Origin of the sequence: Hydrogeniiclostridium mannosilyticum (assembly GCF_003268275.1) — a bacterium.
In the GTDB taxonomy this organism is placed as follows: Bacteria; Bacillota; Clostridia; order Oscillospirales; family Acutalibacteraceae; genus Hydrogeniiclostridium; species Hydrogeniiclostridium mannosilyticum.
This window is the reverse complement of record NZ_QLYR01000002.1, coordinates 169,605-226,438: the sequence shown is the minus strand read 5'-3', so window position 1 is coordinate 226,438 and position 56,834 is coordinate 169,605. Positions and strand designations below refer to the sequence as shown.

The following is a 56,834-nucleotide window of genomic DNA, read 5'->3' as shown; positions in this document are numbered from 1 at the left end:
GAGTAGGGGTAAGTTCTTCAAAGCTGGTATGCCGCCGGACAACATTCATAAACTTTTCTGCGTTCACGGTGGCTTCCTGTGCTTTGGAAAGCTCCGCTTGAATAGCAGCGGCTCTTTCTTTCAGCTCCCGTTGCTCTGCTTCATAGTCTGCCGACAGCTCTGTGAAACGCTCGTCTGATATGCGCCCGGTCACGCTGTCCTCATACAGCCGCTTGAAGATAGCGGATAACTCGGCTATGCGTTTCTCGGAGGCTTCCAGTTCCTTTTTCTTGGCGGCGTTCCTGCGTTTGCCCCCGTCCTCGTTCTGCTCAATCAAGAGTTTCATAAACCGGGCTTCATGCTTTGCCGCATAGCTGGTCACTTTCCGCAGATTGGAGAGTACACCAGCGGTCAAGAGGTCGGTGCGGATAAAGTGCGCCGTACAGTCATGGGTGCGTTTCTTGTAGTTGCCGCAGATATAACAGTCCTGCTTGCGCTTGTCCGTCTGGTATCGCTGCTGATACATCACGCTGCCGCAGTCCGCACAGAACAGTATGCCGGAGAACAAACCCACTTCATCATAGCGGTTTGGGCGTTTGCGCTGTTTGCGAAGCTCCTGCACCCGTTCCCATGTTTGGGTGTCTATGATAGGCTCGTGGTGGTTCTCGAAAATCACTTGCTTTTCCGGGGGATTTTCTACACTGTGCTTGACTTTGTAAGAAAGTTTTTCTGTCTTGAAATTTACCAGACAGCCTGTGTATTCCCGGTTTTCAAGGATATGCACTACGGTATTGGTCGCCCACTTGCACTCATAGCCGGGGTGGTAGCGGCGGGTGCTGCCCGTCCTGCGGTATTCAAGCGTTCCCGGCGTGGGGATTTGCTGCTCTGTGAGCATACGGGCTATCTTGGTCGGACCATTCCCGGCAAGACAGAGGTTGTATATCTGCTTGACTACGGGTGCAGCTTCCTCGTCAATAATGAAATTTTCATCCTCGTCCATGAGGTAGCCATACACAGGCTTGCTTGTGATGGGCTTGCCATTCATGCCTTTTGAGCGTTTTACTGCTTTGATTTTCTTGCTCGTATCTCTCACCAGCCATTCGTTAAAGATATTCCGCAGCGGGGCAAAGTCATTGTCGCCCTGTGCGCTGTCCACTCCGTCATTGATAGCGATGAAGCGGACACCTTTCTGTGGGAAAATCATTTCCGTGTACATTCCCACTTGCAGGTAGTTTCGCCCTAACCTCGACATATCCTTTACGATAACTGTCCCGACTTTTCCGGCTTCAATGTCCGCAAGCATGGCTTGAAAACCGGGTCTTTGAAAGTTCGCACCAGAATAACCGTCGTCCGTGTACCAGCGCAGATTGGAAAAGCCGTTCTGCTTTGCATAGGTTTCAAGGATACGCTTCTGATTGGAAATGGAATTGCTTTCGCCTTGCAGCTCGTCCTCATGGGATAGTCTTGGGTAAAGGGCGGTAATTGGTTGTTGGTTGGTCTGTCTTAACATAAAATCCTCCGTTTCCGACAGCCAGCCCCACTATTCCGTACCTTGATTGTACCACATGGGGCGGCTGTCTGTATAGCGGCAAAAGCGTCAAATCTGCTTCTTTATGGTCGGTCAAATCGCCGTTTTTTGTGTAGCAGCTTCCGCTTCCAGCACTTTCATCATCTTGTCGGCTGCGGTGTCGGTTGCGCCCTGCTTGAAGAAGCCGGAAACGGTAAGGACGGAGTTGCCCATGCGGATTTCCGTCACACAGTCCGGGCGGCGGTCTGTTTTGGTGGTGCTTGTCTGTTTCGTTTCTGTCATAGGCTCTCCTTTCGCTGCTTCATCAGTTGCTTTAAGCGTTCCAGCTTTTCCTGTGCGGTTTCCTTTCGGAAGTTGCTGCCCGTGAAGCGGACGGGGGCGCACATGGAAGTCAGCCTGTCATAGATACGGGCGTGGGGCGTGTCCTGCGGGTGCTGCAATTCCTCCAGCGTGAGGTTGGTCGTGGCGATCAGCGGCTTGCCGCTTCGGTAACGGCTGTCAATCACGCTGTAAACCTGTTCCAGCCCGTATTCTGTTCCTCGCTCCATACCGAAATCATCAAGTATCAGCAGAGGGTAGCTGCAAAGGCGGGAAATATATTCGTTCCTGCCCTCAAAGCTGGCGGCAAGGTCACCCAGTATCGTTGCAAAGTTTGTCATGCAGACGGCAACCTCTTTTTCCATAAGGGCGTTGGCGATACAGGCGGCAAGGTAGCTTTTTCCCGTCCCCACGCCGCCCCAAAACAGGTAGCCGATATTTTCAGCCTGCATGGTTTCCCAGCTCTCCACATAAAAGCGGGCGGTTTCGGTCTGCGGGTTTCTGCCGTTGTCATGCTCAAATGTCCAGTTCCGCATAGCAGGGTCGGTAAAGCCCCGGCGTTTCAAGTCCTCCACTTTTTCAAGGTGCTTCTGTCGGCTTTCGGCGGCTTGCTGCTTTTCACGGGCTGCCCGCTGGCAGTCGCACTCTGCCGGGTGGCGGTCACGCCCGAAACAAGTCTTTCCCTCTGCAAAATAGGCTTCTTTGGGCGTATGGCACTTACCGCAGTATAAAAGCCCGTCCTCGCCTGTGTAGTCCTCCGCTTCGGCGGTAGTGGCTGTAATGTCCGTAATCATAGCTTCAATTCCGTTTTTCATAAGCTCTCGCCCTCCTTGCATGAATAATCGGGTATGCCCTGTTTCGGGGCAGCCTTGCCTTTGGCAGCGTCCTCCTGCGCCCACTTGTAAATGGTGGCTGCATGGCTGTGGTACTGTTTCCCGGTGGAAGCGATATGGCAGGAAAGCCGGTCAATATAATACTCCCACTTGTCGGGCAACTCTGTTTTTAGCCCGGAAAGCTCTGTATCGGTCAGTATCACATTGTTGTATCTGCCATAAGCGGCGGGGGCGGGGTGTCCCGTTTCTCCCTCTCTCTCTTTTTCTATCTCTATCTCTTTCTCTAACTCTATCTCTATCTCTGGTGGACGAATGTCGGACAAATGTCCGCCTTTTGTCCGGGGCGGTAAAAGTGCCTTGTTTTCCAGTCTTGCAGCCCGTTTCCGCTCGGCTTCGGTAGAGGACTGTCCTATCATCAGCTCAATGTCGGTCATATAGAAAGCCCCGCTGTCAAGCTGCTCCACAAGCCCCAACTGCCGGAAAATCTCTAAAGCCCTCTCAACCGTCCCTATCTGGTGGCGGGTCAGTGTCGCTATCATCTGCGCTGTGTAGGGGATATGCTCGTCAAGCTGCAATTTCCCGCCGTTTTTCAGCGATTTTAAGTACAGCTTCAAGAGGATATTGGAGTATAAAATCCCGTCTTTCATATCTTCCAGCAGCACAATGGAGTCGCTGTCAAAAAAGTTCTCTTTCAGCTTGAGGTAGTAATACTTGCGGTTATCTGCCATTGTCCCTGTCCTCCTTTTTCCGGCGTTTGGAGTAGTAGTGGGGGCAGAGTATGATAACCGCCCGGAAGCTCTGCTTGCAGCTATGGGTACAGCCCCGGCAGAGGTCATTGTATGTGATACGATCGCAGGTGGAATTCCCGACTTTCACTTGCCGCAGGAAAAAAGACCATTCCAGCCGCCGTTTCTTGCTCATTCTTGGCATGGGTGCGCTCCTTTCTGCCGTTTCCGCTGGTGTGGCGGTATCGGCGGTAATTCTGTATCATCTCGGTATCATTTTCGGGTTTTTTCTGCCCTATAAGCCCGTTAAAAAATCCTTTGGTATTTGCGGATAGGGTACGGGGCAGCCCCCTTGTTCTGTATAGGTTCGGGTACATTTTGGGGCGGTTTTTATCGTTCCTGTTCCTGCCTTTTCACAGGCTTGCGCTCCCGGTGTAAAATCTGGTCGATATTGCCCTTGACAGTCTGTAAGCGGCGGTATTCCTCCCGTTTTGCCCGGTAATCGTTGTAGCCGCTGTTTTTCTCTTGGATAAGGGTTTCAATCTCTGCTTGCAGGGCTTTATAGCTCGGCAGCTTGGAAATGCCGTTTTCCCTGAAATAGCGGGCGGCTGCGTCTGCTATGATAAAGTCGCTTTCGTACTTCTGACGGTAGGCTGCTTTTGCTTTGGCGTTTTTCTGCTGTTTCAGCCCGTCCCGGACAGGGCGGGTCTTGGAATAGGCAAGCACCTGCCGTTGCAGCTCCTTTTTCCCGTTCAGCGTCTTTTCCATCTGCTTCAGCTCTGTAAGGCTTTCCCGCATGGCGGTATAGGCGGCAGAACAGGCTTCGTCCAGTTCCTCCGGGGAAGAAAAGCCGTACTGCTGATAGGCGGTAACGGTAGCTGCCATTTGCTTTAGGTTGTGCTTTGCCGCCCAGCGGTCATAGCCCACGCCCTTGCCCTCGGCTCGCTTGGCTTCCCGGTCAACCATGCGCTGCAAGGTGTTGTCTGCCGGGGTGGTTTTTGTGGTTTTTTCCCCTTGTGACAGCTTTTTAACCGCGGCAGGGTATTCGAGTATGGCTTTGCTCTGTTCGGCGGCTCTGTGGGCGTTCTGCGTAAGCAGGACAAGGACAGCAGCCTTGTCAAAATCGTCCCCCAGCTTCCGGGCTGTGATAGGCTTTGTCCTGTCCGGCGTGAGGTAGGAAAGCCGCCCCCGGCTCTCCTTGACGGTCACACCCTCCCGCAGCAAAAGGGAAGAAAATTCGTCAAAGCTGCCAGCTTGGGAAAGTGCCTGCCGTATCGTCCGGCGCAGCTTCGCCTTGTCCGTTTCAAACTTGGTGGGCTTGGTCGGCTGTCCTGCGGCTTCTCTGACAGCGTTCTCTTTATCAAGGGCAAGCTGTCCTTTCTTTGCCGCCCAGTATTCCCGTTCGGTTATCCGTTCCTTGCTGCCGCTTAGGAGGTCGATTTGGTAAAGCCCCTCCCGGTGGCACATCTCCATGACTTCACTCTTGAAATATTCCATAGCGGCGTTGGTGCAGCGGTGCTTGCAGCCCTCCCGTGTGTCGGCTGGTCTGTCCATGTAGGGCAGAAGCGGGACTTCATAAATCCGCAGGGAGTTGATGACGATATGCACATGGATATTGCCGCTGTGGTTATGCCCGTCCGGGTGGGTGCAGACTAAGGCTTGGTGTCCGGGGAAATGCTCTTTACAGAACTGCTCGCCCAGCTCCTGCGCCCGGTCTACGGTCAAGCCGTTGTCTGTCCCGTCCCGTGGGTCAAAGCTGATGATATAGTGGTGGCTTTTCACATCTTCCCGTTTTTGGTTTTTCTCATAGCGGAGATTAGCCCGCATACAGGCAACAGCGAAATCCTCGCCCCCACAGTTGAGGGAAGAAATGCGGTAATCCTCCCTCGGTATCAGCCGCCCGTTTTCATCAAGGGTGGGCTTCATGGTAAACTCGTCATGCTCAAATGTGAGATAGGCTTCCGCTGCGCCATAGTCCGCATTTTTAGAGCTGATATGTTTGAATGTTGCCAACAGCGTCACCCACTTTCTGCAAGACTTCAAACTTTAGGGCAGCAAGGTCGGAAACCGCCGCCCGTACCTCCCCGGCAAGCTGCGGGTAGGGGCTGTGCCACTCGTTCAGCGTCCGGGCTATCTGGTTTAAGTTGCCGCCGATCCTGCCGTATTCGGCGGTCAGCTTCCCGACAGCGGCAAGCAACTCGTCATTGACGGGGGAAACGGTTATGATGGGGCGTATGGCTGCCCCGGTTATGGCTTGCCGGATAAACTCGGCTTGGCTCATGTTGTAAGCAGAAAGCCTTTCCGCAAACTCGGCGTATTCTTCCTCGGTCATGCGTGTCTTGACTACCCGGCTGCGGTGCGGCGTGTTATATCGTTTTCGCATGGTAAAACCTCCTTCGGCTGTGCGTGGTGTCCTCTCACTAATAGGAGAAAAACAGGGTGTAAAGCGGAACTGTTTTTGAAAAATCCGAAAAATTATTTTGAGGGATTTTCCAGCGGCGTAAGCCGCATAAGCAGGGTTTGGGGAAGGCACTCCCCAACAAGATTCCCGCAGGGGCAAAATGAGCGATAAGCGAATTTTGGTACTGCGGTAGAATCTTGCTCTGAAAAACTCCGGCGTTCCCCGGCTTCCGTACTTTCCGCTAACAAGACGTTTCAAAAGGGCTTTGCTACCCGCTATTCCGGCATATCTTGAAAATTTTCCTTTCACTACCTACAACACCACGCAAAGCAAAATGGACGGAGATTTTTAGAATTTCCCCTTATTCCCTACAACACCACGCAAGCCGAAAAAGGCGGACAATGGCAGTATTTTTTTCTTTGATACCCTCCACGGATAAGTAAGGGATTTTGCCAACTGCGGCGGCAATTTTCCCTTTTGTTTTTTCATACTGGGGATTTTCAAAAATGCCAAACAGGAACGAAAAAAAGCAGCAAATCTGTTGAATAGATTTACTGCTTTCTGGTTGCCGGCGAAGCGGCGGTTATTCAGTTGTAGGCGGTAGGGCTATCTCCCAAAGCGGAACTTGAAAATAGCTGTGAGAAGCGTCTGGGTGATGTAGTCCTCTGTATCTTGGTCTACCCGTCCATTCACACGGGCGGCACATTGTATGCGGCGGCGGTAATACTGCAATACAGTTCCCACCGCTTCCGGCTCCCCGCTGGTGGCTTGGACGATTGTTTCATAGGGGAGAAGCCTATTATTTCTCATATGCCATTCCCTCCATTTCCGCTTGGAGCTGCCGTAGGACTTTTCGGATATGGTAGCCCGCTGTGCTGCGGCTGCGCCCGTACTGTCTGCCAATTTCGTGCTGTGGAATACGCTTGAAAAAGGACAGGTAAATCATTTCCCGCTCCCGTTCGTCCAGCCGTGACAGGGCTTCCGCAAGTAAGCCGCTGCTGAAAATGACCGTATCGCCGCAAAGGGTAAGTATGTATTCCTCGTCCGGCTCCGGGGCTTGGAAATATTCATCTGTCGTGCCTAAAGGGTAGTGCTTTTCGTCTGTGAGGTATTCAAGGGATATTTCTCTTTTGTGCTTCCTGCTCCGTGTCCTCGCTGCGTTGATCGTTGCATTTCGGATAACGACTTTGCAAAAGGCATGGAAAGTGTACTCGATATGTTCCCGATATTCTTCTGTACAGGTCATGGAAAATCCCCCTTTCCTCCCAAAAGGGCTGTGGCTGGTTAGTAGTTGCTTTTTATGATAGTAAGGGGCGGCAGCACTTTAGGCTGTCGCTCCTTGACTGCCTAACTGCAAAACCGGGCGGGGCTGTCAACGGCGGGCGAAGCCCGTTCATCTTGACCGTTGACTGGCTCGGCCAGGTTTGCTATTTATCCGGCAAACTTGAATTTATTTTAAGCTATCACGTTTTACCTTTTTAAGCCTTACTATCATTACCATAGGAATTTCTTTGTTGTTTTTGAAACATTCTTCATAAAATCCATCAATGACAAATCCAGCTCTAAAACAAAGGTTAAAAATATCTTGTATGGAACGATGATAATAAATCTGCTCCTCCGGTTGCCCTTCAATCGCTATACCATAGTAACTGTGCGGTGTCATATATTTTTCAGTCAACGTGATAAAACAAGGGTGTTGCGTTGCAAAGACAAAAATTCCGCTTTCCTCCAACAGTTCATAAACAGCCATAAGAAGTGGTTCAATATCCGTAATATCCATAATTGCCATATTAGAAACTGCTTTCGTAAAGGCTCGATTTCTTTTTAATTCTAATATACTTTCTCTATTGGTCGCATCCGCTACACAAAATTCAATTTGTTTTGCATATTGTGATTGCCGTCTTTTAGCCAATTCTATCATTTTTTTGCTGTAATCAAAAGCGACAATCGAAGCGCCTCTTTGTGCAAGATACGAAGAATAATTTCCATTGCCACACGCAATATCCAAAATGTAATCCGCAGGATTAGGAGATAGAAGTTCCGTTACTTTGGGACGCACTACCTCTCTGTGAAATTCATTAGATTTGTCACCCATTGCATTATCCCAAAATTGTGCGTTTTTCTCCCAGATTTTTTTACTTTCCTCTGTTCCCATGTTCTCTCCCACTCCCAAAATTTGCCTTTTTGCTTCCATTAAATCTTCCTTACTATATTCCATTGTTACCCTCCATAACTTCTGATTGTTGCCGTCTTGACTATTATGTATCTTTTCTTTCCAAAATGGTATAGGCTTTTATTTTTATAATGCTGCAAAACTTTTCTTCTGTAAGGTATTCAAAGGATATTTCCCTTTGCCGCCGCTATTGGAAAGCCAAAAGCAGCGGCTTTTTTACGCGATATGACCGAAAAGTCTAGAAAGCAGGATATGTCATCATTTGTCATTTCTTCTCAATGTAATAACTGCATGGCATATCAAGCCAAATACAAGAGAAAAACAGCCACCGCCAAATAGTGATGCTCCCCACCCTGCACCCGACATTGTCATAAAACCGCCAACAAAGAAAATACCAATGCCAAGAAATATCCCGACACCATAAAAAAGTCCAATTGCCATATCATACTTATTAAATTGTCGTTTCTCTTTTTTTCACATGTTTCCATTTTTGTTATTACCTCCTTCGCAAAATCGTCCATGTGGACTCCAAAAAGAAAACAAATTTTTTTCAACGTATTTAAATCGGGTTCATTAACATCTCTCTCCCAATTCGATAGCGCCTGCCGGGTAACATTCAATTCCCCAGCCAGTTCTTCCTGTGTCATTCCCGATTGTGTTCGCAGATGACGTATTTGCTTTCCTGTTGTAATATCCGTCTGTTTCTGGTTCAAAATGGTTCCTCCTCTCTGATGCTGATTTTATCAATGATATTTCGCAATAGCCAGCAATGAACGCTTGCATTGCGCAAGACGTTACATTATCTTCTGAAACATATGCCGGATCTTGTCTAAACGGCTGTTCGGGCGGCGTGGCTGAAATACAGGCTCGCCGGAAGTTTCCTGATACCCTTTTAATTCTGTAATGCAGACACTTCTTCCATTTGTATAAAAATTCAGATCATTCCTATATTCACCGATACAACGGGCAGGGATTTCACCCTTAAAAATAACTTCATCTTTTTCAAGTCTGGTTGATTCAATGATTGCGCAATACTTTGGTGCATCATTATAAGCCCGTGAAAGATATTCCTGCGGTGCAAAAAGGGTAAAGGAAAGGTATGGTTCCAACAGTTGTGTCCCTGCTTTTTTCAATGCCTGCTCCAACACGACAGGCGCAAGAAAACGAAAATCAGCGGGGGTGCTGACCGGGCTGTAATAAACTCCATAATCAAAACAAATTTGGCAGTCTGTCACTCCCCAGCCATATAAGCCCTGCTCCATTCCATAACGCACACCCTCCATGACGGCATTTTGAAAACTTTGGTTTAAATAGCCGAGAGATACCTCGCTTTTATATTGTGTTCCGCTTCCAACAGGAAGCGGTGTTACAGTCAAACCAATAGATGCCCAAAACGGATTCGGCGGCACTTCAATATGAATCGTGCAGCTCGCTTTTTTTTGCGGTCTTTCCAGATAAATAACCGAAGGCTCTTTCATAGCCACGCCCACATGATATTTTTCTTCTAATAGCGAACAAATAACTTCTAACTGTACTTTTCCCAAAAAAGATAACATAATCTCATGGGTAACAGTATCAATGTCAAAATGCAAAAGAGGGTCTGTATCAGCAATCTCTGCGAGGGCATTTAACAGGGCTTCCCTTTGCTCCGGCTTTTGCGGCTCTACCGTTGTCCGAAGTAATGGCATGGGATTATCAATCCGTGTTTTGTGAGGCAGGAGTTTTTCATTTCCCAGGATATCGTTCAGTTTCAAAGTATCATCAGCTAAAATAACAATTTCTCCCGGACAGGCATGGTCAGCCGGGACGATTTCACCATTTGACGGAATACACATTTCTGTAATCTTTATTTTTTCCTTTTTTGACAGCAGCAGGGTATCCCGTAAATGGAGCGTCCCATGATACAGGCGTAAATAAGAAAGCCGTTTTTTCCGCTCTGTATACTCAACCTTAAAAACATATCCACATAATTCAGACTGAATATCGTCCGTTTCTGTAATGAAAGTTTCTATAATCGCTTCAATCAGTTTTTCTGTTCCTAAATTGTCTTTTGCACTCCCATGATAAACAGGAAACAAAGAGCAGCATCTGGTTCTTTTGCACTTTTCATATTGTAATTCCTGTATATCCAAAGAATCCTCTGCAACATATCGTTCTAATAGTTCATCGCTTCCGGAAATAATCATATCCCATTTGTCTAAATCAGAAATATCGGTCATGGTTATCTTTGGCGACAGGGAAACCTCCTGCATGACAATCATATCACTGGTAAGTTTATCTTTAATGCTTTGGTAAACACACTGCAGGTCGATCCCATTTTGGTCTATCTTATTTATAAAGATAATTGTCGGAATGTCCATTTTCTGAAGCGCATGGAATAATATACGGGTTTGTGCCTGTACGCCGTCTTTTGCTGAAATGACTAAAACAGCTCCGTCAAGGACAGATAAAGAGCGGTATGCTTCGGTTAAAAAATCCATATGACCGGGAGTGTCCACGATATTGATTTTATAATCATTCCAATAAAAAGAAGTAACCGCTGTCTGAATGGTAATTCCCCGTTGCCGTTCCAAAATCATAGTGTCTGTTCTTGTGGTCCCTTTATCCACGTTTCCCTGTTCCGCAATCGCTCCACTGGTGTATAGCAGACTTTCTGTCAATGTAGTTTTTCCTGCGTCTACATGGGCCAGAATGCCGATATTGATTATTTTCATGTGATTGTCCTCCCTTTACAGCCCCAAAGGGCATAAAAATCCCCAGCAGTAAAATACTTTTACCACTGGGGATTCTAATTTGCGGACATACACATATACAGCATACACCTATTTGTGATTGCTGTTTTTTGAATATGTCAAAATTGATAAGGCAAAAGTATTCTTAAATTGGGTACAAAAAACCAAGCCCCCACAAAAGGAGCTATCATAATTCTTTGTTCCCACTATTTGATTATAGTTTTATTTAAGAATACCTTGCCGCATATTTTTTACTCCTTTTCTGGAATGAAGCTATTATATCACATCAGTTTTAGGAAAGAAAGTACTTAAAAGAAATTTTTCTTCCCCTTATATGTAACAATCATACCGGCTTCCTGGTGTTCAGAATGGTTTCTGCTGTCTGCTGTGGTGTTTGATTGGAATTGTCCAGCCAAAAGCCGATCCGTGGTGTTGTCTGCATAAATGTATCGTATAAGGTTTCAACCGTAAAGCCGGAATAGCCTGTTTTCTCCCTGTATCGTTCCCTTTCTTTTATTGTTTCCACATCTGGACAAAGAACGACAACCTCAACAGGGTATTTATGCAGATAATTTATCATTCGGTTTAATTCATCACCGTAGTAGTTATCTTGGATCACTACAGAAAAGCCGTTGTCAAAGTATGACCTTGCCGCATCAGCAGTCAATTTGTATCGAAGGTACAGCTGGCGGACTGCTTCCGCTGATGGGGTAGCTGACATATTTTCTCTGCCTGAAATAATCATTTTTCGGAACACATCACCACGAAGATGGACGCATTTTTCTATTGATTTTGCCAGTAAATCGGAAACTGTAGATTTTCCAGAAGCCATTAAGCCTGTAATGAGATAAATTTTTTGTTTCATTTCACTTCCTCCGGCACAAAAAATATGTACATGTAACTAATTCAACACATTTATAATTTGAATAGGGACATTATAGCATTTACTAAATACAAATTCAATGTATACGGAAAGAAAGATATAAGGAGTGGGAGGGATTCCGCCGTAGTCGGCATTGTAGGAAAATCCAAAAGTTTAGATTTTCCCACAATGCTTATCTTTTGGTCTTTGGTTCGGAATAGTGTAGTGCTGGCGGTCTATCTCTTGTTTTCGGTTGCTTGCTTCCTTACCGTACATGAGCATTAGCGCCGGGATTGTCGTTACCATAGCCCTCCATGAGATTAACGCCGCCCCAAATAGCAAGCCCCGCGCCCAACGCGATAACCAAAGTTTGCAGAACACCGATTGCGCTGCTAAAAAATGCCATTCAATCAACCTCTCTTTCTGCCGCTTTGCGGCTCTGAATTTTTAATTTGATATGAAAAAAACCGCCTGTTTTCGGCGGCTGTGTTGTGATGTTTTGTTGTGTAAAGGGCTGCGTCCGCAAGTAGGGGCGCGCACCATGTAGCCCGTGATTTTTCCGATTATTTATCGCCTCCTTGTTATGCTTCTAAATCGTCTGCGTCTATCTCGTAATAGTCAAATACTTCGTCAGGCTTGACGATAGCCGGACGCCGCCTTAAATGCTTTTCCATGTCAAAGGCGTTTTTGGGGGTTGCGTCCGAAAGGTATTTGTAATTCGGGTGCTTCGTTATATCGTACTTGTCGGAAAAGAACGGGCGTACACCGCGCACCTGTAAAATACATTTGCCCCCGTCCATCACGGCGATTTCGTCCTGCGTCATAAGCTCTTTCCCTAACTTCTGATAGTTCAGCCCGTAGGATTTTTCCCGCCCTCTGTTTTCGGAAGTATTAAAGCTGTCAATCGTTTCCTTGCCGAGAAGCTCCGACATTTCTTTGAGGGTTGTTTTTTCCTTGCCGCCCAAAAACAGGGTCGTATCACAGTTACCGACTATGGTATCGGCGTTATCCTTGTAGATTGCCTTTAGCTGGCTTTGCGACTGTAAAATAATAGAAGCCGAGATTTCCCGGCTTCGTATGGTGGCAATGAGCTTTTCAAACTTCGGTATCTGTCCGATATTCGCAAATTCATCAAGCAGACACCGCACATGGACGGGGAGCCGCCCGCCGTACACGTCGTCGGCTTTATCGCATAGCAGATTGAAAAGCTGCGTGTAAAGGATTGATACCACAAAATTAAAGGTGTCGTCCGTATCGGAAATGATAACGAACAAGGCCGTTTTCCGGTCGCCTATGGTGTCAAGCTCCATTTCGTCGGTTTCCATTAGCTCGCGTAGCTCCTTAATGTCAAAGGGGGCAAGCCGCGCGCCGCAAGAAATGAGGATTGATTTTGCCGTTTTTCCCGCCGCCAGCTTGTATTTGCGGTATTGCTTGACCGCAAAATGTTCCGGGTCTTTTTCTTCCAAACGCTCAAACATGAGGTCAACGGGGTTTTGAAAATCCTCGTCGTCCTCGCGGGCTTCCGACGCATTTATCATTTCAAGCAGCGTCGTAAAATTCTGTTCCTCTACGGGTGCCTCATACCAGATATAACCAATAAGGGCGGTATAGTAGAGCTTTTCGGCTTTTACCCAAAAATCCTCGCCGGATTTTTCCCCGTCGCCTTTGGTGTTGGCAATAATGGTATTTACCAGCTTCAAAATATCTTTTTCGCTGCGGATATATGCAAACGGGTTGTATTTGAGAGATTTACGAAAATTTATCGTATTCAGTACCTTTATCCGGTACCCACCCCGTTGCAAGAGCTTTCCGCACTCCACAAGGACGGTGCCTTTCGGGTCGGTCACTATATAGCTAACCGGAATACATTTTTTCTGTTTTGAAGTGTCATTTGTGTAGCATTGCATTAAATTCGGTTTGACGAAAAACCTTGTCTTGCCGCTACCGGAACCGCCGATTACAAGGATATTTTTGTTTCTTGCATACTTCGGCTGCTTTGGTCGGCTGCTCATAGTCAGCCGTTCCGTCTGTGTCAAAAGGACGTTGTTTTCAAAAACCGGGTCGATATACGGCTTTATGTCCTGTGCGTTGCCCCAACGGGCGGAACCGTACTCAACGCCCTTGCGGTATTTCTTCGCATTTTTGCCCTTTAGGTAAATGGCAAGCCGGATAAGCAATGCACCCGCAACGCCGATTAAGAGATCGGCGGGGTGGAAGCTCGGCAATGCGTTCTCAAAGGCTGCGGAAAGCCCCTGTCCGATATGCAACACCTTTGCGGATAAATCCGCCCCTGGTGCAAGCCGCGCCGCCTGTCCGACTTTATCAAAGAGATAGACAAAAAGCAGATACGGGATATTTGAAAGAATCAGTTTTTTGTAGTTGATTTGCCTTATATCTCACGCCCCCTGTCTTTCTTGTTTACTTTGGTTCGCTCGTAGCTTTTCACCGCCGCTTTCTCGCACATGGCGGCAAGCAGCTTGCGTATAGACGGTTTTTTCTCCTGCCCTAGCTTCTTTGCGGAAAACTCCTTGAAAGCTGCGGTCAGCGCGTCAGCGTCCCGCCCCTTAAAAAAGACAAGGTAACGGGGCGGGTTCTCGGTATTGTCCTTTTTCAGCGCAAAGTCAACGCCGTATTTTTTCGCCGTACTCGTAAAATCTTTGATGTTGCCCTCGGTAATCTCAATGTTGGACAGCCCGGCATTTTGCCGGGCAAGCTGCTTTAGCGTTTGCTTGCCGTGGGGGATTTTATGTTTGTCGTACTGCTTTTTCATCAGCTTGTATAGTAATTTAACCGCTTGTTGAAGTGTCCGTGCGGTCAGTTTGGTCGCCTTTATGGAAATGGCAACGGTTTTTTCGTTGATTTCATCTTGCATGTACCGCCCTCCTTTCGCGGTGGTTTTTATAATTTGGTGTTAGATACGCACAATCAGTCCGTTTAGGTCGTCGGCGCGAACGCCTACAAGATACCAGTTGTCGCCGTACTCCATGCGGGCGGGTTTCCATTTGCCGCCTGTGAATACCTCCAAGCAATCCCCGCAACGCAAGCCGCCGTAATAGTCGGCAAGGTCAAAACGTATGTCGTAACGGTCGGCGGTTTCGTCAAAAATCAAAGCTCCTGTTTTCTGCTGCATGGCGTGTCCTCCTTTCGTCGTCGCAAGCTCCATATCGTTTGTTTTCACGCAAGCGTGAAAAGCTCGCTCATTTCGCTGCTCCGCCTCTCCCCACAAAATCTAACGATTTTGCGGGGTACCCCAGTTGCCCTGCGCCATATCGTGGGCGACAAGGGCGGTATAGTAGTTATCAATCGTAGACGGGGCGTTGAATAACGCCGCCCGTAGGTATTGCTTGATATTGCGGATTTTGGTTGTGTTCTCCTGCAAACAGTCCAAAACAAACGTAATATGGCTGCTGTCCAGCTTCAAAAACTTTGCCTTTACAAGCTCTGCCGGGTAATCGTCCCCGGCAATACGGATTTTTTTACGCGCTGTGCAGACGGTTTCCAGCATGAGGTCAACAATTTCATTCAAGCGGTCTTGTTCAAAGGGCTTTTCCCGCAAGAGAAAATCATACTCGATATTCTCCTGAATGATTTGCCTGTAAATCTCTACTGCGCTGTTTGTTTTCGCTTCCGTTCCTTTCCCTTCCGGCTTTGCCGCCGCCCCTTCGTCCAAAGGGAAGGGATTTAGGGAAGGGATAGGAATGGAATGGGTAATTGATACATCAGTAATTGATTGTTCTTTACTTGATATATCTTTATTTAATTGCGTTGGATTTTCCAACGTAGGTTTTTCCAACGTAGGATTATCCAATGTTGGATTTTCCAATGTAGGGCAATCCAATATAGGGGGCTGTTTGTCGTCGGCTTGTTCTTCGGGTAGCTGCGGCTGCTCGTAGATGATGTAGTCCGCGCCCCGCAAGCGCCCTTTTTCGTCACGCTCCCGGCTGCGGACGATATACCCGGCCTTTTCAAGCTCCTTGACCGCCTCCCGGATTGCGTCGATTTTCTCCCGGTTGATATGGGACAGCCCCGCAAGGGTATAGTCCCAATCCTCCGGTAAAGACAGCATTTGCGATAGCAAGCCCTTTGCCTTTAGGGTAAGCTCTTTATTGCGTAAGTGGTGATTGCTCATAACGGTATAGCCCGTATTGCGTTCTACTCGGAAAACAGGCATTTTCTTTGCTCCTTTGTGGTGGATTTGTTACGCGGTAGAAGCACGATTTTGAGGGGAAAGGTAGTAACACCCTGCCCCCTGCAAAACCGCGCCCGCCAAGCCGCATAAAATCAGGCTTTTTTCGGCTCTACTGCGTAACATTTAAGGCATAAAAATACGGCGTTCCTTTGAAAGCAGGAAACGCCGCCTTAACGGTTATTTGATTTTTTTCTGCGTCTGCTAAAAACAGTCAGTACGCCCATACTGCCAAGAGAAGCCGCCGCAAGCGCAATCCAAAGCCCTGTATGACTGTGATCGCCCGTCTGCGGGTTGTCTTTCGGCGGTGTTGTCGGTTTCAGCTTATTGTGAAATTCCACGCTGGCGGTGCTGTCCACTTCCACCGTAACCGTCGCCGCGTCTGGCAAAATGTATTTTTCTGTGGCCTCGTCTGCTAATTCGGAAACGGTATATTCGCCCACGCGCAAGCCCTCAATATAGATTTCGCCCTTTTCGTCGGTAACGTATTCTTTGTAGAACTGCCGTCCGGTAGCGTCGGTACCCTCCACCTTAAAGGTAAATCCTTGCAATACGTTGTCGTCGGAAGTCTTTAGAATATGCAGGTTTCCCGTCTGTGCGGCGTTAATAAAGCCCTTTCCGGCTTCGGTTTCCACGATAACGGTTTTACCGTTTTCAGAAATAGCAAAGGAATAGGCGGTTTCATCAAGCCGGAAGCCCTGCGGGGCTTTGGTTTCTTTCAGGAAGTAACTGCCATAGGGCAGCCCGTCCATTTCATACACACCGGGGCTTGTTTCCGTAAGCGTTCCCATTTCCTCATCAGTGTCGGTCAATTTGCCGTCGCTGTCTGTATCGCGGTACACGGTAAAGGCTGCACCCGTCAATTTGTTTTCGGGATAGTCCTTGTCGATTTTTGTGGTCTGTACGTTGCCGCGTATCTGGATATTCACAATTTCAAGCGCAATGACCGCGCCGTTTTCATCAACGGAAACAGGGTGCGGCTTATCACAAAGCACATAGCCCGTGGGGGCTGCAATTTCCCGTACTACCAAATTTCCAAAAGGAACGTCTGTAAAAGAAAAACCGCCGTTTTCGTCCGATATATCGGTCAAAATGGCGGTATTCTCGTTAAATTCGGTTTCGTCGGGACGGAATAAGCCGATTTTTGCCCCGGCAAGCCCGTTGCCGTTTTCGTCGGTTTTCCTGCCCTGAATTTCACCGCGAATAAGCGTATTTTCAATAGGCTGCCCGTCGTTTGCTTTGATCTCCACGACACCGGTGTCCTGTCCGGCATACTCAAAAACAACTGGATAGATAGCGTCGGACAACAAATAATGCCCGTCGGTGGTAAGCTCCTTTAGGTAATAGCTTCCAAAGGGCAAGCCGGTTTCTACTTGCGCGGCTCCGTTTTCATTGACCGAAACAATTTCAAGCAGCGCGTCGGCGGGGATTTGCGTACCGTCTGCTGCCGTCAGCGTTTCGGCTGCGAACAGTCCAAAGGTAACGGCGGTTATTTCTCCATTGCCGCCAATCAAAAAACGGTCGTCCTGTTCCAGCACCTTATCAAGCGTAACCTTTGCCTTTTGACGCTCGTTATACATGCCCGCGCTGGTTTCAGTGATTGTAATTTCCTGTCCGGCATAAGTAAGCTCTATAAAGCTGCTTTCCTCACAAAGCGTCATGCCATAGGGGGCGGCAACCTCTTTGACTTCATATTTCCCCAAATATAAGGGTTTGCTTTTTGCAAGCCCTGTTTCGTCGGTGGTTATGGTGTCAACGACTTCACCCGCAAAATAGCGGCATGTACCGTCTGCGGTTGTCACATCTTCGGCGGCGATAATTTCAAATGTCGCGCCGGGTAAGCCCATAACCGAATAGACGGGCTGATAAAGGTTGTCCGTCTGCACGACAGAAGAAAATACCTCGCCGGATTTTTCGATTTGGATAACGCCCTTTTGCGGTGTATTTTCCTTTGTTACCTCAATCACGATAAGCCCGTTTTCGTCGGCTGCGCTCTCCGGCGTTACGTCAAAATATACCGGGTCGCTGTCAAGCACATACCCATAGGGGGCAGACACTTCTACAATGGAATAGCCCGTACCGTATTCCAGCTTTTCAGGCGTATAGAGTACACCGTCGGCGTTGGTATAAAAGGTATCAATCTCCGTCGGCTCCGGGTAGGTAAAACTCTGCGTAATCAAGCTACCGTCCGGGCGGTATATCTGAAAGCCTGTACCGCTTGCGGGAATGGTTTTCCCGGTTTCCGCGTCCACCTTTACAATTTTGAGATAGCTTTGAAATCTTGCGTTGTTGGCAAGATAGCGGTAAATCTGCCCGTCCTCCTGAATGAAAACATCAAAATCGGGCAATAGCTCGCTGCCCTCGATACCCTTTACCTGATGAACGGTATATATGCCGTAGGGCAGGGATTTTGTTTCCGCGTACCCGTTCTCGTCGCAAATGAGATAGTCGCGTTCGGTGTCCTTTGCTGCGTCATAGGAGCCGGATTGTTTGAGATATACGGCAAATTCCGCGCCTGCTTCCGGTGTTTCAAGTCCTGTGTCCCCATGATCGGCGTGTTTAATAAGGGCGATTTTTCCCTTTGCTATGGTTTCCAAAACCGAAAGGGAGATAGAATTGTATTCAAGCTCATATTGCTTTGCGTCCGCGCCTACCGGATAAACCGTATTATCCAAAAGATAGCCCGGCGACGGGGTAATTTCCCGTATCGTCCAATCGTCGCCGCACACATAGTAGTCAGTAGTAAACCGCCCGTTTGCGTCGGTGGTATAGCGGTCTATCAACTGATTTCCTTTGAATACGCCGTAAACCGCGCCGGAAAGCCCACCGCCGCCCTGTGCTGTGCCTGTTTCACTATCGCTTTTTGTAATAGTGGCGTTCCACTTTTTCAAAATGTTGTGGAAACTCTTTTGCGTGACGGTATTCCATTCCACCACTGCGCTCTGTTCTTCCGGTATGACATAACGATAGGGGGTATCAACTTCTTCCAGCGTGTAACCGTTGCCGATCAGCACATTTTCAAAACGCGCTATGCCGTTGCTGTCGGTTACTGCGTATTCGTCCACCGCAAGCCCGGAAAGGGACGTGCCGGAAAGGTGAAAGGTCATGCCCTCGGTTAGCCCGTCCTCGCTGGTTTTAACAACCTCCAAGCTGCCGCGTTTCAAGGTATTATTAAAAGTTACGGTTGTGGTTTGTCCGGCGATTACCGTTACACGCTGTACCTGTTGCGGCTCGTAACGGTCATAGCTCTGTTCGGTTACGGTATATACGCCCGGCGAAAGATTATCAATCTGAAATTCGCCTTTACTGTCCGTTTTTACCGTTTGATTGATACCGTTACCCTCAATGGTAAAGGAGATACCCTCAATTTTTCCGTCCTCACTGGTCTTGACGATTTTTGCGCTGCCGTAATCGACTTTGACATTCAGATAACCATAAAGGGTGTCGCTGACGGTTTCGGAAAAGGTTACAAGGTCTTGAATACCTCCGTCCGGCCCATAGGTTCCGTCCGTCCATGTGATAATGCCGCGTCGCTGTGAATTTCGTTTTTCGGCGGTAATGCCTACATTTCCGGTGGGCGGCTCGGTGGCGGTGATAATGAGCTTGTCCCCATCTACTGATAGGCGAACATCTGAATTATCTGTGGAAAAGGAATAGTCTGAAAGGACGTTGTTTGTATCGGTAAGGGTAGCGGTGTATTTGCTCCCGTCCCAAGAAAGGGTAATAGTCTGCGCGCTGTCCTTGCTGTCCGATAAGAAGCTCGGCAATGTAACATGGTTTTGTACGCTTTGCTCGATACGGTGATAGTAAGACATGATTTTGTCATGCAAGGGGTGTGCGCTGCTGATCTGGTCGGCAATCGCGTCTTTGCCGCCTGTGCTAACCTTATTGAAATCCGCGTCGCGTTCTCCGACAACGGTTTCCCATATTAAAAGCTGTGTGGCGACAGCATGGGAAAGATTTTCCGCGCCCTCGTTCTGTGAACGCCACGAAGCCGAAACCGTACCCGTATAGCCGTACTGAAAAATCCGGCCTATCATTTGTTTAATGGTTTCGGGGGGAATGGTCTTGTTGTAATCGGACGGGTACTGCTCCCAAAAGTTTTCACCCCATTTTGAAAGGGTATTGCCTGTTTCGAGAGGTACGCCCGGCTCAATACAATAGCAGATATTCCCGGTATATGAGTTCATTACAAAAACGGTTGTATATCTGCTTTTATCTGTATTCCACCCGTTCATATATGTTTGTGCGTCATGTCCCCATTCGCCGTTATATGCTTCGTCCCCGGCGCGGGGAAAAGAAATGAGGTAAACCGTCCCTTGCTCGGCTGCTGCGTATGCCGTAGTCGCTGCCCCTGCTATGGTGGTAAAGCAAAGAACGGCGGTAAGCAGTACCGACAACGCTTTTTTGATTTTCTGCGTCATTACAAAAACCTCCAATTCTAAATTTTGGTATGAAATAAAAAAAGCGGCGTCCCTATCTTCCCATAAGGGAATTAGTAAACGCCGCTTATGCGGGTACGATATTTGGTTGATTATAGCTTGTTTTGCTATTTTTACAAACCATTTTATCACTTCCTTTCTCGGCTTGAGTGAAAGCACCCACCCACTGTTATCTATCTTGAAAATAAAAAAGCCGCAAACTTCTTACAGCTTGCGGCTTTTCAAAAAGAAACAGCACTGTTTATACAATGCTGTTTCTATGTACCTATTTAATTTTTGTGTTCCCACACTCCATATCAATTACCACTGAAACGGTAATATAGTCTTTTATGCTCTTATTCCTGTATTTGTTGCCCTCCGCATTGAAAACCACATGACGCGAAAAGTGCCTAAATCTAAGGATTTCTACAAGGTTTCTCTTTGTAGCAACACTATTGTCTCCACATGCGCCGTGCGTGGGAACATATCGACGGGCGCAGCCTCGACAAAGCGGTAGCCAAGCCCGGAAAAACGCTTGATATCCCGGGCCAGCGTAGCGGGGTCGCAGGAAACATAGACAATTTTCCCCGGCGCCATGCGGGCAACCGTCTCCGGCAGAGACTCCCCGCAGCCCTTGCGCGGTGGGTCCAGCACCACGACATCCGGCTTTAGGCCGCGTTCCCGCAGCCGTACGGCGGCCGCCCCGGCATCCTCACAGTAAAATTCCGCATTTTCAATCTCGTTCCTTCGGGCATTCAGGCGGGCATTTTCAACCGCTTCCCTAACAAGCTCTACGCCTATCACCCGGCCTGCCGCTTTTGCCATAGAGAGGCCTATGGTCCCTGTTCCGCAGTACAAGTCCAGCAGGGTTTCTCCTCCCGATAACCCCGCATACTCCGCCGCCGTTTCATACAGCCGTTCCGCCTGGTCGTGGTTAACCTGATAAAATGACAGCGGCGATATTTCAAACTGGAGGCCGCAAAGACAATCCAGCAAGACGCCCTTTCCCCACAAAACCCGGCACTCAGGCCCCAGCACGACATTGGTTTCTTTGCGGTTGATATTGAGGAGCACTCCGGAAAGCCCCGGAACTCCGCCGCGCAGACAATCGACCAAAAGCTGCTCCTTCTTCAGCCGCGAACCGTTCGCCACCACGCAGGCCAAAACCTCCCCGGTACCGGGCGCCTGGCGCAAATACAGGTGGCGCAGCGTCCCCCGGCCGGTTTGTTCGTCATATACAGATTCCCCGCTTTGACTGAACCACTGCTTAACCGCCTGCATCGCCTGCGAAAAAACGGGAGGCTGCAACAGGCAGCCGCTACAGGCAACAATCCGGTGGCTGTGCAGCGCATAAAACCCCATCAGCAGCTCTCCAGAAGCGGATCTGCCCAGGGGCAGCTGCGCTTTATTGCGGTAACCGGCCGTCTGATCCGCCCTCATAATGGGCCGCAACTCCGCGTTTTCCAGGCCGCCGATGCGCTCTAGGGCATCCCGGACACGCCGCTCCTTTGCGCGCAGCTCCGCCTCATAGGCAATATGGCGAAACGCACAGCCCCCGCACTGCCGGAACACGGGGCAGTCCTGCTCGATACGGTCCGGGGAAGACGCCAGAATTTTTTCAATTTTGCCAAAGGCAAAGTTTTTTGCCAGCTTTACAATCCGTACGCAAAGGCGGTCCCCCTGCGCTGCTCCAGGCACAAAAACAGCCAGCTCGCCGCCCGCGCGGCCCACACCGTTGCCCTCTGCGGTATAGCCGGTAATCTCCAGTTCAACCAGGTCGTTCTTTTTTAACTTCAGCATAAACAGGCCCTTCCCCAAGGCGAAACCCTTGATTTCATGCGCTTTTTTATTTTTAAGTATAGCACCCGGCCCCTGATTTTGCAACCGCGGGGCCAGGCGCTGGCACAAAGGCTTGATTTTTTACTTGACAACCCGCGATCATGCTCTTATAATTAAAATTGTAATCAGAAAATATTAAAAAACCTGTGAACAAGAAGAGTAGCTGGTGCCAGGAGACCTAAAGAGAGCTGCAGGCGGTGGAATTGCAGCGGAGGATTGCCCAGTGAATGGCCTTGCGAGGGTGCGGCGAAAGGCCTGGCGCCAAGTAGCTTGCAACGGGTACTCCGCCCGTTACCAGGGGAGTGCGCATGGTTGTGTGCAGAACAAGTGGCGGCTTTGCCGCAAACTGGGTGGTACCGCAGGAGAAATACAGGCTCTTGTCCCTTTTGATAAAGGGGCAAGGGCTTTTTTATTTACCCGGACGCGCTCCATGTACCGGCAGCCAATGATTGACAGAACCAAAATGAGAAAGGAGTCTTTATCATGGCAAAAATTCCACACCGCTTAAACTTAACCGAGGACCAGCTCCCGAAGCAATGGTATAACCTGCGCGCCGACATGAAGGAGCAGCCGGATCCCCTGCTGAACCCCGCGACCTTCCAGCCCATCCGCACCGAGGAGCTCTACCCCATCTTCTGTGAAGAGCTCGCCCAGCAGGAAACAGACTCCTCCACCGCCTACTTTGATATTCCGGATGAAGTGCTGGATATCTACAAGATCTACCGCCCTTCCCCGCTCGGCCGTGCCTATAACCTGGAAAAGGCGCTCGGCACACCGGCGAAAATCTATTATAAATTCGAAGGCAACAACACCTCGGGCAGCCACAAGCTCAATTCTGCCGTTGCCCAGGCTTACTACGCCAAGCAGCAGGGCCTGACCTCCCTTACCACCGAGACCGGCGCAGGCCAGTGGGGAACCGCGCTCTCTGAGGCCTGCTCCTACTTTGGCCTGAATCTCGACGTCTTTATGGTCAAGGGGTCCTTTATGCAGAAACCTTACCGCAAGGCTGTTATGCAGACCTTTGGCGCCAATGTTGTCGCCAGTCCCAGCGACACCACAAAGGTGGGCCGGGCTATCCTCGCCGCTAACCCCGACACTACCGGCAGCTTAGGCTGCGCCATTTCCGAGGCCATTGAGAAGGCAACCACTACCCCCAACTGCCGCTATGTTCTCGGCAGTGTATTAAACCAGGTGCTGCTCCACCAATCCATCATCGGCCTGGAGGCCAAGACGGCAATGGAGCAGTTGGGCGAATACCCGGACATTGTCATTGGCTGCGCCGGCGGCGGCTCCAACCTCGGCGGCCTGATCGCCCCCTTTATGCAGGACAAGCTGCTGGGCCGCAAAAACCCCTATTTTATCGCGGTCGAGCCTGCCTCCTGCCCCTCCCTGACGCGCGGCCGCTACGCCTATGATTTCTGTGATACCGGCAAGGTAACGCCGCTGGCCCGCATGTACACACTCGGCAGCGGCTTCATCCCCTCCCCGAACCATGCGGGCGGCCTGCGCTACCACGGAATGAGCCCCATCGTCTCCAAGCTCTACCATGACCGCTATCTGGACGAGGCCCGCTCCGCGGAGCAGACCAAGGTTTTTGATGCCGCCGTTCAGTTTGCAAAGCTGGAGACCATCTTGCCGGCGCCGGAAAGCGCGCACGCCATCCGCTGCGCCATTGACGAGGCGCTCAAATGCAAGGAAACCGGCGAAGAAAAAACCATTCTCTTCGGCCTTACCGGCACCGGTTACTTCGATATGGCGGCCTATACGCAATATCTGGAGCACTCCATGACGGATTACGTCCCCTCCGACGGCGACTTGCAGGCAAGCTTCGACACGCTCCCCAAAATTCCCGGCATTCAGGATTAATTGCCCCGTGCCTTACAAAACGCTCTATTTTCAGCCGCATAACGCCCGGACAGCCTGGCGCTATGCGGTTTTTCTTTTCTTTCGCCGGTTATTACACAAATTTTACAGGCGATTTTTTAGTGAAATATTACTAATTTATAAGCGTTAAAATCTGCCATTTGTCCAATACAGAGATTCTGCCTAAAACACTTGTTAAAACGTTGACACTGGTAAAGAAGCGTATTATAATAATAACTGTCGAAAGGGAGAACAGAAAATAATCTCTCAGATAAAGTGCCTATATAATCTTGTTTACAAGACTCGTGGCAAATCGTTTTGTCACACTTTTTCAATACAACTCCTCCCCAAGAGAAAGAGCCGGTTACATCCGGCTCTTTCTCATTTTTATTTCTCTTTTCCGGCTGGGCCGGGTTCTTCCGGGCCCCTCAGGCAGCCAGATTACCAGCGCCGGCGCGCGGCGCCTTTGCACCCGCTGTGCGAGCCCGCGCCGCAAAAAACGCAGCAACGCCAAAATACCGTACCCCAACAGGCAGCCGCAGGCATTGAGCACAAGGTCTTCCACCTCAACCGCACGCACCATACCGCCCAAGATATTGTCCAAAAGCTGAAGAAGCTCGATGCACAGCGGCGTCAAAACAGCGATAAACGCCATCTGCCGGACACGGAGCCGCGGCCAAATCAGCGGCAGCAAGATTCCGAGCGGCAGGAGCATGATAAAATTTCCGCCGATGATTCTAACAAAATACTTCATTGTGCCAATGGCAACCGAGTTGCGGAAAATGGAAACCGCCGACTCAAACGGCAGCCAGCGCACAGCTGCCAGGGCGCGGGCCGTGTTCTCCGCTGTCGGCTGCCACCCGGCGGGCAGGGTAATGCGCAGTGTCAGCGCCCCCACCGCACCGCAATAAAGGAACAGCAGGCACAGCAGCCGGTTGGGCCTTTTACGTCCATCCGCGAGGGGCCGGCGAAAATGAAAAAGCCACAGCGCCAGAAACAACAGCGCACCCAGCAGCAGCCCGTCCGGCAATGCCAAGTGGATTCGTTCCCAACTAATACTGCTGCCCGCCGGTGTCCGTATGCTCTCCAGCATGCCGACTCCCCCTTTCCAAGCCTATCCTGTTAAGCTTATGCGCGGGCGATGCAGAAGATAACGGAGCATTCCCGGCGAGTTTTCCGTCCGGGATTCCACACAGGGACGGGGTGCGGCGGCCTCTGCCGCCTTCGGACTGGCTCCGCCCGTCATGAAGCGTTTTTCTCTTTTTACACATATTTTTAAAAGCGCCGGATAAAGAGGATTGCTCTTTATCCGGCGCTTTTTTTTCGCAATAAACGTCCTATTTTACCGCCCTGCTATTTTTATCCGGGCCGCTTCAGCGGAATGCGCAGGCCATGCCGCTCAGGAGACGATAAAGGCCTCCAGTCTTACCAGCAGGCGCGTGTCCACCGTTGCCGTCATCCGCAGGCCGTCCTCTGTATAGGCCTCTTCCAAAACGGTGCCCTCGCGGCGCACCGCTGCTGCCAGCCCTCCCTCAGAAAAGGGCAGCAGCACCGTTATCCTCCGCATTTTTTCCGGCAGCGCTTCCTCAACCGCAGCCAGCAAATCATCTATTCCTTCGCCTGTCAGCGCGCTGATGCGAAGGGTCTTGCTGCCGATCACCGGCAACCCCTGCAGATCCGGTACACGGTCGCACTTATTCAGCACTGAGAGGACCGGCTGTTCACGGCAGCCCAACTCCTGCAGCAGCTCGCGCGTCACCTCCAGGTGAAGTCCGGCCTCCGGGCTGGAAGCATCGCAGATGTTCAGAATTACATCTGCTTCAACCGCTTGCTCCAGCGTGGAGTGGAAGGCCTGCACCAGATGATGCGGCAGCCGCCGGACCAGCCCAACTGTGTCTGTCAGCAGCACCTTTGCGCCGCTGGGCAGCTTCAGCGTGCGCACCGTCGGGTCCAATGTGGCAAAAAGCTTATCCTCTGCCAGGACCCCCGCCTCTGTAAGGCGGTTCATCAGCGTGCTCTTGCCCGCGTTGGTGTAACCCACCAGCGCAACCATCTGTATCCCGCTTTTCCGCCGCTGCCGCTTCGTCAGCTCCCGCTGCTTTTCCACCTCAGTAAGCTGTGCCTTCAGCGACTCGATCCTCCTGTGGATATGGCGGCGGTCCGTTTCAAGCTTACTCTCGCCGGGGCCGCGGGTGCCGATTCCGCCGCCCAGCCGGGAAAGCTCCGTGCCCTTTCCGGTCAGGCGCGGCAGCAGGTATTGCAGCTGCGCCAGCTCCACCTGTAGCTTTCCCTCCCGGCTGCGTGCCCGTGCGGCAAAGATGTCTAAAATTAAAATGGTACGGTCCACAACCCGCACACCGGCATCTTCTTCTATGTTGCGGATCTGTGTCGGCGACAGCTCGCAGTCAAAAATCAGCAGGTCAATCCCATGGCTTTTACAGAATTGTGCGATTTCCTTTAGCATACCGCTGCCCACGCACGTGGCCCCATCCGGGGCGGGGCGTTTTTGAATCATCGACGCCACCGGTTCGGCATCCGCGCTGCGCGTCAGCTCGTAAAGCTCCTCCATTGAGGCCTGGGCGTCATCCTCGCCGGTATCGACCGACACCAGCAGCGCCCGCTGCTTTTTCTCTTCTGTTTCAAACATATAATCTCCCCTTTGCAAAAGGTCTCGCCCGCATGCTTTATTTCTTGTGTTGCCCTGAAAAAGCTGATTCATTCCAGCCGATAAAAAACGGCACTCCTGAAAAAATCAGAAGTGCCGGAAAAAGATTCACTTAAGCAGCAAAAGTAACGCCGTCGGGTTACTGCCAACCGGTGAATATTCCCTTTCTGATCTTTTCAGAATAGAAATCCATCCTCTTTTTCATGGATTATTCACCGCCCCTTCCATCGTTTAATACCAATCAATTGATTTAAAAAGACTATAGCACAAAAGCGCTTCTTTTTCAACCATTATTTTCAGAGCAACGCCTTTTATCTAAACACCGCGTAAAAATAAGACGACCCCTTGGCATTGAGGTTATTTTTTTGTCCCCCGGCAGACGGCTCTGAAGTAGATTGGTAAACCGTAAGCGTGCTGCCGCTTAAAGCCACCGCTCCGCTGGAGATTCCCGCTAGCGCGAACCCGGAGCAGACCAGGCTGTAGTTTTTCCCCTGGTCGTACAGCACCGCCGGGTTCATCATCATAAACACCATGACAAATTTCGGCTGGATTTCCAGCGCGATTTTTTTGGAGGCGGCGCCATCCCCCGTATACCGTCCGATGACAATGCCGGACTCCAGCAGCGCCCGGTCCACCGCCGACAAATGCTGCTCCTGATTATTGATATGCGTGGATATCAGCTCATCTAAAAGCGTATTGTCGTCGACAAAATCCTGGCGCATTGGGCAGTCGCTCCCCACCCAGGCGTTCAGCCCCAGTCCGGTCTTATGGCTTGTCGGCAAAATATATTCCCCCTTTTCTGTTTTGCTCGGGCTGTAAGCCCGCGCCGCTGTCAAAGGCATCCCAGTCCAGCTTTTTTGCCTCCCAGGCTGCCCAGCTTTCTGCCAGCGCATCCAGCGCATCCCAGGCTGCGGGCCGGACCACCAGCTCCACCTCGGCATTCGCTGGCGCGGCTCCCATCAGCTTTTGCCGCAGCAGCGCCTCGGCCTGCCCGGAGGGCGGAGCGGTTTCCAGGTAAACGCACCAGCGTTCTCCATCCAGCACGGCATTGCCCGTACAGCCCATTGCGGCCAGCAATGCCGTGAAGGCTTCCAGCCCGCCCGCGGTGCGGGAATAGGCATAGGCCTGTACCCGCCGCCGGCGCTCTGCGGCAGTCAGGCCGTCCGCTGCCAGCCCATACCGCCACTCCGCCTCCGCGAGCCCCCAATCCTGTGCTGTGGATAAAAACCCCTCCCGCTCCAGCTCCAACACACCCTCAAATAGGACGGACAGGGCGCTCTGATAGGCGCATAGCTCCAGGTACACCAGGTCCGTGGCAGCCAGGCGGTACACCCCCGTCGCTTTCAGGCGCGCCTCCATAGAAGCCAGCGGCGTAATCGGTTTATTCATACATCCGCCCTGCCTTTCCAGGTGTAGCGGATGTCCCCGCAAACAGCGAGCTCACCGGCTGCCACAGCCACGTCCGCGGTAGCGGCGGAAAAAGTGCAGTTTACAATTTTTCCGCTGCCCAGCAGAGCGGCCGCCAGCCGTGCTGTGTAAAAATTTTCTCCTGCGCCGAGCGCATGGAAAAAATCCTGCGTACAGGCTTCACAAGCCTTCTTTGTCTCATCTGTCTGCCAGCCGGGATAGGCCGTTAATTCGGCGGACACCGGAATTTTCTTCAGCGCAACCGCCTGGACTGCCACCGTCACCCCCACCGGCGCCTCTTTTTGTACGGCCTCCCGGACGGACTCCACCACCGCTGCGTCCGGAGCCTTGCCCTGCCCTGCCAGATAGAGCGCCACCCGGGCGACCGTCCCGTCGACAGAGACCGACGCCACCGCCGGGTTCCTCAGGCAAAGCTCCCGGTAAAAGGCCGCGTTTGCACTGCGGGGCGGGTCGCGCAGCAGCTTTAGCAGCCGGCCGCGCAGATGCTCGTCCGATTCCTCTTCCGCGCCGCCTGAGAAGGCCTCCAGGTTTGTCACCTGCTCTATACCGACCGGCTGGCTGACCAGGACCACAACCGTCCCGGCACGGACATTTCCGGCCCGCCCGGCCTGCTCCGCCGCAGCCGGCGCCAGCACATAACGGCTGCCCGCAGCCAGCACGGCCTCCTGTGTGGTGACAAAGTTGACCGCTCCATCCGCAGTTGTGCATACGCTTCCCCGGGGAATTGTAATGCTGTACCACCCGTCCTCACCGATCGAAAAACGCAGAACCCCCTGGGCCTTTTGCGCCGGCTTACGTGTAAGGCCGTACTCCGCCGCCAACGCCGTAAGCTGAGCGCCTGATGCGGTGGACAGCGACAGCTGCCCCTTCAAATATTCCAGTGACGCCAGAGCCGAATAAACCTCCCCCGCCAACACCTTCATGCGAATGCCCAAATCAGAGGCGTCGTCCGGCGAATAGCCCGCCAGCTCCTCAAAGCTGCGGTACATGCGGCCTGTCAGCTGCTCATAGCTCTCCATTTCGTTCCACCTCGATCTCATACCTCCCGCCGTCGATTAAAACCTCAACCCGCACACACTCCGCCTCAACCCGCACCGCAGCCGCCTGTACCTCCGGGAGAGGCGCCAGGGCTTCGCGGGCGAGCGCCAGGGCCCATTCCTCATTCATGCCGCGCATGGCGGGCAGCCGGCTGCCCAGCAGGCCGTCATAATCAAAGCTGCCCCGGGGAATCCGCAGGCGCAGCTCCGCACGCTGCAACAGAGCCCGCGTGCCCGCCGCCGTCTCCGGATAGCCCGATGCGTTCAGGGCAAAATCTCCATCCTGCAAAATGTGATCCACCCGTCAGCCCTCCTTTGCCTCGAATACCCGCCCATTGATGGACACCGTCCCATCATTGCGCAGAATGATCTCCGCGCCTCCGCGGGAAAAAAGCCGGAGTTCCCCGGCCTCAAGCAGCCCGGAGGCCTGCATCGCCGTTCCCACACACACCATGCCCTCCTGTGTTGCCACCAGTGTCGCCCGGGCGTAATCGGGCGCGGCGTATTCAATGCCCCAGGGGGCCGCAAGCTCAACCCCAAGGTACCGGTTAGCCCCTTCCGCGCCGTCCCCTTCCGCCAGATAAGAGGCCTCTGCGGCGGGCTGCCGCCTCTGTGCTTCAATCATTTGTCTTGCCAGCCACATGCTTCCCCCTCCTTTCGGCGTAGCGTGTAACGGCAATACGCCTTATTTTTATCCAAATAGTATTTTATTGATGAAATATACAAATTTGTATATTCTCCAATCTGAGCGTCCGAGATCATACAATCCGTAAACAGTGGAAAATAGGGCGGCTGAAAGCAATCCACCTCCACGGCAAAGGCCTTTTTGCGTGCCAGGGCCAAGACCTGCTCCGCCGTCCGTTCGCCTTCCTCTGAAAGGCAGCGGCGGCGCACAACCCCCAGCGCCGAGGCCGCAGGGTCCCTTATCACGCGCCCGTAGCCGGCAGCGCCCTGCTGCCGGACCCGGAGCTCGGAAATCCGCTGATAGTCCTCCTCTGCCAGCGCCAGACGGCCAAAGGAAATTTCCCGGCCGAAGCACACCGGCCTTTTGGGCTCTCTTTTGCCTGTGAGGAGCATCCTGCCGCTTACATGGGGGCGGCAGCGCAGAAAAGACGTGCAGAACTTTTCAACGGCCTGCCATTCGCTCATCCCCCTCGTAATCACCAGCTTACCGGAAAAGGAGCGTGAATCCCCGGTGAAGCCCGTAAAGCCGTAGGGCCTTACATGCATATCAAACAGTTTTTCCAGCGAGGGGGCGTCCAGCGTCTCCGGCACCGCCTCATTGTCCAGCAGCAACGCGGCCCTGCTGCGCGCGCTGACCCGCAGCAGGCAGCCGGACAAGGAGCGAACCCACTCCCTGCTGTCGACAATCCCTTCCAGTGTAAAACCGTGCTCCCCGGAGCCGCTCTGCGCCCGGAGGCCGGTTATGCACAGGGGCCGATCCGCCGGAAAAACTGCCGTGTATTGATCCGCGGGCGCATCCTCATCGCAGAAAACCGTGGCTGATACCGGGGCCGGAAGGCTAACCCGGGCGCCGTCAGGCCCTATTCCCTCCCATTTCATGGCAGCACCAGCCTTGTCCCCACGGGCAGCGCGTTGGGCCACTGCACCCGGTTGAGTACACGCAGTTCGTCCACCGGAACCCCGCAAAGCATCGCTACCTGCCAGAGGGTCTCGCCTTCCCTGGCGACCCGGTAACAGCCGCCGCCCTCAGCTACCCTGCCGCTGGGAACCTCATAAAACTGAAAGCTGTAGCCCAGTTGATTTGGGCGGGATTCCCCCGTCAGCTTCAAACTGGCAAACACGGCGCGCAGCGGCGCTTCTCCCGGCAGGGTCAGCAGCCCTTCGCCCCCCTGCTCCAGCAAAGCAGCCAGGCGGTCAAACTGTTCCCGGCATCCAGCGCCGAGAAAAATCCCCTTCCCTGCTATGACCCGGCACCTCCGCCCCATATTTTGCACGACACTGCGGCAGCCTGGCTGTTGCTGCTCCTGTACGGCCCGTGTGTATTGAACGGTGATTTCATAGGGGTTGTTCGGCCAGCAATAGCCTTGGAACTGCATCGGCAGATTCATGGCTCTTCCTCCAAATTATGCGGGTATCTTCTGTAGTCCTCCTCCACCTGTTTGGAAAAGGACTGCACCGCAGAAAAAAGCTCGTTTTCCTCCAGGCCGTTCCCTGCCGGTATCATTTGCTCCGTCAAATAATCCCCTCCCTGTTCAGCGCACCCTCCGTCCGGTGCAAAATCGCCCAATCATATAGCTCCTCGCGCCCCATCCACATCCGCTCCCAACGCACCACCTGGTAGCGGCGGCCGCGGCACTCCACCAAGGCGCCCTCCCGCAGGCCAAGCCCGGCCTGCACCGCGCACCAGTACTCCTCCGGCTCCTGCCCGCTTTTTGTGTTCAGCGCCCGCAGAAAGCCCACTCCCTGCGTGCCCTCAACACACAGCGGCACACCGTACCGCCGCATGGAGTATTCAATTTGTCCGCGCCTGGTCATTGGTACCTCACGCTCCGCATTTCAAAGCCTTTATCCCGCAGCCAGGGCTCCAGCGCCGTCACGGAGTCCTCCCACAGGGCGCGGGCGTTTTGCAGCTCTGCCTTTCTGCGGGTGACCTTGAGATCCCCGGCAGAGAAGGCCTCCTCGCCTGCGCCGCTGTCCGCCAGCGCCTTCCGGTATGCCGCCAGCGCGGCTGCGGCAAAGCAAAACAGCCGGTCCGCCTCTTCGGGCGCCTCGTGCTGCAGCATATTTTTAACATGCAGCGCCGCGTCCGCACACAGCACACGGTAGCGCTCCGCTTCCTCGGGCGTCAGCTCAGCCAGAAGCTCGAACCGCTCCATAACATCGTCAGCCCTTAGCATTTTGAGCCGCCCCCTGGTAAGTCAGCGCTTTGCAGGAATCCTCAAAAATCCTGGAGAACCCGGCTATTGTCGTGATGGAAGCGCGCTCTAGCTGGCGGTCGATCAGGCGGTCATAGTCGGTCAGCACGCCGCCGGCCTGCACCATCTCCAGGGCGCAGGTCTTGTCCAGCCCGATGATCTTATGATCCGGCAGCGCCGGGATATGCAGCAGGGTTGCGCCGAGCGGGGTAATCATCCGCCCGGTGCCCTGGAAATTCAAGCCCGCCTGGGCGTCTTTGAACTCCGTGATTTTAAGCAGGTCCTTCATGGTATTTGTGGAAGCCAGCAGCGTATTGAGGCGGTAGGGCGCGAGCGCCCCCCACAGGGAGACGATATCCTCATAAGTAACGCCGGTCCCGGCAGCGGCAACGGTTCCCGCAGGGCTTTTTCCGTCGTCGCCGCTGAGCAGCACCTCGACCGCATCGTTGAGCTGCGCACGCGAAATGTATGCGCCAATCTGCCGCAGTGTAACCGTAAACAGGTCCAGGCGCTGAAAGCGCAGCGCCTCATAGCTGGAAACCAGCATGCGCCCGCGCTTGTGCAGGCGCACGAGGCTTTCCTTGGTGCTAATGGTCGTTTGCGGAATGACGGCCCCCTCCAGCACCGGCTTGAGCGATTTCTCATCCGCGCTCAGGTCCGAGGTGATGGTACGGTAATCCATGGCATCGATATTGGTCACTGCAGCGACGATTGCGGGCAAAACATCCTCCTGCTCCATCCCCTGACGCACCGCACGGCTGACATATTCGGGGAAAAGCGCCGCGCTGTCGGCTGTCTGGAAGAACTTTTCCACCCGGCTGGAGTCCGCGCCGCCCACCCTGATATCAAAGCGTTTCAGCTGGCGCTGGTATGCGTCCAGCCCCTCCAGGGCAGTGCCCTGGTATGCATCAGAGGGGTCCAGCTCCTCCAGCAGCTGCGTAAAGCTTTTGCCGCTTACGCCGTACATGCCTTTTTCCAGGTGAATTTTTTCATAATTGGACATGATAATTCCTCCTATATGTAATTTATTATTTAAATATTACTTATTGTTAAACAGCTTTGCCTTTTGACAACGGCGGAGCACCGGCTCCTTGCCGGCGCCGGGCGCCGCCCTCGTTTGCCCGGTACTGTGTTCCTTAAAGGATCATTCCTGCAACCTTTGCCGTGGCATCCACATCCGTCACTAGACACAGGCGGCCCGCCGCATCCGCCTTCACGGCCGCCGCGCCCTTGGCCGACAGCGTCTGCCAGCCCAAAGCCGGCTGTGTTCCCTCATAGGCAAGCCTGCAATACCCCGCAAGCTGCACCGCCGCACAGCCGCCGCGCACAGAAACCGCTGCGCCGATGAAAAGGTCGCCCTCCGCACAGGGGCCCACCTTGCCATTTTCCGTCAGTTTAACCAGATTTCCAGGCCTCACGGTTTCATCAGCCTCAAAGGTCGCTACATTTTCCCGGTATCCCTGCAAAGATATTTCCATTTTTACTCCTCCTCTTTCACAATGCCTTAAATTTGATAGGTCCTGTTCTGCTCCTGCTCCCTGCATGTCGCCGCTTCCGGGACGGCCAGCTGCGGAAAAAGCGGAAAATCCTTTTCGGCCCGCCTGGTAAAGGCCTTTTCCAACGCCCTGAGCTCCCCGACTCCCGCGGACTCCACCAAGCTCTCCAATACGCTGGCCTCCAGCTCCGGTAACGCCAGGCGGCCCATTTTTTTCACCCGCGCGGCCAGCTCCTGCCTCCAAATACGCCCCCATTCGGCGGCCTGCTCCAGCCCCTTTACTCTTTCCAGCAGCACGGGCGGCCAACCTTCCGGCGGTTGGCCCTGCCAGCCGCCGGGAACCGCCTCCCGCTGTGTCTTCCACACCTTGCGGGCATGGTCCCCGCCTTGCTCCAAATGCTCCTCATAGCTTTTAATGACCCCGGCCTCCCGCTGGGCGGGCACCGCTACAAAGGACCATTCATAGGCATCGAGCGGATCCTCCAGAACCGTACAGCAACGCGTGCCGCCGTACCGCTCACCCGGTACATGCCCGCAGGGCTCTGTGCGCCGGTCCGCCCCACATATCGAGCAGACTGCATGCCCCATGCTACAGCCCACGCTGACCTCTTTTTTCATTCCGCTTTCCAGGTCGAGGATCAGGCTCTCGTTTTTCCCGCCGCGCGGCAGATAAGCGCGCGCCACCAGACGGGTGTAGGGTTCTCCGCACTCCGTGCTGCGGCCTGGCACCTGTTCCGTCTCACACCGGAAAATCCGTGCGCTTTGTGTATTGGCGTCCATGCTGTGGTTATAAATTCCCGTCTTGCCGCAAAACAAACCGGCCATCTTTTCCAGTGCCGGGATGCTGAACCGCTCCAGGTCGCGGTCGATCTCATTATCACAGAGCACCACACTAAACACATACAGCTCCTCGGCCTTAAATTCGCGCCGGGTATAGGCGTTAATGCCTGCCAGCTCCTCCGGCGATGGGCAGCTGTTTTCCGCCGGGCCCTCTTGAGGCTGTTGAATCATTTCATCCATGGCCTTCACCTCCCCTTCAAACGTGCCTCGATTTCCGCCGCACGCGCATTGAGCAGCCGTGCATTGGCGGACTCCGTCTCATCCTGCATCGTGATGTCCTCCCATTCCACTCGAAATTCCGTATCCCAGCCCTTCAGTCTCAGCCAAACCGAGCAAATTTGTTCCAGCATCGGGTTGAGCAGCCGCCGGTAGGCCTCCAGCTCACTGGTTAAAATATCCGCCTGCTGGCTTGACATCCGCTCGGTTGAGGACCAGGAAAGCCCCAGCAGAAACGGCGGCAGCCCCAGCTTTGCCACAATCTGCTCCAGCAATTGGCGCACCGGGATGTCGCTGTCCATCACCTGGTTATCCGCGCCGATGGCCCGGATGCTGACATCCCCCACCGTAACAAAATCGCTGATGCTGCCCTTCGCCATGGCCTTGCTCCACTCGGCGGCAATTTGTTTGGCCCGTTCCTTGGCAAGCGCGCGGTCGCCGTCGCCCGAGGGGCGGTAGGTCACCGCAAAGCGCACATTGCCGGCCCGTTCCCAGTTCAGCCCGATGGTCTGGTAAATTTGGAGCAAAATAGCGCTGACAAACGGCAGGCCATGCAGCAGGGAGGTTCCTTTCAGGCTCCCCGGCTCCGGGTTCAGCGCGGTAGTCACAACCAGCTCCGGATAATCCACCGGAATGCTCTGGCCCTGCTCCCGCCTGCACACCTGCATTTTCAGCGGCGACAACGCCTTGAACTCCACATCCTCCAGCGCGGCGTTGTAGAGCGCGCCGATTTCCCCCGCGCTATTCAGCACCATCTCCCCCACAGCATTGCCATAGGTCAGCAGCTGAGCAAAGTAGGCCGTGAGAAAGGCCTGTATTCCACACCCGCCGTAGTTGACCGGCACATTGCGCAGGAAATCCGCCAACGCCCGCCCGGCAGCGGGATTGCCGCAGCACACCTGAAAGCTGCCTACCAGGCGCAGCAGCTTGCCAATCGCCGCATCGATAATCGGTACCCCCTCGCGCAGCGCACGGTAAAGCCTCAGCTCGCCGCTGGACTGCGGCAGGTAATTTTCTTGGAAAGGCAGCAGCCCATAGCCGCCCGGCGAACGCGTCTGCACCGCCAGGGAAGGGCTGTCACGGCCCGAATCTTCCTGCGTTTTTCTCCTTTTTCCAAAAAATTTGTTCTTCATGTTCTCACCTCCTTACCGCGGCTGTCGCCCAAAAGTCCTCTTCTTCCTCAAGCTGGGCCACAAAATACCGAATGTCGTCCATCGCATGGTCGTTCTCCTTTTTAGGCGTGTCGGCGGCGCGGCTGTCGTTCCAGCGGTAAAGGCCAAACTCGCGCACCGCATCCCGGCAGCCCCTGCAAATACGCACGCGCCCCTCCTTCAACACGACGCTGACGCGGCGAATCCCGTCCATCACATCGTTGACCGCGGGAATCACCACAAACCGCCCATGCCGCCGGATGGTCTGGATAAAGCTTGCGGCGGAGGGGTCCACCACCACCCATTCCACCTCATGTTGTCCGCAGAGCGCCTCCAGCGCACGGTAGTGCTCCTCATCCGTCTTTTGGTACCCCTCCCGGCGGGAATCGAAATAGTATTCGTCGATGCGGTACCAAGTATTTTCACTCAGGCCCCATAGGCCGATAGAGCATGGATTTGCTGTGCCGTAATCGCACGAAACCCGGTAGGCCCGGCAGTTCTCCGGCGGGTCTGTAAATATTCCCGCGTCCATAAAGGGATAGACCAGGCCCTGTGCGGCCGTCCAGCTGCCCAGAATAAACCGCTCATAAAAGGTCCCGCTGTACAGGCTCTCATAGCGGCGCCGCATCTCTGTGCTCAGCGAGGGGTTGTCCTCCATCCTGAAATGCAAGTGCAGCGCCTTTTTTTCCTCCGCCTTGCGAATCCATTCCTGGTAAAACCAGTGCTGCGGCCCCTCCGGGTTGCAGTTGAACCAAAAGCGGCTGCCCTCCAATGAGCACCGCGCCAGGGCCTGCTCCACAAACGAACGCGGCATCAGGGCAACCTCGTCCAACAGGACTCCCGCCAGCGTCATGCCTTGAATCAACGCCGAGGATCCCTCGTCCCGGCCGCCAAAAAGGTAAAAGTCGTTTTTTCGTTCCCCACAGCGGACATGCAGGCGGTTTTCGCTGTGGTGCAGCGCGCAGTGGAAGCCGTTGGCCTCTAAAACAGGCAGCAGGGTGGCAATTAAATTGCGTTTGACGGAACGGATCGTCTTACCGCAAACGGCAAAGGCCCGCCCCTCAAAGGCATAAAACGCCCAGGTGATAAACCCCAGGCCCAGACAGAGCGTTTTTCCGCTGCGCACCGCCCCGTCGCAAATAATCGCCGTGCGGTCCTGCCAGGGGCTGCCCGCACACCACCAAGCCAGCACTTGCAGCTGTTTTTGAGAAAAACGCTCAAGCTTTGCCGCCATCGTCTGAGCCCTTCTCCGCCGCTCCCTCAGCGGGCAGGAAGCGGGCGCTTCGCTGCAGCGCCTGGTACAGCGGCAGCACCTCTTCCCGGTTTGCCTTTCGTTCCTCCAGGCAGCGCATGGCCTCCATTCGGTCGTAGAGCTTAATCTCCACCAGGCCGTCCTTGCCGCGCCGGATCTCAGAGATATTGAACAGATTCATTTTCTCCAGTTCCTCCGGCTCCCCCGGCGGGCCGAAGATCAGGCGCACGGCATCCGAAATGTCGCCAAATGCCAGCTGCCGCAGCCCATGATCCACCGTCATCCGGGCCGGTACAGGTATTTTTTTCTCCTTAGCGCTCGCCGCAGCCTCCTTTCTTTCCGTTGTTCTCTCCTTTTGCAATGGCCTCCCCCCTTCACATAACCCGCCCAAACTGCTGGAAATTACATAAAATACTGTAAGTTTTTTTAAAATAATTTTATCCGCGCTTTACAAGCACATAAAAATCAGCGTTGTGCTCACAACCTTGTTTTTAATATTTGCTCCTATGCTTTTATTCACTAATTCTTGTGTTCTGGTTTACAATCCTGTAATATTCTGTTAAAATAAAAACAAATCAAAAGCTAAAAAATACAAAAAACAGAATGCCTTCTGTGAATAACACCCGGCATTTTTTGTCAATGCTACCATTAGAAAGGGGTTCTTAGGAAATATGGCTGATTTTACGATTGTAACAGACTCCAGCTGCGACCTCCCCGATGCGCTGGCGAAGGAGATGGGGCTGACCGTCCTCCCGCTCTCCGTCAATATAGCGGGAAAGGAGTACCGCAATCTTCTGGATGGAAGCGACATCAGCTTCGCTGAATTTTTCCGGCTTTTAAGAGCCGGTACGCCCTGCACGACCTCCGCCGTCAATGTAGAAGCCTTTCGGGCGGCTATGGAACCGATTTTGCAGGCGGGCCGCGATATTCTATGCATCGCCTTCTCCTCTGCGCTCAGCAACACCTGCAACGCGGCCCAAATGGCCGCCGAGGATCTGGCGAAAAGCTATCCCGACCGGAAAATCTATGTGGTGGATTCGCTGTGCGCTTCCCTGGGCGAGGGCCTGCTTATCTACCTCGCCCACAAAGAACGTGAAAAGGGCAAGAGTATTGACGAGGTCCGCCTGTGGCTGGAGCAGAATAAGCTCCAGCTGTGCCACTGGTTTACTGTTGACGACCTGCAGCACCTGCGCCGCGGCGGGCGAATCTCTTCCGCCACTGCGTTTTTCGGCGCCATGCTGCATATTAAGCCCGTCCTGCATGTTGACAATGCCGGCAGGCTGATCAATGTCGGCAAGGCCCGCGGCAGAAGGGCCTCGCTCGATGCACTCGTCGGCCACATGGCCAAAACCGCTGTCGCGCCCGAAACCCAGACCGTCTTTATCAGCCACTGCGATGCGCAGGCCGACGCGGAGTATATCGCCCGGCAGATTAAGCAGCAGCTGAAGGTTCCCAAGGTCATTATTCATTATGTTGGCCCCGTCATCAGCGCGCACTCCGGCCCCGGCACGGTAGCCCTGTTTTTCCTGGGCACAGAGCGCTGATTATTTATGCATACCAGGTATATATTTTACGTTTTCAACGCAAAAATCCCGGTTGAGTCCAAGGACTCGACCGGGATTTTTACTTTAGCTACAGCCTATTTCTTAAGCACCGCAATTTTTAGGGAAGCCGTTCAGCCCGACACGCTTCATAACGCTCGGATAATCGACATACGACCAATCCAGGTCTACATTTCCCGAGACGCCATTCACCTTGCCCTTGCTGGTGTGCTGCCACATGCCGAACTGGCCGTTGTAGGTCGGACGGTCATTGTACTGGGCATACCACACGTCAAACTTTTTCAGCTTATTCATGTCGTAGCGGTACGTAATCCAGTCCAAATTTGTATACAGGCACACATAGTAACCGGCGTTCTGCACCCTCGTCAGGAATGTGTCGGCAATCTCTGTCAGACGCTCCTTGCCCAGGTTGGCCTGCGACGCGTCTTCCACATCGTAAGCGACCGGGTACTCCAGGTGGTAGCCGCCGATTAAGTGCAGGAAAAAATCCGCCTCCAGCTTGGCGTCCTCCGGTGTCAGCGCATAGCTGTACAGGTACGCGCCCCTCGCCACACCGGCCCGCTTGGCTTTGGACATATTGCTGTAATACTGCCGGTCCGTCTGGTTCTCCCAATCCTTCCAGCCGTAGCCCGCACGAATCATGGCAAACTCGATGCCGTCCGCCTTCGCCTTGTTAAAGTCGATGTCGCCCTGGTAATGAGAGACATCCATTCCCTTAATCGGACTCATTTTATTCCCTCCCAATTTAAAAATGACGGCTGCCGTACGAAAGGATTTTCTGTGTGCCGTGCAGCCGGGGGGAAGTCTTGTCTCTTTCCCCTTTAAGCCGAAAAGAAAGCCCCGTATTCATCATACAGGGCTTTCCCGAAAAAGGTTCCAATTATTTTACAGGGTTTAATCGCCGAATTAATCGCCGAACATCGCTTTTATCTTATCAAAAAAGGTTTTCCGCTTGGTGTAATTCTTTTCCTCCGACGTGTCTTCAAATTCCTTCAGCACATCCTTCTGCTTCTGTGAGAGGTTCTTGGGAACCTCCACCACAACCCGGACATATTGGTCGCCGCGGCCGCGGCCATTGATGTAGGGAATGCCCTTGCCCTTGAACTTAAACACGTCGCCAGGCTGCGTTCCCTCGCGCACCTGGTAAGATACCCGCCCGTCTATGGTCGGCACGGTAACCTCCGCGCCCAGGGCGGCTTGCACAAAGGTAATGGGCATTTCACACCAGATGTCGTTGCCCTTGCGCTCGAAGATGGGGTGAGGCCGCACATTGACATACACCTGCAGGTCGCCGGCAGGGCCGCCGTTTCTGCCGGCATCACCCTGCCCGCGTACATTCAGAATCTGGTCGTTATCCACGCCGGCGGGAATATTGACCTCAATGGTACGCTGCTTGCGGGTGCTTCCCGTGCCGTTACAGGTTTTACAGGGGTGCTCAATCACACGGCCGGTGCCGCCGCAGCGGTCACAGCTGCGGCTGGTCTGAACAACACCGAAAGGGGTGCGCTGGCTGACATGTACCTGGCCCGTGCCGCCGCACTGCGGGCACGACGACGCGCTGGTGCCCTTTTCCGCCCCACTGCCGCCGCAGCTCGGGCAGGTTTCAATTTTATGGTAGCTAATATTTTTCTTGCAGCCCTTGGCAGCCTCTTCAAAGCTGATGTTAACGACCGCCTCCGCATCGTTTCCCCTTCTCGGCGCATTGGGGTTGGAACGGCGCGCACCGCCGAAGCCGCCGCCAAAGAAGCTGCTGAAGATGTCGCCGAAGTCAAAGTCGCCGGTAAAGGGGCTGCCGCCGGCGCCGCCGCCGAAATTAGGGTCCACGCCCGCATGGCCGAACTGGTCGTACCTGGCCTTCTTCTCTTTATCCGACAAGACCTCATAAGCCTCGTTTACTTCCTTAAAATGCGCCTCCGCTTCCTTATCGCCGGGGTTCAGGTCCGGATGGTATTTTTTTGCCAGCTTACGGTACGCCTTTTTGATCTCATCGTCCGAGGCATTTTTTGGAACCCCCATCACCTCATAATAATCTCTTTTCTCCGCCAAACCTCATCACTCCCTTAAACGGAACGCTGTTGCCCGCAGCACACGTACAAGCCCCGGCCTCCGCCCTCTATAACAAGCCAAAGGCAGCCCTGCCCGGCTGCCTTTGGCGCTTTAATTGTGCGCCGTCGCATTACTTCTTATCGCCGTCTACATCCTTATACTCGGCATCATAGACGTTTCCTGCCGCATCGCCGCCCTGCGGCGCACCCTGCGCGGCATCACCGGGCTGACCCTGCGGCGCGGCGTTTTTATACAGCTTTTCAGAAACCGCATACATGGCCTTCTGCAGCTCCTCGCTGCCGTTCTTCATCGCCTCCAGGTCGTTCTTGGAAATGGCATCCTTCAAGGTGGCAACCTTGGCGTTCAGGTCCGTCTTATCGGCTTCCTCCATCTTGTCCCCGCTCTCGGAAATCAGCTTTTCCACACTGTAGCAGAGGTTTTCAGCCTCATTCTTCTTGTCAACCTCTTCACGGCGCTTCTTATCCTCCGCGGCGAATTTCTCCGCGTCCTGAACAGCCTTCTCCACGTCCTCCTTGCTCATGTTGGTGCTGGAGGTAATGGTAATGTGCTGCTCCTTTCCGGTTGCCAAGTCCTTCGCAGAAACATTGACAATGCCGTTTGCGTCGATGTCAAAGGTAACTTCAATCTGAGGAATCCCACGCGGGGCCGGTGCAATGCCGTCCAGCTTAAACAGGCCGAGCTGCTTGTTGTCGCGGGCGAACTCACGCTCGCCCTGCAGCACGTTGACCTCTACCTGCGTCTGGCCGTCCGCGGCGGTGGAGAAAATTTGGCTCTTCTTCGTCGGAATGGTCGTGTTGCGCTCAATAACCTTGGTCATGACGCCGCCCATCGTCTCAACGCCCAGAGAAAGCGGGGTCACGTCCAGCAGCAGCAGGCCCTCGACCTCGCCGCCCAGTACACCGGCCTGAATTGCTGCGCCAATGGCTACGCACTCATCGGGGTTAATGCCCTTAAACGGATCTTTGCCGGTCACGCGCTTCACCGCATCCTGAACCGCCGGGATTCTGGAAGAACCGCCGACCAGCAGAACCTTGTTGAGTTGGCTGAACTGCAGGCCCGCATCGCTCATCGCCTGGTTTACAGGGCCAAGCGTACGTTCCACGAGGTCGCCGGTGAGCTCATTGAACTTCGCGCGGGTCAGCGTGAGATCCAGATGCTTCGGTCCGGTGGCATCGGCGGTAATAAACGGCAGGTTAATCGCCGCGGTCGTCATGCCGGAAAGCTCGATCTTCGCCTTTTCAGCCGCTTCCTTCAAGCGCTGCATAGCCATCTTGTCGCCGGAAAGGTCAATGCCGGATTCCGCCTTGAACGAGGACACCATCCAGTCAATAACACGGTTGTCGAAATCGTCGCCGCCAAGGTGGGTGTCGCCCGCAGTCGCCAGTACCTCCTGTACGCCGTCGCCCATCTCGATGATGGAGACGTCGAAGGTGCCGCCGCCAAGGTCGTAGACCATGATTTTCTGATCCTCGCCCTTGTCAATGCCGTAGGACAGCGCCGCCGCCGTCGGCTCGTTGATGATTCTCTTCACATCCAGGCCGGCAATCTTGCCCGCGTCTTTAGTGGCCTGGCGCTGCGCATCGGAGAAATAGGCCGGAACAGTAATAACCGCCGATGTCACCGACTCGCCCAAATAAGCCTCCGCGTCCGCCTTCAGCTTCTGCAAAATCATCGCGGAAATTTCCTGCGGCGTATAATTTTTGCCGTCGATGCTCACCTTGTAATCGGTGCCCATATGGCGCTTAATCGAAGCAATGGTACGCTCCGGGTTGGTGATGGCCTGTCTTTTGGCGACCTGGCCCACCATGCGCTCGCCGGTTTTGGAGAAGGCCACCACCGACGGGGTGGTTCTGCCGCCCTCCGCATTTGCAATTACAGCAGGCTCGCCGCCTTCAATAACCGCTACACAGGAGTTTGTCGTACCTAAATCAATACCAATTGTCTTAGCCATAATAATTACCTCCACATTTTCATTCTAAAGCTGTAGTCTAGTCTCTATCTAAATATTCCCGATCCGGCCTAATTGGCTACCTGCACCATCGCATACCGGATCACCTTGTCGCCGATTTTATACCCCTTTTGGAACACCTGGGTCACGACATTGTCGCCTGCGGCCTCGTCCTCTACATGGGAAACCGCGTTATGCACGGCGGGGTCAAAAGCCTCTCCGACCTCTCCCATCGCCGTCACACCCAGCTTGTCAAGCGCCGCGCACATCTGCGCCTGCACCATCTCAACGCCCTTGCGCAGGTCCTCAACCGAGCATTCCTGCTGTGCCAAGGCCCGTTCCAGGTTATCCGCCACATTGAGTATTTCCTTTACAGCATCAGCCGTAGCGTCCGCGTAAACCGCGCTTTTTTCGCGCTCCGTTCTCTTTCTGAAATTATCGTACTCGGCGGCCGTACGCAAAAGCTGCTCCTTTTGTTTCTTCCCGAACGCCTCCGCCTCCTCAAGCTTCTGCTGAAGCTCCTCTTCCCTATTCTTCTTCTTTTTTGATTTGTCCTTTTTGGCTTCCTGTGCCGTCTTTTGTTCCGCTCCCTGCTCGGAGGCCTCCGGGGTCTTTTCCTCCTCCTGAACAATTGGTTCCTTTTCAGCTGTCTCCAAGTTTTCCGCCCCTTTCTATTCCAACCTTTTTAGAAAGATATTTTATATTGAAACGGCCCTCCGGCCGCAGTGGCTGCTATTCATTGCTCATCAGCTCGGTAAGCATTTTGCCGACCGCCTCCGCCAGGTAGTCAATCCCGGCAATCACGCGGCTGTAATGCATCCGGGTCGGGCCAATTACGGCAATGGAGCCGGCCTCTTGGCCGCCGATGTAATAGGGGGCAAACACCATGCTGGTGTCCGCCAGCTCCTTGCGCTGGATTTCGCGCCCAATGAGAACCTTTGCCCCGCCGGGCTGCAAAATCAGGTTCGTCAGCTCCTCGGGCCTGGATAAAAAGTCCATAATCTGCCTGGCGCCGCCGAGCTCAAACTCCGGACAAAACAACAGGTTTGTCTCACCGTGCATGCACAGGTCCGCGCCCATTGACTCCCTGGCAACCTCAAGCACCGCGCTGAGCGGCGCGCTCATTAAAATTGCCATCTCCCCCAATGAGGCGGCAAGCCCCTGAATAAAGGCGGGGGTCACCTCCACCACCGGGCGCCCGACCAGCTTTTCGTTCAGGGTGCGGAAATAAACCCGGAGAATATCGGAGGTAATGTCGAAGTCACAGTGAAAAACCCTTGTCTTCATGGTTCCCGCCGAGGTCATCAGCACCACCATCGCCGTTCGGCGGCTGGTCTGCACAAACTGAACGGCCCGGATGTCCGCCGCGCTCCCGCTCGGCGTCGTCGATACCGCCGTAAAGCGGGTCATGGCTGCCAGCGCCCTTGAAACGCTGTTCATCAGCTTTTCCGGGTCGTACGCACTGTCAAACAAAACGCTGTCGATCACACTGCGTTCTTCCACGGAAAGCGTGTATTTGGGAAGCAGCGCATCCACATAATAACGGTAGCCGCGCTGTGAAGGTATGCGCCCCGCCGAGGTGTGCGGCTGCTCCAAAAGCCCCATCTCCGCAAGGCTGCTCATCTCGTTGCGCACGGTAGCGGAAGAGACATTGAAGTCCAGCACCTCACACAGCGCCTTAGAGCCTACCGGCTCGCCCGTTACAATGTAAAGGTTGACGACCGCCGCCAGTATTTTCTGCTTTCTTGTGGTCAGCTCCAACCTTCCCGCCTCTTTCCGTGTTCCGCCCCGGTATGCTGCCGCGGCGGATTCCCTTGACTGTTTTCATCCGTTTCGTTAGCACTCTTATCATTCGAGTGCTAACTTATATTTATAATTTATCATTAGTCTGCCCTTTTGTCAATAAGATAATTGTAAACTAATTGTGAAATTATGATTTTTTACGCGCCGCGGCGGCTCAAAGCCGGCACGTCTGCTGGCAAATAAAGCCACGGCCTGATAGGACATAAGGTAGAATTTCCTCCGATGAAAAAACGGTATTTATGACGATTATGTAGAAAATTTTTCAGAAGCTTGCCCCTGCACGGCGAAAAGTGTACAATAGATATAAACTCAGGACACTGCGGCGTCCCCCCGCTTAGTTTTATTTCCGGTTTTGAGCGCGCCCTCAGGCCGGTATTTTATTGTTTTTTCGTGGATTGCCGGGCCCCGGAGGCCCTGGTTCAAAAATAAAAATATTTAAGGAGCGTGCAAAGTGGTGGAGCATATGGATGCTAGTACTGTATTCCGTTCTACAAAGCAGGTGGCTTCTCTCGGCCTCGTCGTGTTGGAGGGCGCCCGCGAACTCGGTGAAAAGATTGACGTCTATTTGACCGAATGGGCCGGCCAAACCGGCCATGAGGGCAGCTTTATCATCGACAGCCAGTGCCCCCGGTTTTCCTCGGGCGACGGCAAAGGAATCCTTCGGGACACCGTCCGCGGCAAGGACCTCTATTTCCTCATGGATGTAGGCAACTACAACTGCAAGTACAACATGTTCGGCGCGCAGAACAGCATGAGCCCGGACGATCACTTCTCCGACCTGAAGCGCCTGATTCAAGCCGCCAACGGCAAGGCGCACCGCGTCGTCGTAATTTCCCCCATGCTCTACGGCAGCCGCCAGCATCGCCGCAATTTCCGCGAGAGCCTGGACTGCGCCGTCGCCCTGCAGGAGCTGCAGGCCATGGGCGTCTCCAATGTTATCACTTTTGATGCGCACGATCCCCGCGTGCAGAACGCCACGCCGCTGATGGGCTTTGACAACGTCATGCCCACCTACCAGGTGCTCAAGGCCCTGATTCACGAGGTGCCCGATATTCAGCTCGACTGGGACCACTTCATGGTCATCAGCCCGGACGAGGGAGCCATGGGCCGCAACATGTACTACTCCAGCGCCATGGGCGTCAATCTCGGCATGTTCTACAAGCGCCGCGATTACTCCAAGGTCGTCAACGGCCGCAATCCCATTGTCGCCCACGAGTACCTCGGCGACTCCGTCGAGGGAAAGGACGTCTTTATCGCCGACGACATCATTTCCTCCGGCGAATCCATGCTCGACATTGCCTACGAGCTGAAAAAGCAAAAGGCCCGCCGCATTTTCTCCTACTCCACCTACGCCATTTTCACCAACGGGCTGGATGAATTTGACAAAGCCTACCGCGACGGCATCATCTCCGGCGTATTCGGCTCCAACCTCACCTATATCTCCGATGCGCTCCGCCAGCGCGAATGGTTCCATGAGGTCGACTGCAGCAAATACATCGCCTATTTCATCGCCGCGCTCAACCACGACATTTCCGTCAGCGCAATCATTGACCCCCACGAAAAAATTCACCAGCTGCTGAAGGAGCACGGCTTCGCAAAGGATTAACCTGCGCCAAATATCCCGCCGGTCAAGGAGGCATGGCCATGTATTACCGCGTTGGAAAAAAACTGGAGCCGCTCGGCGCACCCTTGCCGGATGGCGGCGCACACCCATTGCTGGCCCTGATGAGCCCCGAGGAACTGCGCCGGGAAGGCCCAGGCCTTGGCTTTGCGGAACGCACCATCCAGGAATGCGGGAATATCCGCCTGTCGAAAATCGAATCGCTGTATGGGTACCTGTTCGGGACGCTGCGGATTCCACTAAAAAACAAAAACGCCTGGAAGCATGAGGCACTGGCCTTCTACATTAAGAAGGGCCTGCTTGTTATTTTGGACGAAAAAGGCATTATCCAGAAGAGGCTGGCGGCGCTGGCCACGCTTAAAAATTGGGACCGGGCCTCGTTTGAGCAGATGATTTACGACATTCTCAACGACTTGATTCGAGATGACCTCTCCGTACTCGAGGGCCTTGAAAGCCGTATTACTTTGCTGGAAGAAAACGTTCTGAACGATGCCCTTGCCGATTTTAACCGCAAGCTCACCCTGCTTCGGCGTGAGCTGCTGTATTTGCACAGCTATTACGAAGAGCTCGTCGGCATCGGCGAGGAGCTCCAGGAAAATGAGGCCGCGGTCTTTGAGCCCAAACGCCTGAAGCTGTTCAAGCTCTTTACCGAGCGGGCCGCCAGGCTGAGCAGCAACGCCCAGACTCTGCGGGAATACTCCATGCAGGTGCGAGAGGTCTACCAGGCACAGGTGGACATCCAGCAAAACAGGGTCATGAAGGTGCTCGCTGTCGTCACCACGCTGTTCTCTCCATTGGCCCTCATTGTTGGATGGTATGGAATGAACTTCACCGGTATGCCGGAGCTCAGGTGGCCGATGGGGTACCCGATGGTCATCATGCTCAGCATTGCGGTGGTCGTGGCCTGTCTGATATTTTTTCGCAGAAAAAATTTTTTTGAGCTCTCAAAGGCTCCGTCCCGTGTCATGCGACGCAGGCGGAGCCTTTTTTACAATGGAACCAATCCATACGCCTTCTCAAGAAAAAATTTTGCAGCTTTTCAGCAGTATCATAAAACGGTAACACACAGAAGAGGACGAAAAATGCGGCTTTGGGAACAAGACCGCTTAAAACTGAGCGGCTCATTTTATGAAAAGATGTGATGTCGGATGCCAAGGGCATGTTTGCCAATTGGGTTACAGATCCGGAGGCCACCCGATTTTGGGGACGGGAGCCTCACAAGGATATATCCGTGACCAAAGCGCTGCTGCGGCAATGGTTTGCTGAATATGAGCAGGAAAACTGCTGTCATTCGGTGATTATGAATAAAGAAAATCAGCGCGGCGGTCCACTATTGGCTGAGCAGGGCGTACTGGAACCATGGCATTATGAGCGAGGCCTGCAAAAGGGTGGTTCAATTTGCCTTTGAGGAGGTTGGCTTTCAAAAAATATATTCCTATCACCATGCTGACAATCCGGCAAGCGGAAAAGTAATGCAAAAGTCCGGCATGCAATATCTGAAAACCGAATACCCGGACATGGACTGTGAACAGCTAAGCGGTGATTATTGCTGCTATGAAATCATTAATCATAACCAGCGAACAAAGGCCTAATCCCATCCACCCCCCTTTTTTCCATTCCTGGCACAGGCCGCCTTGCGTCCTGCGCCCCCAAAAGGTTCAGGCGCCCATCACGCAAGACAAAAAAACCGCTCCGGCTATTGAAGTGCCCCCAAAAAGTTAGACAGCATGATATACTGGATAACAAATGGGGGCAGTTCAATATAAAACCGAAGCGGGCTTTTTTGTTATTTTCCGGCGGCAGAAAGCCGCTGGCTTTTATTTTTCACAGGGAATTTGGTTGAGCAGCTCCTCTATTTTGTCCAGAAGCTCGGGCGTTACCCCTACAAACGGGTTGCCGATCTGATCCCGCAGGGAGAGCTCCGAGCTCTCAAGCGGCAGCCTTTGGTTGGTGTTATCCCGCAGGTCCATCAGGTTGGGCAGCACACTTTCAACCGCCTTGCGCGCCTCCGGATTTGCAATCACATCCTTAGTCGCGCTGTAAATTGAGAAAGTGCGTGCATAGAGCTTCTCCGGCTCATAGGCAAACTCATAAACGCCGGTCAGAACCTTGACGTTGACGCAATCCCCCTGCTGCTCTGTCCAAAACGTGCTGGCTGAGAGCGGCTGGCCGTTGTACAGCACCTTTTCCAGCCTTGCATCCGGCAGAAGGATCTCTGCCTCCGCATTAAACGGCACCTCAAAGCGGAAGCTCAGCTTTCCATGCTCAATCTTCCACTCGCTCACATAGACGCCCGCCGCAGAGTCGAGCTTCGTTTTGACCCAATCCAACCGCGCGTTGGGCTGCGGAGCCAGACGCACACAGCGGAAGCCGGGTTCATCCTCGACCGGCTGGATACCGGCTACGTTGCGGTACATCCATTCCACCACGGAGCCATAGGCGTAGTGGTTGAGGGAGTTCATGCCCGTGTCACTGATCAGCCCATTCGGCAGCACCGAGTTCCAGCGCTCCCAAACCGTGGTCGCGCCCATCAGCACTTCATAGATCCAGCTCGGGTAATCGCGGTTCATCAGCAAACGGTAAGCCACGTCATTGCAGCCGTTTTCACTGAGCACACGGCACAGGTAAATGGTACCGACAAAGCCGGTCGTCAGCTTCCAATCGTTCTTCTTCAGCAGCTCGCGCAGGTCGGCAATAACCCGCGGCCGCTGCTCCTGCGGCACTAGATTCATAAACAGCGCCATCACATGCGCCGTCTGCGTTTCAATGGACAAGCGCCCGTTCGGCGTGACATATTCCCGCTGAATAGCCGCGCGCACCTGATCGGAGAGCTCGCTGTACTCCTTCGCCAGCTCCTCCTTGCCAAGCACCTTGGCCGCCTTGGCAACCAGCATCGCGGAGTAGCAATAGTAAGCCGAAGCGATAAAATAATTATCCGTTGCGCCAAAGCAGGATTTTGGATCCTTGTAATTATCCAGCGCAAGCCAATCGCCGAAGTGGAAGCCCGTCGTCCACAGGCGCTTTCCACCCGCGGCCTCGTCCTGCCGTTTAATAAAGTCTACCCAGTCCTTCATGCTCTTGAACTGGCTTTCCAGGATTTCCTTGTCACCGTAATGCAGGTAGCAATTCCACGGGATCACCGTGGCCGCCTCGCCCCAGGCCGTACTGCCGCCCTGGATCATGCCGCCCATCGGCACCACATGCGGAACCGCGCCCTCCAGCTCGCCCTGCTCATAGGCCAGGTCGCGCCCGTATTTGCTGTAAAAAGCGTAGGTATCCATATTAAAGGTCGCCGTGCCGGAGAACGCCTGAGCGTCGCCCGTCCACCCCATGCGCTCGTCACGCTGCGGGCAGTCGGTAGGCACATCGACAAAGTTGCCCTTCTGGCCCCAGATGGCATTGAGGAACAGGCGGTTAATCAATGGGTCGCTTGTCTCAATCCAGCCGCGGCGTTCCATCTCCGAGTGCAGCACAACGCCGGTAAAGTTCTCTTTTTCCACCGGCTTTGTCATGCCGCTGACCTTTACAAAGCGGAAGCCATAGAAGGTAAAATGCTGGCGGATCGTCACCGGCTTGCCGCTGGAGATAAAGTGGTATTCTTCCAGTGCGGACCGCAGGTTATCGCGGTAAAAATTATCGTGCTGCAAAATTTCGCCGAATTGCAGAAACACCTCTGTGCCCGCAGGCTCGTCGAGCTTTATTTCCAGCAGGCCGACCATGTTCTGGCCCATATCCAGCACCGTCTCCCCCGCCGGGGTATTCAGCACCGCAACCGGAGTAATGCGCTCATTGGCCACAATCGGCGGGCTCAGGCGCGCCTCCAGGCGGTCATAGCCCAGGCCGGCAGCCCGTACCGGGTACAGCGTGCCGTCCTCAATCCGGTCGTCGTAGCACTCGCCGTCATAGATATTGGCAAAGGTCACCTTGCTTTTTTTAGCCTGCCAGCTCTCGTCGGTCACAATGGTCTCGCGGGAGCCGTCCGCATACTCAAGGACAAACTCCGCAATCAGGGCCGTTTCATTGCCGTAGATCTGCTCCTTGCCCTGGAAGCCGTACCGGCCGCGGTACCAGCCGTCGCCCACCCAGACCTCAATCTGGTTTTCTCCGGCCTGGAAGGCCTTGGTCACATCATAGGTCTGGTACTGGATCCATTTGTCGTAGGCGTGCAGGCCAGGCGCCAGGTATTCGTCCCCAATTTTTTCGCCGTTGATATAAAGCTCGTAAATGCCAAGGCCCACCATATAGGCACGGGCGCGCGCCACGGCCTTCTTTGCCGCTACCCCGCGGGTAAACCAGGCCGCCGGCCCCTGCTCCATGGTATGGGCAATCCATTTTGCGCTCCAGCTGCCCGGCGCTTTTGCGGTTTCAAACCACGCCGGCTCGCTGGTCGCGTACTCGCCGTTCTCCGCCCAAACCGTGACACGCCAGTAGTAGCGCGTGCAGGGCTCCAGCTTCATATCCGGGCTGTAGGCCAGGCTGTCGATCGAGGCGGTTTTGCCGCTGTCAAACAAAATCTGCTCAAAGGCCTCGTCAGAGGCCACCTGAACCTGCGCGGCGGTTTGCTTTGCCGCCGCCGTGTCAACCACCTGATATGTAAAGGATGGTTTATCCATGGCGAATCCAAGCGGATTCACACGGTGATTGGTCTTTAAGCCGATGATTTTCAAACAATTCACTCCTTTTCTCCATGTGGGCCGGCCACATCAACAGAACGCTGTTGCAGCAATTTTCCTTTTTATTCTATCCCAACCCACACCAAAATTTCTATTGTAGATATCCCCAATATTTCCTAAAAAATATTGGGGATAATCACTACGCTTATTCAAATGAAAGCCTTTCCTCACCGTCCGCACGCGCCACTGCCTTGGTTGCAACAACGTCGATGCCCAGCCCCAGCAGGTTGGAGGCGAGCGTCTCCCCTACTGCTACCGGCGCCTTGGCGACAGCGGCGTTGATGGCCTGCATGGCCTCAAAAACTCTGTCCTTTGGAACCGGCCGCGCCGTCTTAACCGGCGCTCGTGGACTCATTCCTCCCGCCACACGCATGGTGGTCGTCACCGTGCGCACCGGGTTCAGCAGTTCCTCCCTGCCGTAAACAGCCCCGCGCGGGCAGGCATTTCCCGTTACCCGGCAGCCGTTTTCCTCATCCACCTGTAAATGGCAGCCTTTCGGGCATACAATACAAATCAGCTCCCTCATGCGGGCACCTCCTCTTCCGCTGCCACCGAAACCTGCAAATTCCTGCCCGCGGCCCGGTCCAGCAGCACCTTTGGCAGCACGATTTTCTCCATTTCACCCGGCGCCATATGCTGGCGCGGGAACTGTGCCAGCAGCTCATCCCCTGCCGTCACGCGGATCACCGACCTTCCATATACCGCCCGTACCCGAAAAAACAGCTCTGCACGCTGCCCTGCATACTGTGGCCGAAGCCGCTGCGGCACTACATAGGAAACGCCCTCTCCGTTCTCAACGGTGAGCGCCTCCCCAACTGCCGGGCGGCCGCCACGGGCAAACGCGGCGGCCGCCCGGCCCGCACGCTGCCCCTCGGCTGTGACAAAGTCCGCCAGGTCGTGCACGTGGACCACGTTGCCGCTGGCAAAGATACCGGGAATGGAGGTCTCCATATTTTCATAGACCACCGGGCCGTTCGTCCTGGGGTCCATCTCTATGCCCGCCTGCCGGGAGAGCTCATTTTCCGGGATGAGCCCTACCGAGAGCAGCACCGTATCGCAGTCAAATACCATCTCCGTCCCTGGAACCGGCCTGCGGTTTTCGTCCACCCTGGACACCGTCACCTGCTCCACCCGCTTGCTGCCCTTGATGTTCGTAATGGTGTGTGATAAATAGAGTGGGATGTCAAAATCCTCCAGGCACTGCACAATATTGCGGTTCAGCCCGCCGGAATAGGGCATGATCTCCACGCATGCAAGCACCTTGGCGCCCTCCAGCGTCATGCGCCGCGCCATAATCAGGCCGATGTCGCCGGAGCCCAGAATGACCACCCGCTTGCCGACCATGTAGCCCTCCACATTCACATAGAGCTGGGCCGCGCCGGCGGTAAAAATCCCCGCCGGCCTATCGCCCGGAATCGCAATGGCTCCGCGCGTCCGTTCCCGGCATCCCATATTCAATACCACCGATTTGCCGCGCAGCTCCATGTAACCGTCCGTCGGGTTCATCGCCCGTACCACACGGCCGCCGCCAACCTCCAGCACCATAGTGTCCAGCTTAACCTCCACACTGGTCTCCCGCAGCAGATCAATAAACCGCCCGGCATATTCCGGCCCGGTCAGTTCCTCCTTAAAATAATGCAGGCCGAAGCCGTTGTGGATGCACTGGTTCAAAATGCCGCCCAGCTCATGGTTGCGCTCCAGTAGCACCACCCGCCCGGCCCCGTTTGCGGCGGCCTCTATTGCCGCCGCCAGGCCCGCCGGCCCGCCGCCGACCACAATTACATCATACAGCGTCTGCTCCATATTCATTGCCCCTCCTTTGTCCTGCCGGTAACCACCGTCATACCAGCCCGGTCCTGTGGGATCTGTTCCGGCGCACAGCCAGTCTCGCGTGCAATGATCTCCAGCACGCGCGGGCCGCAAAAGCCGCCCTGGCAGCGTCCCATCCCCGTGCCGCAGCGCCGCTTGACTCCATCCAGCGAGCAGGGCGGCAGCGGCGAGTGCAGGGCCGCGACAATCTCACCCTCTGTGACCGTCTCACAGCGGCAGACAATCCGCCCATAAAGCGGCTGACGGCGAATCAACTCCGCACGCCCGGCGGCGGAAAGCTGCTTGAAGCGCACCACATGCCGCCTGTCCACCCATTCCGCCTTTTCCTCCAGCGCGAGGCCCGATGCCCCGAGCATCCGCACCATGTCACGGGCAATTGCCGGCGCCGAGGTCAGCCCCGGCGATTTGATGCCCGCTATGCGGAAAAAGCCCGGCGTCTCGGATTCCCCGACAATAAAATCCTCCTCATCCGTCAGCGCCCGCAAACCGGAAAAATTGCGGATGGATTCACGAAACGCAATGCCCGGCACAGATTTTGCCGCCGTGCGGCGCACAAACTCCAGCCCCTCGGCTGTCGTGCTCAAATCGCCGCGCTCCGCGGGCTCCGCATCCGGCCCCACAATCAGGTTACCATGTACCGTCGGCGCTACCAGCACCCCCTTTCCCTGCTTGCCGGGGCATTGAAAGATCACGTGCTTTACCAGCGCACCCTGGCTTTTATCCAGCAGGTAATACTGCCCTTTGCTGGGATGAACGGTGAAGGATGCGGGATTTAGCAGCCGGTCAACCAGGTCGCAGTCCACCCCGGCGGCATTGACCACATAGCGCGCGTGTATTTCCTCGCCGCCGGCGGCCAGAATAAAGCCCCGGCCCCCGGCCCCCTTGCGGATAGCGGTGACCTCGCTGTTCAGGCGAACGCCGGCCCCATTGCGCACAGCCGTTTCCGCCAGGGCAAGCGCCAGCTCCCATGGGCTGACAATTGCGGCGCTGGGGGCGTAAAGCGCGGCCTTGGCCGCATCGCTTACCGCCGGCTCCAGCTCCCGGATTTCCGCCGGGTTCAGCACCCGCAGCCCGGGCACGCCGTTCTTCCGTCCACGGTGGAACAGCACATCTACCTGCAGCATCTCCTCCCCGTCAAAGGCCAGCACCAGGGAGCCCGTCTCCTTGCAGGGCACATCCAGCTTACGGCAGAGCTCCTTGACCAGGGCATTGCCCTCCACGTTATAGCGCGCCATGCTCGTGCCCGGCAACGGGTCGTACCCCGCATGCACAATCGCGCTGTTGGCCTTCGTCGTACCAATGGACACATCGTTTTCCCTCTCCAAAAGTATGCTGCTCACCCGATAGCGGCTCAGCTCATACAGCAGCGCGCAGCCACAAATGCCGCCGCCGATGACCGCTACGTCCACATGAATCATCCCTCATCCTCCTTTTGCACATAAAAAAGCAAGCAAAATAAACCCATTTCACGGGTTTTCTTTTGCTTGCCTCATCTTCTCACGCAATCATTCAATTATCCGGCGCCTCGCCGTTTATTCTGCTTTATTATACGCGCCCCTCCGGCAGATTGCAAGAGGGCGGTGCAAATTTACATAAACCAGATTTCCGGGTTGGTGGTGGAGATAGCCCGGGCCCCGGCCTTCAGCGCCGCCATTACGTCCTCCTTGTCCGAGATCAGCCCGCCCGCAATAATGGGGGTCGGAAGCGAGCTGCTGAGCTTTTGCAAAATCTTCGGCATGGCGCCCGGCAGCATCTCAATAAAATCCGGCCGGGTGTCCTCTTGATGCTTGTAGACATTTTCCAGCGCCATAGAGTCAATGACAAAAAAGCGCTGCACCGTGGCAAGGCCCAGATCTTTAGCCCGGCGGAGCACCTGCGGGCGCGTGCTGATGATGCCGTCCGCACGGGTATATTGGCGAATAAAGTCTACCGCCGCCTCCCTGGGGCTCAGGCCCGAAATCAGGTCCACATGCACCACCGCCGAGCGTCCCGCGTTTTTCACCTGCTGTACAATCGCGGGAATCTCGCACACGGATCCGTACAGAATAAACACCAGCTGGATTTCCGACTGTAGGCACTGCTCCAGCCCCGCCTCATTTTTAACCGCGGCAATAATCGGGCATTCGTCCAGCATTGCGGAAAGCTCGCTGGCCATATTGGTTTTCCTTCTCTCCCTACTCATAGCTCATATGCAGCGCACAGGCCGCCGGGTCCTCGAGCATGCTGCCCACGCCGCACGCCCTCAATTTCTGCGCTGTCAAATAACCCCCTCCTCCCTCGCTTGGTTTTCCGACATTATTGTAGCATAATTCCGTGTATGCTTCAAGGGGCCGTGCCCGCAACCTTGACAAGCCGCGGGCCCTATATTATGATGGGGATAAACGCCCCGCCCCTTTCCCCTGCTGAAAAGAGCAAACGGCCAAGCTGTAAAAAGGGAGGAATTGCCGTGGAGAAAAAATATATTGTCGCCCTGGACCAGGGCACTACCAGCTGCCGCTGTATTGTGTTCGACCGCGACCAAAACATTGTTTCGTTGGCCCAGAAAGAGTTTCCGCAGATTTACCCCAAGGCCGGGTGGGTGGAACATAACCCGACGGATATTTATGTAACCCAGTACAGCGTCATGATTGAGGCGCTGACAAAAATGAACATCCATGCGGGCGACATTGCCGGCATCGGCATCACCAATCAGCGTGAAACCACCATTGTCTGGGATAAGGAGACCGGCCTGCCCGTCTGCAACGCAATTGTCTGGCAGTGCCGCCGCACGGCGGATATCTGCGAGGAGATCAAGTGGCACGGCCCGCTGGTAGAACACATCCGCCAGAGCACCGGCCTGCTTGTGGACGCCTACTTCTCCGCCACCAAGCTCAAATGGATTCTCGACCACGTCGAGGGCGCGCGCCAAAAGGCGGAGGCGGGGCGCCTGCTGTTCGGCACCGTAGACACCTGGCTGATTTGGAAGCTCACCGGCGGCAAGGCGCACGTGACCGATTACACCAACGCCTCGCGTACCATGCTGTTCAATATTCACACCCTCAGCTGGGACCAGGAAATCCTCAACGCGCTGGAGATTCCTGCCTGCATGCTTCCCAAGGTATGCGGCAGTGCCGAAATTTACGGGTACACCCCCATTGCAGGCGCAATGGTGCCTATCTGCGGCATCGCGGGCGACCAGCAGGCGGCACTGTTCGGCCAGGCCTGCTTTGAGCGCGGCGATATCAAGAACACCTACGGCACCGGCAACTTTATCCTGATGAATACCGGCGATACCCCGGTAGAAAGCCGCCACGGCCTGCTCACTACCATTGCCTACGGGTTGGGCGGCAAGGTCTGCTATGCGTTGGAGGGCAGCGTCTTTATCGGCGGCGCGGTGCTTCAGTGGCTGCGCGACGAAATGGGCTTTTACAAAGAAGCGCCTGATGCCGATTATTTCGGCGGCAAGGTCAAAGACACCCAGGGCGTTTATTTTGTGCCGGCCTTTACTGGCCTGGGCGCGCCCCATTGGGACATGTACGCCCGCGGCTGCCTCTTTGGCCTGACGCGCGGCACCAGCCGCAACCATATTATCCGTGCCGCGCTCGAATCCATCGCCTTCCAGTCCAAGGACGTCATTGACGCCATGATAGCGGACACCGGCCTGCTCTTTGATGAGATCAAGGTCGACGGCGGGGCCAGCGTCAGCGACATCATCATGCAGTTTCAGGCGGACATCACCGGCAAACGCCTGCGCCGTCCCATTGTGCGCGAGACAACCGCCCTTGGCGCCGCCTACCTCGCAGGGCTGGCCTCCGGCTTCTGGAGGGACCTGGACGACCTGCGGCGGCATTGGTCGCTGGACAAAATCTATGAGCCCGAGATGGACGCCGGGCAGCGCGAAAAGCGCCTGCACGGCTGGAAAAACGCTGTGGCCTGCGCCAAAATCTGGCGGGAGGAGTAAGGGTCCTGCCCGCAAAAACGCCCGGGCGGCAACCAGGCCCGCTTTACCGTGTGCCGTGGGCTGCCGCGTTATCTATCATCGCACCATTAAGCAGCCGAAGAGGGGCCTCTCCGGCTGCTTTTCATTGTCCGGGCCGGAAAAAGCCGCTGTTTTTCAAATTGAACCGGCACTTTCCCCGGTCTATAATAAATACAGACCGCTACAGTACCTATAAACTTGGAAAGGAGCCCTTTCAATGAAAGAATTTTATACGCTCGAAGAGCTGGCCGCCATGTCCATGCTGACCACTCGCACCCTGCGCAATTATCTTCGGCTCGGCCTGCTGAGCGGCACAAAGACCGACGGCGTGTGGCAGTTTACCGCCGAGGATTTCGAAAACTTTTTGCAACAGAAATCCGTCCGGCAAAGCATCGCTGCCAAAAGGAACAGCGTTATTTACGATTTTCTGCTGGATGACAGGAAACTGGTCGATGCCTCCTGCCAAATCTACGACTTCGCCGCCAGGGATGCGGCCTCTGCCCAGCGGCTGAACCAGGCCTTTACCGAACAAATTAACCATTCCGGCTT

General features: G+C 54.2%; 55 protein-coding genes, 1 pseudogene and 1 other annotated feature (2 of these 57 cut by a window edge). Of the genes and pseudogenes, 8 read left to right on the top strand and 48 right to left on the bottom strand.

Translation table 11 applies throughout. From position 1 onward, the window contains the following. The 20 genes and pseudogenes from DPQ25_RS05915 to rlmD all read right to left on the bottom strand — a co-directional run. On the bottom strand, positions 1 to 1,489 hold the 5' portion of the coding sequence (locus DPQ25_RS05915; RefSeq protein ID WP_002569232.1) for a recombinase family protein. 122 nt of this gene lie to the left of the window's left edge; the window shows 1,489 of its 1,611 coding nt (coding positions 1–1,489); the start codon lies at positions 1,487 to 1,489; the stop codon falls past the left edge of the window. 111 nt (positions 1,490 to 1,600) lie between these two features. Next, the gene (locus tag DPQ25_RS05910) at positions 1,601 to 1,789 is read right to left on the bottom strand and encodes a transposon-encoded TnpW family protein (protein WP_002569233.1); all 189 of its coding nucleotides are present in this window, start codon (positions 1,787 to 1,789) and stop codon (positions 1,601 to 1,603) included. Beyond that, positions 1,786 to 2,640 carry an ATP-binding protein gene (locus tag DPQ25_RS05905; RefSeq protein ID WP_002569234.1) on the bottom strand — a complete coding sequence of 285 codons (855 nt, stop codon included), beginning with the start codon at positions 2,638 to 2,640 and terminating at the stop codon, positions 1,786 to 1,788. The genes DPQ25_RS05910 and DPQ25_RS05905 overlap by 4 nt, the downstream gene beginning before the upstream one ends. Next, positions 2,637 to 3,386 (bottom strand): phage replisome organizer N-terminal domain-containing protein, encoded by a 750-nt coding sequence (locus DPQ25_RS05900; protein WP_002569235.1) that lies wholly within the window; start codon positions 3,384 to 3,386, stop codon positions 2,637 to 2,639. Before DPQ25_RS05900 ends, DPQ25_RS05905 begins: the two co-directional genes overlap by 4 nt. After that, positions 3,376 to 3,588, bottom strand: a complete 213-nt coding sequence (locus tag DPQ25_RS05895; RefSeq protein WP_002569236.1) for a hypothetical protein — start codon at positions 3,586 to 3,588, stop codon at positions 3,376 to 3,378. Before DPQ25_RS05895 ends, DPQ25_RS05900 begins: the two co-directional genes overlap by 11 nt. A gap of 185 nt (positions 3,589 to 3,773) precedes the next feature. Beyond that, on the bottom strand, positions 3,774 to 5,396 hold the full coding sequence (locus tag DPQ25_RS05885) for a relaxase/mobilization nuclease domain-containing protein (protein WP_002569237.1): 1,623 nt from the start codon (positions 5,394 to 5,396) through the stop codon (positions 3,774 to 3,776). After that, a complete protein-coding gene (locus DPQ25_RS05880) occupies positions 5,368 to 5,766 on the bottom strand; it encodes a plasmid mobilization protein (protein WP_002569238.1) in 399 nt (132 codons plus the stop codon). The genes DPQ25_RS05885 and DPQ25_RS05880 overlap by 29 nt, the downstream gene beginning before the upstream one ends. A gap of 624 nt (positions 5,767 to 6,390) precedes the next feature. Further along, complete coding sequence (locus DPQ25_RS05875; RefSeq protein WP_003505336.1) at positions 6,391 to 6,594, bottom strand: helix-turn-helix domain-containing protein; 204 nt, start codon at positions 6,592 to 6,594, stop codon at positions 6,391 to 6,393. Continuing rightward, on the bottom strand, positions 6,584 to 7,030 hold the full coding sequence (locus DPQ25_RS05870) for an RNA polymerase sigma factor (RefSeq protein ID WP_003505338.1): 447 nt from the start codon (positions 7,028 to 7,030) through the stop codon (positions 6,584 to 6,586). Before DPQ25_RS05870 ends, DPQ25_RS05875 begins: the two co-directional genes overlap by 11 nt. 204 nt (positions 7,031 to 7,234) lie before the next feature. Next, positions 7,235 to 8,002 carry a class I SAM-dependent methyltransferase gene (locus DPQ25_RS05865; protein ID WP_003505400.1) on the bottom strand — a complete coding sequence of 256 codons (768 nt, stop codon included), beginning with the start codon at positions 8,000 to 8,002 and terminating at the stop codon, positions 7,235 to 7,237. A 323-nt stretch (positions 8,003 to 8,325) separates the two neighbouring features. Beyond that, positions 8,326 to 8,670, bottom strand: a complete 345-nt coding sequence (locus DPQ25_RS05860) for a helix-turn-helix domain-containing protein (protein ID WP_242978241.1) — start codon at positions 8,668 to 8,670, stop codon at positions 8,326 to 8,328. A gap of 81 nt (positions 8,671 to 8,751) precedes the next feature. Further along, positions 8,752 to 10,671 carry a tetracycline resistance ribosomal protection protein Tet(32) gene (tet(32), locus tag DPQ25_RS05855; RefSeq protein WP_003505402.1) on the bottom strand — a complete coding sequence of 640 codons (1,920 nt, stop codon included), beginning with the start codon at positions 10,669 to 10,671 and terminating at the stop codon, positions 8,752 to 8,754. A 361-nt stretch (positions 10,672 to 11,032) separates the two neighbouring features. Beyond that, positions 11,033 to 11,554 (bottom strand): AAA family ATPase, encoded by a 522-nt coding sequence (locus DPQ25_RS05850; RefSeq protein ID WP_003505403.1) that lies wholly within the window; start codon positions 11,552 to 11,554, stop codon positions 11,033 to 11,035. A 274-nt stretch (positions 11,555 to 11,828) separates the two neighbouring features. Continuing rightward, positions 11,829 to 11,957: pseudogene (locus DPQ25_RS05845) on the bottom strand (Maff2 family mobile element protein); the annotation flags it as partial. Between the two features lie 175 nt (positions 11,958 to 12,132). Continuing rightward, on the bottom strand, positions 12,133 to 13,944 hold the full coding sequence (locus tag DPQ25_RS05840; protein ID WP_177576889.1) for a VirD4-like conjugal transfer protein, CD1115 family: 1,812 nt from the start codon (positions 13,942 to 13,944) through the stop codon (positions 12,133 to 12,135). Then, positions 13,941 to 14,423 carry a PcfB family protein gene (locus DPQ25_RS05835; protein WP_112332240.1) on the bottom strand — a complete coding sequence of 161 codons (483 nt, stop codon included), beginning with the start codon at positions 14,421 to 14,423 and terminating at the stop codon, positions 13,941 to 13,943. The genes DPQ25_RS05840 and DPQ25_RS05835 overlap by 4 nt, the downstream gene beginning before the upstream one ends. Before the next feature lie 39 nt (positions 14,424 to 14,462). After that, a complete protein-coding gene (locus DPQ25_RS05830) occupies positions 14,463 to 14,681 on the bottom strand; it encodes a DUF5348 domain-containing protein (RefSeq protein WP_112332239.1) in 219 nt (72 codons plus the stop codon). Positions 14,682 to 14,780: 99 nt separating this feature from the next. Further along, positions 14,781 to 15,746, bottom strand: a complete 966-nt coding sequence (locus tag DPQ25_RS05825; RefSeq protein ID WP_456237274.1) for a DUF6017 domain-containing protein — start codon at positions 15,744 to 15,746, stop codon at positions 14,781 to 14,783. Between the two features lie 164 nt (positions 15,747 to 15,910). Next, positions 15,911 to 20,161 (bottom strand): SpaA isopeptide-forming pilin-related protein, encoded by a 4,251-nt coding sequence (locus DPQ25_RS05820; RefSeq protein ID WP_112332237.1) that lies wholly within the window; start codon positions 20,159 to 20,161, stop codon positions 15,911 to 15,913. Positions 20,162 to 20,584: 423 nt separating this feature from the next. After that, on the bottom strand, positions 20,585 to 21,958 hold the full coding sequence (gene rlmD / locus DPQ25_RS05815) for a 23S rRNA (uracil(1939)-C(5))-methyltransferase RlmD (protein ID WP_330409839.1): 1,374 nt from the start codon (positions 21,956 to 21,958) through the stop codon (positions 20,585 to 20,587). Between the two features lie 176 nt (positions 21,959 to 22,134). Beyond that, positions 22,135 to 22,385, top strand: a binding site (T-box leader). A 95-nt stretch (positions 22,386 to 22,480) separates the two neighbouring features. Here rlmD and DPQ25_RS05810 point away from each other — a divergent pair. Next, the gene (locus tag DPQ25_RS05810) at positions 22,481 to 23,863 is read left to right on the top strand and encodes a TrpB-like pyridoxal phosphate-dependent enzyme (RefSeq protein ID WP_112332236.1); all 1,383 of its coding nucleotides are present in this window, start codon (positions 22,481 to 22,483) and stop codon (positions 23,861 to 23,863) included. A 361-nt stretch (positions 23,864 to 24,224) separates the two neighbouring features. Here DPQ25_RS05810 and DPQ25_RS05805 read toward each other — a convergent pair whose 3' ends face one another. The 18 genes from DPQ25_RS05805 to DPQ25_RS05725 all read right to left on the bottom strand — a co-directional run bounded on the left by DPQ25_RS05805 (position 24,225) and on the right by DPQ25_RS05725 (position 37,184). After that, a complete protein-coding gene (locus DPQ25_RS05805) occupies positions 24,225 to 24,953 on the bottom strand; it encodes a VanZ family protein (protein ID WP_112332235.1) in 729 nt (242 codons plus the stop codon). A gap of 306 nt (positions 24,954 to 25,259) precedes the next feature. Further along, entirely contained in the window at positions 25,260 to 26,507 is a 1,248-nt protein-coding gene (gene hflX, locus DPQ25_RS05800; RefSeq protein ID WP_112332350.1) for a GTPase HflX, read from the bottom strand. Positions 26,508 to 26,836: 329 nt separating this feature from the next. Continuing rightward, a complete protein-coding gene (locus DPQ25_RS05795; protein WP_112332234.1) occupies positions 26,837 to 27,307 on the bottom strand; it encodes a hypothetical protein in 471 nt (156 codons plus the stop codon). Next, positions 27,291 to 27,914, bottom strand: a complete 624-nt coding sequence (locus DPQ25_RS05790; protein ID WP_112332233.1) for a hypothetical protein — start codon at positions 27,912 to 27,914, stop codon at positions 27,291 to 27,293. Before DPQ25_RS05790 ends, DPQ25_RS05795 begins: the two co-directional genes overlap by 17 nt. Then, positions 27,911 to 28,972, bottom strand: a complete 1,062-nt coding sequence (locus DPQ25_RS05785) for a baseplate J/gp47 family protein (protein ID WP_207657294.1) — start codon at positions 28,970 to 28,972, stop codon at positions 27,911 to 27,913. Before DPQ25_RS05785 ends, DPQ25_RS05790 begins: the two co-directional genes overlap by 4 nt. Further along, the gene (locus tag DPQ25_RS05780; RefSeq protein ID WP_112332231.1) at positions 28,959 to 29,291 is read right to left on the bottom strand and encodes a hypothetical protein; all 333 of its coding nucleotides are present in this window, start codon (positions 29,289 to 29,291) and stop codon (positions 28,959 to 28,961) included. Before DPQ25_RS05780 ends, DPQ25_RS05785 begins: the two co-directional genes overlap by 14 nt. Before the next feature lie 3 nt (positions 29,292 to 29,294). Then, positions 29,295 to 29,633, bottom strand: coding sequence for a hypothetical protein (locus DPQ25_RS05775; protein ID WP_112332230.1), 339 nt, complete (start codon positions 29,631 to 29,633; stop codon positions 29,295 to 29,297). After that, complete coding sequence (locus tag DPQ25_RS05770; RefSeq protein ID WP_112332229.1) at positions 29,612 to 30,553, bottom strand: hypothetical protein; 942 nt, start codon at positions 30,551 to 30,553, stop codon at positions 29,612 to 29,614. The genes DPQ25_RS05775 and DPQ25_RS05770 overlap by 22 nt, the downstream gene beginning before the upstream one ends. Then, a complete protein-coding gene (locus DPQ25_RS05765) occupies positions 30,550 to 31,062 on the bottom strand; it encodes a LysM peptidoglycan-binding domain-containing protein (protein WP_112332228.1) in 513 nt (170 codons plus the stop codon). The genes DPQ25_RS05770 and DPQ25_RS05765 overlap by 4 nt, the downstream gene beginning before the upstream one ends. After that, positions 31,059 to 31,190: a hypothetical protein gene (locus DPQ25_RS15220; RefSeq protein WP_256557048.1), complete on the bottom strand. Its 132-nt coding sequence runs from the start codon at positions 31,188 to 31,190 to the stop codon at positions 31,059 to 31,061. The genes DPQ25_RS05765 and DPQ25_RS15220 overlap by 4 nt, the downstream gene beginning before the upstream one ends. Beyond that, positions 31,187 to 31,489 (bottom strand): hypothetical protein, encoded by a 303-nt coding sequence (locus tag DPQ25_RS05760; RefSeq protein WP_112332227.1) that lies wholly within the window; start codon positions 31,487 to 31,489, stop codon positions 31,187 to 31,189. The genes DPQ25_RS15220 and DPQ25_RS05760 overlap by 4 nt, the downstream gene beginning before the upstream one ends. Continuing rightward, positions 31,486 to 31,851: a hypothetical protein gene (locus tag DPQ25_RS05755; RefSeq protein ID WP_112332226.1), complete on the bottom strand. Its 366-nt coding sequence runs from the start codon at positions 31,849 to 31,851 to the stop codon at positions 31,486 to 31,488. Before DPQ25_RS05755 ends, DPQ25_RS05760 begins: the two co-directional genes overlap by 4 nt. Next, a complete protein-coding gene (locus DPQ25_RS05750) occupies positions 31,838 to 32,872 on the bottom strand; it encodes a phage major capsid protein (RefSeq protein WP_112332225.1) in 1,035 nt (344 codons plus the stop codon). Before DPQ25_RS05750 ends, DPQ25_RS05755 begins: the two co-directional genes overlap by 14 nt. A 133-nt stretch (positions 32,873 to 33,005) precedes the next feature. Further along, entirely contained in the window at positions 33,006 to 33,347 is a 342-nt protein-coding gene (locus DPQ25_RS05745; RefSeq protein WP_112332224.1) for a hypothetical protein, read from the bottom strand. Positions 33,348 to 33,373: 26 nt separating this feature from the next. Next, the gene (locus DPQ25_RS05740) at positions 33,374 to 34,384 is read right to left on the bottom strand and encodes a hypothetical protein (RefSeq protein ID WP_242978240.1); all 1,011 of its coding nucleotides are present in this window, start codon (positions 34,382 to 34,384) and stop codon (positions 33,374 to 33,376) included. 5 nt (positions 34,385 to 34,389) lie between these two features. Continuing rightward, on the bottom strand, positions 34,390 to 35,553 hold the full coding sequence (locus DPQ25_RS05735; protein ID WP_112332223.1) for a phage portal protein: 1,164 nt from the start codon (positions 35,551 to 35,553) through the stop codon (positions 34,390 to 34,392). A 4-nt stretch (positions 35,554 to 35,557) separates the two neighbouring features. Beyond that, complete coding sequence (locus DPQ25_RS05730; RefSeq protein ID WP_112332222.1) at positions 35,558 to 36,805, bottom strand: PBSX family phage terminase large subunit; 1,248 nt, start codon at positions 36,803 to 36,805, stop codon at positions 35,558 to 35,560. Then, a complete protein-coding gene (locus DPQ25_RS05725) occupies positions 36,789 to 37,184 on the bottom strand; it encodes a hypothetical protein (RefSeq protein ID WP_112332221.1) in 396 nt (131 codons plus the stop codon). The genes DPQ25_RS05730 and DPQ25_RS05725 overlap by 17 nt, the downstream gene beginning before the upstream one ends. Before the next feature lie 310 nt (positions 37,185 to 37,494). On the opposite strand from DPQ25_RS05725, the gene DPQ25_RS05720 reads away from it, so the two are divergent. Further along, positions 37,495 to 38,367 (top strand): DegV family protein, encoded by an 873-nt coding sequence (locus DPQ25_RS05720; protein ID WP_112332220.1) that lies wholly within the window; start codon positions 37,495 to 37,497, stop codon positions 38,365 to 38,367. 102 nt (positions 38,368 to 38,469) lie between these two features. Here DPQ25_RS05720 and DPQ25_RS05715 read toward each other — a convergent pair whose 3' ends face one another. The 5 genes from DPQ25_RS05715 to hrcA form a co-directional block, all read right to left on the bottom strand. Continuing rightward, entirely contained in the window at positions 38,470 to 39,114 is a 645-nt protein-coding gene (locus DPQ25_RS05715) for a glycoside hydrolase family 25 protein (RefSeq protein WP_112332219.1), read from the bottom strand. Between the two features lie 177 nt (positions 39,115 to 39,291). Then, positions 39,292 to 40,431 (bottom strand): molecular chaperone DnaJ, encoded by a 1,140-nt coding sequence (gene dnaJ, locus DPQ25_RS05710; protein ID WP_112332218.1) that lies wholly within the window; start codon positions 40,429 to 40,431, stop codon positions 39,292 to 39,294. A gap of 130 nt (positions 40,432 to 40,561) precedes the next feature. Then, positions 40,562 to 42,403, bottom strand: coding sequence for a molecular chaperone DnaK (gene dnaK, locus DPQ25_RS05705; RefSeq protein ID WP_112332217.1), 1,842 nt, complete (start codon positions 42,401 to 42,403; stop codon positions 40,562 to 40,564). 68 nt (positions 42,404 to 42,471) lie between these two features. Then, entirely contained in the window at positions 42,472 to 43,056 is a 585-nt protein-coding gene (gene grpE / locus DPQ25_RS05700) for a nucleotide exchange factor GrpE (protein WP_242978239.1), read from the bottom strand. A 76-nt stretch (positions 43,057 to 43,132) separates the two neighbouring features. Then, entirely contained in the window at positions 43,133 to 44,161 is a 1,029-nt protein-coding gene (hrcA, locus tag DPQ25_RS05695) for a heat-inducible transcriptional repressor HrcA (RefSeq protein ID WP_112332216.1), read from the bottom strand. A 505-nt stretch (positions 44,162 to 44,666) separates the two neighbouring features. On the opposite strand from hrcA, the gene DPQ25_RS05690 reads away from it, so the two are divergent. From DPQ25_RS05690 to DPQ25_RS15310, 4 genes are read left to right on the top strand one after another with little or no spacing between them, the layout of a single operon-like run. After that, positions 44,667 to 45,809: a ribose-phosphate pyrophosphokinase gene (locus DPQ25_RS05690; protein WP_112332347.1), complete on the top strand. Its 1,143-nt coding sequence runs from the start codon at positions 44,667 to 44,669 to the stop codon at positions 45,807 to 45,809. A gap of 38 nt (positions 45,810 to 45,847) precedes the next feature. Further along, complete coding sequence (locus tag DPQ25_RS05685) at positions 45,848 to 46,966, top strand: magnesium transporter CorA family protein (protein ID WP_177576862.1); 1,119 nt, start codon at positions 45,848 to 45,850, stop codon at positions 46,964 to 46,966. A 17-nt stretch (positions 46,967 to 46,983) separates the two neighbouring features. Then, on the top strand, positions 46,984 to 47,232 hold the full coding sequence (locus DPQ25_RS05680) for a GNAT family N-acetyltransferase (RefSeq protein WP_146740531.1): 249 nt from the start codon (positions 46,984 to 46,986) through the stop codon (positions 47,230 to 47,232). Further along, the gene (locus tag DPQ25_RS15310) at positions 47,192 to 47,416 is read left to right on the top strand and encodes a GNAT family N-acetyltransferase (RefSeq protein ID WP_112332213.1); all 225 of its coding nucleotides are present in this window, start codon (positions 47,192 to 47,194) and stop codon (positions 47,414 to 47,416) included. Before DPQ25_RS05680 ends, DPQ25_RS15310 begins: the two co-directional genes overlap by 41 nt. Positions 47,417 to 47,641: 225 nt before the next feature. Here the strand turns inward: DPQ25_RS15310 and DPQ25_RS05670 are convergent, their stop codons facing one another. The 5 genes from DPQ25_RS05670 to DPQ25_RS05650 form a co-directional block, all read right to left on the bottom strand. After that, positions 47,642 to 50,491 carry an alpha-L-rhamnosidase gene (locus tag DPQ25_RS05670; protein ID WP_112332212.1) on the bottom strand — a complete coding sequence of 950 codons (2,850 nt, stop codon included), beginning with the start codon at positions 50,489 to 50,491 and terminating at the stop codon, positions 47,642 to 47,644. 151 nt (positions 50,492 to 50,642) lie between these two features. Further along, the gene (locus tag DPQ25_RS05665) at positions 50,643 to 51,023 is read right to left on the bottom strand and encodes a DUF1667 domain-containing protein (RefSeq protein WP_112332211.1); all 381 of its coding nucleotides are present in this window, start codon (positions 51,021 to 51,023) and stop codon (positions 50,643 to 50,645) included. Further along, positions 51,020 to 52,300 (bottom strand): NAD(P)/FAD-dependent oxidoreductase, encoded by a 1,281-nt coding sequence (locus tag DPQ25_RS05660; RefSeq protein ID WP_112332210.1) that lies wholly within the window; start codon positions 52,298 to 52,300, stop codon positions 51,020 to 51,022. The genes DPQ25_RS05665 and DPQ25_RS05660 overlap by 4 nt, the downstream gene beginning before the upstream one ends. A 2-nt stretch (positions 52,301 to 52,302) precedes the next feature. Next, entirely contained in the window at positions 52,303 to 53,745 is a 1,443-nt protein-coding gene (locus DPQ25_RS05655) for an NAD(P)/FAD-dependent oxidoreductase (protein WP_112332209.1), read from the bottom strand. Between the two features lie 170 nt (positions 53,746 to 53,915). After that, positions 53,916 to 54,482, bottom strand: a complete 567-nt coding sequence (locus DPQ25_RS05650; protein ID WP_112332208.1) for a glycerol-3-phosphate responsive antiterminator — start codon at positions 54,480 to 54,482, stop codon at positions 53,916 to 53,918. 216 nt (positions 54,483 to 54,698) lie between these two features. Between DPQ25_RS05650 and glpK the strand changes: the two genes are divergently transcribed. Together glpK and DPQ25_RS05640 are read left to right on the top strand one after the other, a co-directional pair. Continuing rightward, positions 54,699 to 56,267 (top strand): glycerol kinase GlpK, encoded by a 1,569-nt coding sequence (glpK, locus tag DPQ25_RS05645; protein WP_112332346.1) that lies wholly within the window; start codon positions 54,699 to 54,701, stop codon positions 56,265 to 56,267. 235 nt (positions 56,268 to 56,502) lie between these two features. Then, positions 56,503 to 56,834 carry the 5' portion of a helix-turn-helix domain-containing protein gene (locus DPQ25_RS05640; RefSeq protein ID WP_112332207.1) on the top strand. 148 nt of this gene lie beyond the right edge of the window, so the window shows 332 of its 480 coding nt (coding positions 1–332); its start codon is at positions 56,503 to 56,505; its stop codon lies off the right edge, out of view.

Excerpts from the sequence above, each read along its gene's own strand:
- DPQ25_RS05820 (WP_112332237.1), bottom strand. The coding sequence starts at position 20,161 with ATGACGCAGAAAATCAAAAAAGCGTTGTCGGTACTGCTTACCGCCGTT.
- DPQ25_RS05765 (WP_112332228.1), bottom strand. The coding sequence starts at position 31,062 with ATGAATCTGCCGATGCAGTTCCAAGGCTATTGCTGGCCGAACAACCCC.
- DPQ25_RS05790 (WP_112332233.1), bottom strand. The coding sequence starts at position 27,914 with ATGAATAAACCGATTACGCCGCTGGCTTCTATGGAGGCGCGCCTGAAA.
- glpK (WP_112332346.1), top strand. The coding sequence starts at position 54,699 with ATGGGGATAAACGCCCCGCCCCTTTCCCCTGCTGAAAAGAGCAAACGG.
- rlmD (WP_330409839.1), bottom strand. The coding sequence starts at position 21,958 with ATGCTGAAGTTAAAAAAGAACGACCTGGTTGAACTGGAGATTACCGGC.
- DPQ25_RS05745 (WP_112332224.1), bottom strand. The coding sequence starts at position 33,347 with ATGGAAATATCTTTGCAGGGATACCGGGAAAATGTAGCGACCTTTGAG.
- DPQ25_RS05655 (WP_112332209.1), bottom strand. The coding sequence starts at position 53,745 with ATGATTCATGTGGACGTAGCGGTCATCGGCGGCGGCATTTGTGGCTGC.
- DPQ25_RS05650 (WP_112332208.1), bottom strand. The coding sequence starts at position 54,482 with ATGGCCAGCGAGCTTTCCGCAATGCTGGACGAATGCCCGATTATTGCC.
- DPQ25_RS05750 (WP_112332225.1), bottom strand. The coding sequence starts at position 32,872 with ATGTCCAATTATGAAAAAATTCACCTGGAAAAAGGCATGTACGGCGTA.
- DPQ25_RS05905 (WP_002569234.1), bottom strand. The coding sequence starts at position 2,640 with ATGAAAAACGGAATTGAAGCTATGATTACGGACATTACAGCCACTACC.
- DPQ25_RS05830 (WP_112332239.1), bottom strand. The coding sequence starts at position 14,681 with ATGCAGCAGAAAACAGGAGCTTTGATTTTTGACGAAACCGCCGACCGT.
- DPQ25_RS05665 (WP_112332211.1), bottom strand. The coding sequence starts at position 51,023 with ATGAGGGAGCTGATTTGTATTGTATGCCCGAAAGGCTGCCATTTACAG.
- dnaK (WP_112332217.1), bottom strand. The coding sequence starts at position 42,403 with ATGGCTAAGACAATTGGTATTGATTTAGGTACGACAAACTCCTGTGTA.
- DPQ25_RS05735 (WP_112332223.1), bottom strand. The coding sequence starts at position 35,553 with ATGAAGAACAAATTTTTTGGAAAAAGGAGAAAAACGCAGGAAGATTCG.
- DPQ25_RS05720 (WP_112332220.1), top strand. The coding sequence starts at position 37,495 with ATGGCTGATTTTACGATTGTAACAGACTCCAGCTGCGACCTCCCCGAT.
- DPQ25_RS05865 (WP_003505400.1), bottom strand. The coding sequence starts at position 8,002 with ATGGAATATAGTAAGGAAGATTTAATGGAAGCAAAAAGGCAAATTTTG.
- DPQ25_RS15310 (WP_112332213.1), top strand. The coding sequence starts at position 47,192 with ATGAGCGAGGCCTGCAAAAGGGTGGTTCAATTTGCCTTTGAGGAGGTT.
- DPQ25_RS05875 (WP_003505336.1), bottom strand. The coding sequence starts at position 6,594 with ATGAGAAATAATAGGCTTCTCCCCTATGAAACAATCGTCCAAGCCACC.
- DPQ25_RS05805 (WP_112332235.1), bottom strand. The coding sequence starts at position 24,953 with ATGCTGGAGAGCATACGGACACCGGCGGGCAGCAGTATTAGTTGGGAA.
- DPQ25_RS05910 (WP_002569233.1), bottom strand. The coding sequence starts at position 1,789 with ATGACAGAAACGAAACAGACAAGCACCACCAAAACAGACCGCCGCCCG.
- DPQ25_RS05730 (WP_112332222.1), bottom strand. The coding sequence starts at position 36,805 with ATGGCGGCAAAGCTTGAGCGTTTTTCTCAAAAACAGCTGCAAGTGCTG.
- DPQ25_RS05680 (WP_146740531.1), top strand. The coding sequence starts at position 46,984 with ATGTTTGCCAATTGGGTTACAGATCCGGAGGCCACCCGATTTTGGGGA.
- DPQ25_RS05810 (WP_112332236.1), top strand. The coding sequence starts at position 22,481 with ATGGCAAAAATTCCACACCGCTTAAACTTAACCGAGGACCAGCTCCCG.
- DPQ25_RS05685 (WP_177576862.1), top strand. The coding sequence starts at position 45,848 with ATGTATTACCGCGTTGGAAAAAAACTGGAGCCGCTCGGCGCACCCTTG.
- DPQ25_RS05715 (WP_112332219.1), bottom strand. The coding sequence starts at position 39,114 with ATGAGTCCGATTAAGGGAATGGATGTCTCTCATTACCAGGGCGACATC.
- DPQ25_RS05770 (WP_112332229.1), bottom strand. The coding sequence starts at position 30,553 with ATGAAATGGGAGGGAATAGGGCCTGACGGCGCCCGGGTTAGCCTTCCG.
- hflX (WP_112332350.1), bottom strand. The coding sequence starts at position 26,507 with ATGTTTGAAACAGAAGAGAAAAAGCAGCGGGCGCTGCTGGTGTCGGTC.
- DPQ25_RS05660 (WP_112332210.1), bottom strand. The coding sequence starts at position 52,300 with ATGGAGCAGACGCTGTATGATGTAATTGTGGTCGGCGGCGGGCCGGCG.
- DPQ25_RS05870 (WP_003505338.1), bottom strand. The coding sequence starts at position 7,030 with ATGACCTGTACAGAAGAATATCGGGAACATATCGAGTACACTTTCCAT.
- DPQ25_RS05690 (WP_112332347.1), top strand. The coding sequence starts at position 44,667 with ATGGATGCTAGTACTGTATTCCGTTCTACAAAGCAGGTGGCTTCTCTC.
- DPQ25_RS05850 (WP_003505403.1), bottom strand. The coding sequence starts at position 11,554 with ATGAAACAAAAAATTTATCTCATTACAGGCTTAATGGCTTCTGGAAAA.
- DPQ25_RS05760 (WP_112332227.1), bottom strand. The coding sequence starts at position 31,489 with ATGACCAGGCGCGGACAAATTGAATACTCCATGCGGCGGTACGGTGTG.
- DPQ25_RS05900 (WP_002569235.1), bottom strand. The coding sequence starts at position 3,386 with ATGGCAGATAACCGCAAGTATTACTACCTCAAGCTGAAAGAGAACTTT.
- DPQ25_RS05835 (WP_112332240.1), bottom strand. The coding sequence starts at position 14,423 with ATGCAAGATGAAATCAACGAAAAAACCGTTGCCATTTCCATAAAGGCG.
- DPQ25_RS05740 (WP_242978240.1), bottom strand. The coding sequence starts at position 34,384 with ATGGATGAAATGATTCAACAGCCTCAAGAGGGCCCGGCGGAAAACAGC.
- DPQ25_RS05785 (WP_207657294.1), bottom strand. The coding sequence starts at position 28,972 with ATGGAGAGCTATGAGCAGCTGACAGGCCGCATGTACCGCAGCTTTGAG.
- DPQ25_RS05895 (WP_002569236.1), bottom strand. The coding sequence starts at position 3,588 with ATGCCAAGAATGAGCAAGAAACGGCGGCTGGAATGGTCTTTTTTCCTG.
- DPQ25_RS05755 (WP_112332226.1), bottom strand. The coding sequence starts at position 31,851 with ATGCTAAGGGCTGACGATGTTATGGAGCGGTTCGAGCTTCTGGCTGAG.
- DPQ25_RS05880 (WP_002569238.1), bottom strand. The coding sequence starts at position 5,766 with ATGCGAAAACGATATAACACGCCGCACCGCAGCCGGGTAGTCAAGACA.
- DPQ25_RS05775 (WP_112332230.1), bottom strand. The coding sequence starts at position 29,633 with ATGTGGCTGGCAAGACAAATGATTGAAGCACAGAGGCGGCAGCCCGCC.